This window comes from Pseudomonas sp. Xaverov 259 (assembly GCF_019352915.1).
GTDB lineage: Bacteria > Pseudomonadota > Gammaproteobacteria > Pseudomonadales > Pseudomonadaceae > Aquipseudomonas.
In genome coordinates this window covers 355,168-398,734 of sequence record NZ_JAAAFV010000033.1, presented here as the reverse complement: position 1 = coordinate 398,734, position 43,567 = coordinate 355,168, and the positions used below count along the sequence as shown (strand labels likewise).

Here is a 43,567-nt window from a genome sequence, read left to right as displayed (position 1 = left end):
CGAACCGCCGACATTCTGCTTGTAAGGCAGACGCTCTCCCAGCTGAGCTAATCACCCTTCGCTTCGGTGTGGGCGGCATAATACACCAAAAATCTGCAATGTCTTGATTTAAATGCAATTTATTTAAAATAATTTCTCCAACGCCCTCCGCGCCCCGAAAAACGGGGCTTCAAGCTGCCAAATGCGAGTCTATTGCGTTTATACGCTGCTTGGCGGCACAATTAAAAACCATTCTCAATAACACCTGAGCCGCGCCTATGTCTGTGGGTGAACCGCCATTCCAACGGGAAATAACCCTGCTCTACAGTGAGCACCACGGCTGGCTGCTCAGTTGGTTGCGGCGCAAACTCGGTTGCCGCCAGAACGCGGCCGACCTGGCGCAGGACACTTTTGCGCGAATTCTTAATGCCCGTGAATCCGTGGCGAGCATTCGTGAACCGCGTGCTTATTTAAGTACCACGGCGCGACGCCTGCTGATCGATCAGGCGCGGCGTAAACAGATTGAGCAGGCTTATTTGCAAGAGTTGGCGCTCACGGTGGACGCACTGGAAGGGTTCCAATCGCCGGAGCAAATCCACACCACCCTCGAAGCGCTCGAGCACATCGCGTTTATTCTGGAAGGCATGCACGCATACTCGCGACAGGCGTTTGTGCTGTATTACCTGGAAGAAATGACCCAGCAACAAATCGCCCGCCAGCTCAAACTGTCGGAACGCACCGTGCGCAAGTACCTGATCCAGGCACTGGTGCATTGCGGCCACAGCATGGACACCTGAACTGCCCATGCCAGACACCCATCAGCAAATCGAAGAACAGGCGGCCGAATGGCTGCTGCGCCTGCACGAAGGTGATTTGAGCGAAGCCCAGCGCATGGCGTTCGAGCGCTGGAAGCAACAAGGCCCGCAATACGCCGCAGCCGCTGCGCGCATGGAAGCCGTGATTGCCCGGATGCAGGCGTTGCGCGCAAAAAAATCACCCGCGCGGGCTGCACTCAACGCAGCATTTGCTCAGCACAAAGCGGGGCGCGGCAAAAACGCGGTGCGCGCCCTGCTGCTGGCGTGCAGCCTGGCGATTCCTGCGGCTGCGTTGCTCGTCAGCCCGTACCCGCAACAATGGATGGCCGATGTGCGTAACGGCCCCGGCCAGTGGCAAACGCTGCAACTGGCGGACGGCTCGACACTCACCCTGAACGGCATCAGCGCGGCGAACCTGCATTTCGATCAACAGCAGCGCCGGATTGAATTGCTGCAAGGCGAGATTCTGGTGGAAGTCGCCCATGACAGCGCACGGCCCTTTATCGTGCAGACCCCGCAAGGCACGTTGCGGGCGTTGGGCACGCGATTTGTGGTCAAGCGTGAGGGGGATGTCACTGTACTGAGTATGTTGCAGTCGCGCGTGGCAGCGCACAGTGCGAACGCTCAGGAGACAGTGGAAGTGGACGCCGGCGCGCAGGCGCGGATGAGTTCGAACGAAGTGCGCCTGAGCGGCCGTATCGACCCGGCCAGCGTCAATGAAGCCTGGCGCCGTCATCAGCTGGTGGTGGAAAACCGACCGTTGCCCGACGTGCTGGATGAAATCGCCCGCCATAGGGCCGGCTATCTGCATTTTGATCGCGCCAGTCTGCAAAATCTGCGGGTATCGGCGGTGATACCACTGGATGACAGCGATCAAGCCCTGCAATTGCTGGCGCAAACCTTGCCGATCAAGGTTCGCCACTTCACACCCTGGCTGATGGTCGTGAGCCCTGAAACAGCGCCCAATAAATAATTATTCGCATTTGCTTCCGGTTTTTTCGGGGTTGCCCGTCAAGCAAGGTAATTCGACACGTAAAGGATTGCCCTGACCATGCACACCCCTTCTGACCCACGCAGGCGCTTTGGCCTGCTGAAAAGTGCGCCGCTTTCCCTGGCTATATTGGCCGCGACCACCCTGAGCACTCATCTGGCACAGGCGGACACGGTCAACGTCGCCGCCCAAACCTACAACATACCCGCCGGGCCGCTGGGCACTTCGCTCAACCGCTTTGCCCAGCAGGCCGCGGTGGCGATTGTGTTCCAGCCACAGGCGCTTGAAGGCCTGCAAAGCCCCGGCTTGAAGGGCAACTTTGCCACCCAGGACGGCTTTGATCGGTTGCTGCAAGGCAGTGGTTATCGTGCCGTTAAAGGTGCGCAGGGGTACGCGCTGCAGGCCATTGCGACGGCCAGCAGCGGCAGCATGGAACTAGGCCCCACCGAGGTGACTGCCACCCAACTGGGTAACGTTACCGAAGGCACCGGTTCCTACACGCCCGGTACGATCGCTACTTCCACACGGTTGATACTGACGCCCAAACAAACCCCGCAATCGGTGAGCGTGGTCACCCGCCAGCACATGGATGACTTTGGCCTGAACAACGTCGACGACGTGATGCGCCATACCCCAGGCATCACTGTGTCGGCGTTCGACACCGAGCGCAGCAACTATTACGCGCGCGGGTTTTCGATCAATAACTTCCAGTACGACGGCATTCCTTCGACCGCGCGCAACGTCGCCTACTCGGCGGGCAATACCCTCAGCGACATGGCGATCTACGACCGTGTGGAAGTGCTCAAAGGTGCCACCGGCCTGCTTACCGGCGCCGGTTCACTGGGGGCAACGATCAATCTGGTACGCAAGAAACCCACCGCCGATTTCCAGGGCCACGCCACCCTCGGTGCCGGCTCGTGGGACAACTACCGCAGCGAACTGGACGTGAGCGGTCCGATGACCGACAGCGGCAATGTGCGCGGCCGAGCAGTCGCAGCTTATCAAGACAAGCGCTCGTTCATGGACCGCTACTCGCGCAAGAGCCCTACGTACTACGGCATCATGGAGTTCGACCTGTCGCCCGACACCCTGCTGACCGTGGGCGGCGACTATCAGGACACGTTGCCGACGGCCTCGTCGTGGTCCGGCAGCTTTCCGCTGATCAATTCCCAGGGCGAGCGCAACAGCGTCAAGCGCTCGTTCAACAACGCCGCCAACTGGAGCAGTTGGGAGCAATACACCCGCACCGTGTTTGCCATGCTGGAACATGACCTGGGTGATGGCTGGGTCGGCAAGCTGCAACTCGATCACAAGATCAATGGCTACCACGCGCTGATGGGCTCGATCCAGGGCGACCAGCCACAGCCCGACGGCACCGCGAACCTCACCTCCGGCAAATATACCGGTGACACCGTCAGCGACTCGGCCGACCTGTATGTGAGCGGCCCGTTCAACCTCGGCGGTCGCGAGCATGAATTGGTACTGGGCGGCTCCATCAGCGCATCGCAGTGGAAAGGCAAGGGTTACTGGAACCTCGCCCCCAATACCGTCGACTTCAACCACTGGCGCGGCCACGCCACGCTGCCGGATTGGGGCAGCGCGCAATCACTGATCGACGACACCGTGCGCCAGACCGGCGCCTACGTCACCACACGCTTGAACCTCGCCGACGACCTCAAGCTGTTGCTGGGCGGGCGCGTGGTCAACTACCAGGTCACCGGCAACAACCCGAGCTACCGCGAGTCCGGGCGGTTCGTGCCGTATGTGGGCGCCATTTATGACCTGAACGACACCTATTCGGTGTACGCCAGCTACACCGATATCTTCATGCCGCAGGAAAACTACAATCGCGACCGCGAGAACAAACTGCTTGAACCGGACGAGGGCCAGAACTGGGAATTTGGCCTCAAAGCCGACTTCCTCGACGGCCGCCTCAACGCCAGCGCCGCCTACTTTGAAATCCACGAATCCAACCGTGCACTCTCCGACGACGAGTACAACAACCAGACGCCGATACCGTCCAACTACGCTTATAAAAGCAGCAAGGCGGTAACCAAAGGCTACGAAGTGGAAGTGTCCGGCGAGATCGCCCCAGGCTGGCAGTTGCAGGCCGGGTACACCCACAAGGTTGTGCGCGATGACAAGGACGTGAAGATTTCTACCTTCGAGCCAGAGGACCAGGTCAAGCTCTACACCACCTATAAACTCAAGGGCAACCTGGACAAGCTGACCGTCGGCGGCGGCGTGCGCTGGCAGAGCGTGGGCTGGCAGGACATCTACAACAACCCGCACAAAGGCTATGAAGAGTTTTCCCAGGACGCTTATTGGCTGGTGGACCTGATGACCCGCTACCAAGTCACCAAGAACGTGTCGGCGACGCTGAACCTCAACAATATCTTCGACAAGTCCTACTACACCAATATCGGCTTCTATAACTCCGCCGCGTATGGCGAGCCGCGCAACGTGATGGTCACCACACGCTGGGATTTCTGATCCGCCCATAAAAAAACGCCGCCGATCATCGGAAATGATCGGCGGCGTTTTTTTGGTTTTTACAAACCCCGGACAGCAAAAAGCCCGCTCAATGAGCGGGCTTTCTGTGGTGACCTGGCGTTCAGTGTTCCAGGTTGCCGAATATGGCGCAGCGGACGGGACTCGAACCCGCGACCCCCGGCGTGACAGGCCGGTATTCTAACCGACTGAACTACCGCTGCGCGTAACACTTGAAACGAATGGTGGGTGATGACGGGATCGAACCGCCGACATTCTGCTTGTAAGGCAGACGCTCTCCCAGCTGAGCTAATCACCCTTCGCTTCGGTGTGGCGCGCATTCTACGGAGCGACCTTAAGTCTGGCAAGCACTTTCTTAAATCTTTTTTTTCAGCCCTTCCAATGGCTTAGGCAGGGTTGGCCTCAGCCCGGATCAAGAGAATAATGCCCCCCTTTGTATAAAGGAGAGACTCGCCCCATGTGGTTCAAGAACCTGCTTATCTATCGCCTGACCCAAGATCTGCCTGTTGATGCCGAGGCGTTGGAAGCGGCCATGGCCACCAAACTGGCGCGCCCGTGTGCAAGCCAGGAGTTGACCACTTACGGTTTCGTCGCGCCTTTTGGTAAAGGTGAAGACGCTCCCCTGGTGCATGTCAGCGGTGACTTCCTGCTGATCGCTGCGCGCAAGGAAGAACGCATCCTGCCGGGTAGTGTGGTGCGTGACGCGCTTAAAGAGAAAGTCGAAGAGATCGAGGCCGAGCAAATGCGCAAGGTCTATAAGAAGGAACGCGACCAGATCAAGGATGAAATCATCCAGGCCTTTCTGCCGCGCGCCTTTATCCGTCGCTCGTCAACCTTCGCCGCCATTGCGCCGAAACAGGGCCTGATCCTGGTCAACTCGGCCAGCCCGAAACGCGCTGAAGACTTGCTGTCGACTCTGCGTGAAGTGATCGGCACCCTGCCGGTACGCCCGCTGACGGTTAAAACCGCACCCACGGCGATCATGACCGACTGGGTCACTACGCAGAAGCCGGCCGATGACTTCTTCGTCCTCGACGAATGCGAACTGCGCGACACCCACGAAGACGGCGGCATCGTGCGTTGCAAGCGCCAGGACCTGACCGGCGAAGAGATCCAACTGCACCTGACCACCGGCAAAGTCGTGACGCAATTGTCCCTGGCCTGGCAGGACAAGTTGTCCTTCATGCTCGACGACAAAATGACCGTCAAGCGCCTGAAGTTCGAAGACCTGCTGCAAGACCAGGCTGAACAGGACGGCGGCGACGAGGCATTGGGCCAACTGGATGCCAGCTTTACCCTGATGATGCTGACGTTTGGTGAGTTCCTGCCGGCGCTGGTTGAGGCACTGGGCGGCGAAGAAACCCCACAGGGCATCTAAGCAACACCCGCCATAAAGTGAGCACAGTCAGTGTGGGAGCTGGCTTGCCTGCGATGCAGACACCTCGGTCTATCAGTCATACCGAGTTGATGCCATCGCAGGCAAGCCAGCTCCCACATTTGATTACATTTGCACTTCCGAAATCTAATAACAAGGACACCCCCCATGCGCGCACTCGCCGCCTTGAGCCGCTTCGTCGGCAATACCTTCGCCTACTGGGTGTTGATTTTCGCGGTGCTCGCCTTCCTTGAACCCGGCTGGTTCATTGGCCTCAAAGGCGCCATCGTACCGCTGCTGGGCCTGGTGATGTTCGGCATGGGGCTGACCTTGAAACTGGAAGACTTCGCCGAAGTCGCCCGCCATCCCTGGCGTGTGGCTCTGGGTGTAGTCGCGCATTTTGTGATCATGCCGGGCGTTGCCTGGCTGCTGTGCCAGGCGTTCCACCTGCCGCCGGAAATTGCCGTCGGCGTGATCCTGGTCGGGTGCTGCCCAAGCGGCACGTCGTCTAACGTCATGACCTGGCTGGCTCGGGGCGACCTGGCGCTGTCGGTGGCCATCGCCGCCGTCACCACCCTCCTCGCCCCGCTGCTGACGCCCGCATTGATCTGGCTGCTGGCCTCGGCCTGGCTGCCGGTGTCGTTCATGGAGCTGTTCTGGTCGATCCTGCAAGTGGTGTTGCTGCCGATCGTGCTGGGCGTGGTGGCGCAACGCGTGCTGGGCGACCGGGTGCGCCATGCCGTGGAGGTGTTGCCACTAGTCTCAGTGGTAAGCATCGTAATCATCGTCGCGGCGGTGGTTGCCGCGAGCCAGGCGAAGATCGCCGAGTCCGGCCTGTTGATCATGGCCGTGGTGATGCTGCACAACAGTTTCGGTTATCTGCTCGGTTACTTCACCGGCCGCCTGTTCAAACTGCCGTTGGCGCAGCGTAAATCCCTGGCGCTGGAAGTGGGCATGCAGAACTCCGGGCTGGGCGCCGCATTGGCCAGTGCGCACTTTTCGCCCTTGGCGGCGGTGCCGAGCGCGCTGTTCAGCGTGTGGCACAATATTTCCGGGGCATTGCTGTCGACTTACTTTCGCAGAATGAGCGAAAAGGAAGACCGCCGAGCCTTGGAGAACACGCCACAAACTTGATCGCCCGATCAATTTTCGGCAAGCTACCGGGCTTCGCGAGGACGACCTCGCGACGCTCTCAAGCGCTTAATCCGGGGACGACCCCAGCTATAGAGGGGAGATCAACATGTCCTGGATCATTCTGTTTTTTGCCGGGCTGTTTGAAGTCGGCTGGGCGGTCGGCCTGAAGTACACCGACGGTTTCAGCAAGCCGCTGCCGACAGCACTGACGATTGCCGCCATGGCCATCAGCCTCGGCCTGCTGGGCCTGGCCATGAAGGAGCTGCCGTTGGGCACCGCCTATGCCATCTGGACCGGTGTGGGTGCGGTGGGCACGGTGATCGCCGGGATTATCCTGTTTGGCGAGTCGATGGCGTTGTTTCGGCTGGCGAGTGTGGCGTTGATTATTTGCGGGCTGGTTGGGCTCAAGATCAGCGCCTGAGCCACTACCGCTATCGCAGGCAAGCCAGCTCCCACATTGGACTGTGTTCACCGTTCAAAGGTGGGAGCTGGCTTGCCTGCGATGAGGCCCTTACAGCCAGCAACTAACTACCTGACACTCCCCCGCAAAACACTCACCACAGCCTGCAACTGCTCAGGCGTCGCGCCCTCCAGCGCAACCGGCTCACCCGCCACCAACACCACCCGCGACCAGATCCGATGAAAGATCCCCTTGTTCGGATCGCGACTGAAAAAGCTCCCCCACAACCCTTGCAGCGCCATCGGAATCACCGGCACCGGGGTCTCCTCCAGAATCCGCGTGAGCCCGCCACGGAACTCATTCATCTCGCCATCGGCGGTCAGCTTGCCTTCCGGGAAGATGCACACCAATTCCCCTTCCTTCAGGTACTGGGCAATTCGTGTGAAGGCCTTTTCGTAGATCTGAATATCTTCATGACGCCCGGCAATCGGAATCGCCCCGGCCGTACGGAAGATGAAGTTGAGCACCGGCAAACGGTAGATCTTGTAGTACATGACAAAGCGAATCGGCCGACGCACCGCGCCGCCAATCAACAGTGCATCGACAAAAGATACATGGTTGCACACCAGCAACGCCGCGCCTTCATCGGGAATGCGTTCCAGGTTGCGATGCTCCACGCGGTACATGGAATGGCTGAGCAGCCAGATCATGAAACGCATGGTGAACTCGGGGACGATTTTGAAGATGTAGGTGTTGACCGCAATATTGAGCAGCGACACCACCAGGAACAGCTCCGGGATCGACAGCTTGGCCACGCTCAGTAGCAGGATCGAGACGATGGCCGAGACCACCATGAACAACGCATTGAGAATATTGTTGGCTGCGATGACCCGCGCGCGCTCGTTCTCGGCCGTGCGCGACTGGATCAACGCGTAGAGCGGCACGATATAGAAGCCGCCGAACACCCCCAGGCCAAGGATATCGAACAACACCCACCACGCCTGACCGTAGCTGAGTACCGCCAGCCAGCTATGTTCCTGGGCCGATTGCGGGAAACCGCCCGAGTGCCACCACAGCAGCAGTCCGAAGACCGTCAGGCCAAACGAGCCAAACGGCACCAGGCCGATCTCGACCTTACGCCCGGAGAGTTTTTCGCAGAGCATCGAGCCGACGGCGATGCCCACCGAAAACACCGTGAGGATCAGCGTCACTACAGTTTCATCGCCGTACAACCATTCCTTGGCGTAGGCCGGGATCTGCGTCAGGTAGATCGCGCCGACAAACCAGAACCACGAGTTGCCGACAATCGAGCGCGACACCGCCGGCGTCTGCCCCAGGCCCAGGCGCAAGGTGGCCCAGGATTCGCTGAAGATATTCCAGTTCAGGCGCAGCTCGGGCGTGGACGCCGCCGCCCGCGGAATGCTGCGGCTGGCCAGGTAGCCAAGCACCGCCACGCCGACAATCGCCACCGCCACCAGGGGCGCGTAATTGCTCGACGACATGATGATCCCGGCGCCAATGGTGCCGGCCAGAATCGCCAGAAACGTGCCCATTTCCACCAGCCCGTTGCCGCCCACCAGCTCATCGTCGTGCAGCGCCTGGGGCATGATCGAGTACTTCACCGGGCCGAACAGCGCCGAATGCGTGCCCATGGCAAACAGCGCCAGCAGCATCAACTCCAGGTGGTTGAACAGAAAGCCCGTGGCGCCCACGGCCATGATCACGATCTCGCCGATCTTGATCGCACGAATCAGCGCGTCCTTGTTGAATTTCTCGCCAAACTGCCCGGCCAGCGCCGAGAACAGGAAGAACGGCAGGATAAACAACAAGGCGCACAGGTTGACCCAGATGGAGCGGTCGCCCTCGATGGTGAGCTTGTAGAGAATCGCCAGGATCAGCGATTGCTTGAAGATGTTGTCGTTGAACGCGCCCAGTAACTGGGTGATGAAAAACGGCAGAAAGCGCCGTGTGCGCAGCAAGGTGAATTGTGAGGGGTGGCTCATCGTCCGTGTTCCTGCGTGGCCTGAAGGCGTGTAGTTTCTCAGGCCACGACTTTACCTAATCGCGCTTACTTATTCGCTAGTCCTGCAATGCATGGCGAAACAAAAAGCTCACCTTTATAGGCGCCCTGCACGGTGCGCGTGGCCACGATCAACCACATCAACGCCAATGCCAGCACCAGCACGCTGCCAAAAATGCTGAAAAAGCTCAGGTGCAGCAGGCTCGCCAGCTTCAGCGTGGCCAGCGCATAAACCCCCAACGGGAAGGTAAACCCCCACCAGCCGAGGTTGAACGGAATGCCGGCGCGCAGGTAACGCAGGGTGATCAGCACCGCGATCAGCATCCACCACAAACCGAAGCCCCACAGGGTGATGCCCGCCACCACGCCCAGGCCATTGGCCATTTCGCCCACACCCGGCAACCCATTGGCGGCGAAGATCGCCGGGGCGTCACCGCCCAACAGCAGCATGCCCAGCGCGCCGGTGCCGATCGGGCCAAGGGCCAGCCAGCTCGACGCGGCCATATTGGCAGGCGGCAGTTTATGCAGGGCCATGCGCAACATCAGGATGGTCAGGATGCTGAACGCCACCGGCAGGGAAAACGCCCACAGCACGTAGCTGGTCACCAGCATCACCAGTTGCGCATGGGCGTCGGCCAAATGCGGCGCCAGCAGGCCACCGCTGGCGGCGGCGACTTCGGCGGCAACCACCGGCAACAGCCAGACGGCGGTCATCTGGTCGATGCTGTGTTCCTGGCGGGTGAACATCATGAACGGGATCAGCACGCCGCAGGCCAGGGCCATCGCCACGTCCAACCACCATAAGGCTTCTGCCAGCGGGATCACTTCGCTGCCCCAGCGCGGCAGGCCAAACAGCAGCAAACCGTTAAGAATCGTCGCCAGGCCCATGGGAATGGTGCCGAAGAACATCGAGACGGTGGAATGCCCGAAGATGCGTCGCGCTTCGTGGAAAAACATCACCCAACGTGCCGCGTACAACAGGCTGAACAGCACAAACAGGCCAATGGTGAACAACCACAGCCCTTCGGCAATGGCCTGCACACCTGGCAGGTTGAACGGCAGTTGCGCCAAGGCCAGGGCTAGAACGCCGGTGCCCATGGTGGCGGCGAACCAGTTGGGGGTGAACTGGCGAATCACTTCCCGTGGGCGGGTCAGGTGGCTCAAGGGTTTGTAGCTGGGGGGCTTGCAACTGGGAGTCGTCGAGCAGGTCATGATGGTAATCCTCTTCCTCGCATGAGGTTGAAGCCATCATAGAACCTGATCGAATATCTATATAACGGGTAATATCTCTATCTGTTATCTACTTTACCAATATACGGTATTACTCTATCGCCGCCTTGGCCCGCACCGAGCCCTGCAGGACCAAACCGGCCAAGGCACTCAGGGCCAGCACCATCAGCGCGGCCCCATAGCCTTCAGTGGTGACGATAAGGCCGTAAACATGGCTCAAGTAACCCGCCAACAGCGCCGGCAGACAGAACGCCAAGTAGCTCAACACATAGAACGCCGACATCAAACCGGCCCGTTCATGGGGCAACGCCAGCCCGACGATACTGCGCACACTGCCCATGAAGCCGCCGCCAAAACCAAAACCGGCAATCACACTGGCGACAAAGAACAGCCACAAAATACCCATGTGCACGGCCACCAGCAGCAACGCGACGCCCACCGCCAACAGCCCTGCCGACAGCCGCATGATTTTATCCGCCGGGCGCTCGCGCACGCTGTAGATCATCACCGCGCCACTCAAGGTCACGACCGCCACCAGGCCGCCGCCGATCAGGTGCGACGTGGAACCGGTGGCAACCTTGACCAGCGACGGCGCCAGGGATGAGAAGAACCCGCCCAATGCCCACACCGCTACATTCAGCGGCATCACCAGCCATAAGGCGCGACGCGCTTGCTGTGGCACATGCAGGGTTGGCGCCAGCGACTTCAAGGCACCCGGAATACGGCTGACGGTTTCCGCCAGGCGCCACACATACGCAGCCTGCAACACCATCAACCCCAACAGCGCGAAGTAAATCAACTGGGTAGGACGCGGCGCGAACTCGACCAACAGGCCACTTCCCAGCCCGCCACTGGCCATGCCCAACAGGGGCGCCAGGCTATTGAGCATCGGGCCGCGCACACGGTCGGTGTCGAGCAAGGTCGCACTCAGCACCGCCGTGGCCATGCCCGTGGCGAAACCTTGCAGCGCGCGAGCGGCAATCAGGTGCGCGGTGCTGTCGGCATTGATAAACAGCAGCATCGCCACAATATTGAGCAGCAATGCGACGAAAATCACCGGCTTGCGCCCCAGGTGATCCGACAGCGAACCCACAGTCAGCAACGCCGCCAGCAGGCTGACGGCGTACACGCCGAAAATTACCGTGAGCATCGCCGCGGAGAAGTGCAGGTTTTCCTGATACACCTGATACAGCGGCGTCGGCGCGCTGGACGCGGCAAGGAAGGTCAACACCGTGATGACCAGGAACGCCAGGCTGGACCGCTGAGATATAACGCGAGACATGGGCACACTCCACTAAAGCTAATACTTTGCTTTTGCGCAGTGTGCTACCGGTGCGCGCTTAAAGCAAATTCTTTGTGTTAAGGTTTTACGCATGGCGATAAAAGAAGGCCTTCGCCCGGGAGGCCGCAGTGCCCGGGTCCAGGAATCAGTGCATTCGGCAGTGCGTGAACTGTTGGAAGCCCACGAGCGCTCCAGCGTTACTGTGCCGATGATTGCCACGCGCGCGGGCGTCACGCCCTCGACCATCTACCGGCGCTGGGGCGACTTATCGGTGCTGTTGGCCGATGTGGCCCTGGCCCGCATGCGCCCCGACAGCGAGCCGGCAAATACCGGCAGCCTGCGCGGCGACTTGCAGGCCTGGGCCGAGCAATACCTGGATGAAATGAACTCGGAGCCAGGTCGCAACATGATGCGTGACCTGCAGAGCATGATCACGCCGGGTTATTGCGTGAGCATTCTGAGTGGGCAGTTTCAGACGATTATTGATCGCTACCCACAGAGCACACCGCCGAGCGTGGGCCATTTGATCAACCTGCTGGCGGCGCCGACGGTGTTTCGCATTTTGTTCTCGACCGAACCGCTGACGGTGCAAGAGCTGCATGGACTGATCGAGCTGGCACTTAAAGGTTAAAACCCCTGCACAAAACCAAATGTGGGAGCGGGCTTGCTCGCGAATGCGATATGCCAGTCGACTGATTTGTTGACTGACACACCGCCTTCGCGAGCAAGCCCGCTCCCACATTTTGACCGCGTATGACTGCTGCTCAGGTACGCATGCCGCGCCCACTCACCAGCAACCGCGCGCATCCCACATACAGCACCACGGTCGCCACCAGCATGAAGGTGATCGCCACGCTGATCTTGATATCCGACACGCCCAGAATGCCGTAACGGAAGGCGTTAACCATGTGCAACACCGGGTTGGCCAGCGACACCGTCTGCCAGAATGGCGGCAGCAAGGTAATGGAGTAGAACACCCCGCCAAGGTAGGTCAGCGGCGTCAGCACGAACGTCGGGATGATCGAAATATCATCGAAGTTGCGTGCAAACACGGCGTTGATAAAGCCCAGCAGCGAGAAGATCGTCGCCGTCAGTACCACCACCAGAATGGTGACCCCCAAGTGATGCACCTGCAGGTGGGTGAAGAACAGCGACAGCAAGGTCACGATCACCCCGACCATCAAGCCGCGCAGCACGCCGCCCAGGGTGTAGCCGATCAGGATGGTGTGCGGCGACACCGGCGAGACCATCAGCTCTTCGATGGAGCGCTGAAACTTGCTGCCAAAAAAGCTCGAGACCACGTTGCCGTAGGAGTTGGTGATCACCGACATCATGATCAGGCCCGGCACGATGTACTCCATGTAGGTGAAGCCACCCATGTCGCCAATCTGGCGGCCGATCAGGTTACCAAAGATCACGAAGTACAAGACCATGGTGATTGCCGGCGGCAGCAGGGTCTGCGGCCAGATCCGGGTAAAGCGCTTCACTTCGCGGTAAACGATGGTCTGCAGCGCGACGAGGTTGGGTTGCAGTTCGGAACTCATACCGCCACCTTCGCCAGATTTTTCTCCACCAGGGACACAAACAACTCCTCAAGGCGATTGGTTTTGTTACGCAGGCTCAGCACTTCGATGTTCTGGGCCGCCAACTGGGTGAACAACGCGGTGATGCCCATGGCCTTGTCCACCTGGACTTCCAGGGTGTGGCCATCGACCAGGCGGCTTGGGTAGCCGAGCAGTTGCGGTGCCACCGACAGGTTGTTTTTCAGGTCCAGCAGGAAGGTTTCCACATGCAACTGGCCCAGCAGGTTGCGCATGCTGGTGTTCTCGACGATGGTGCCGTGGTCGATGATGCCGATGTTGCGGCACAGCTGCTCAGCCTCTTCCAGGTAATGGGTGGTGAGGATGATGGTGATGCCCTTCTCGTTCAGTTCGGTGAGGAAGGTCCACATCGAACGGCGCAGCTCGATGTCCACACCTGCGGTCGGCTCATCGAGGATCAGCAGGCGTGGTTCATGCACCAGCGCGCGAGCGATCATCAGGCGGCGCTTCATGCCACCCGACAACGAACGCGACGGCACGTCACGCTTGTCCCACAGGCCCAACTGAGTCAGGTACTGCTCGGCGCGTTCCTTGGCGATTTTCGCCGGGATGCCGTAGTAACCGGCCTGGGTCACGACGATGTCGAAGGTCTTTTCAAACTGGTTGAAGTTGAACTCCTGGGGCACCACGCCGATGGAGCGCTTGAGCGCCGCCGGGGATTTGTCCAGGTCATGGCCAAAGATATTCACCGAGCCGCTGGTTTTGTTGACCAGGGTGGAGAGGATGCCGATGGTGGTGGATTTGCCGGCACCGTTGGGGCCGAGCAAGGCGAAGAAGTCACCTTCGGCCACGTCCAGATCGATACCACTCAGGGCCTGGAAACCGTTGCCGTAGGTTTTGGTTAGCTGCCGGATGGACAGAGCGGAACTCATATCGGATTACGCACCAGAGAAGGGAATAGAAAGAGTAGATAAGTGCGCAGCGCACGTAGTTCAACGGCGGCGCATGGCAAGCATGGTGCTTGCCCGCGTCGCACAAGTACAGTCACCCGTATTAATAGTGGGTATTAAGTCAACGCGGTCATCACGGCCTTGCGGTAGGCCGGGCGGTCTTTGAGGCGCTGGTACCAGGCCTCTAGATAGGGCATTGCCGGGCGTTCGATGGGCATCTCGAACCAGGCGTAGGCAAAGCAGCCCAAGGGGATATCGCCCATGCCGAAATGCTCGCCGGACAGGTAGGGTTGCTCGGCGAGAGCCTGGTCGACGGTGTTAAGCGCATCGATACAGGCTTGGCGCCCGGCATTGATGCTGTCCCAGTTCTGTTTTTCTGCCGGGGTGCGCAGAATCCCCCAAAACACCGCCTTGAACGGATCGGCGAGTGTGGACGTGGTCCAGTCCATCCACTTCTCGGCGCTGGCACGGGCCTGCAGGTCGTTCGGGTAAAAATCCGACGCGTTCTTGGCGCACAGATAACGCACGATGGTGTTGGATTCCCACAACACAAAATCGCCGTCTTCGATCATCGGCACCCGACCATTGGGGTTCAGTGCCCGGTATTGCGGCGTGTCGACCACACCAAAAGCCCCGCCCGCATCAATTGCCTCATAGTCCAGGCCGAGTTCCTCGGCGCACCACAGTGCCTTCCTGACGTTTGATGAATTTTTACGACCCCAGATTTTCAGCATGACCGCGCCTTATCGTTGATGAACATGGCTTGATGGACGCAGCAGCATACGCCGGTTCACGCGCGGCTTAAATCGCTCTGCATGTCGCCCTGCATGTCCTTGAGCAACATCGGCATATCTTCGGCAAACAGATGTGGGTAACACTGCTGAATATGCGCGAAGAAAAACGCTTCCGGCACATCGCTGAATTGCCCGTGGTCCAGCACATACTCCATCGAGCGCCGGCCTTGGCGGTTGAAAGCGTGAAACACGCTGTCGTTGACTCCATCGAACTCCAACGGCGGCACGTCGAACAACTCGCACAGTTGGCTGTTGAACGCCGGCGTGGCCTTGACCCAGCGTCCGTGCAGGTACAACTCGGTATAGCCATGCATGGCGAACACATCACTTTTGAGCAGCGCAAGCAGGCGCGGTGTCGACAAATGATTGCGCACATCCGCCAAGCCGATGCGCGCCGGGATCCCGCAATGGCGGGCACAGGCGGCCAATAAGGTGGCCTTGGGCACGCAATAACTCTCGCCGGTGGCCAGGGCGAAGCTGGCGCTGAGGGTATTCGGATCACGGCTGAAGCTGTACGGGTTGTAGCGAATCGCCTCACGCACGGCCAAGTAGAGACTGACCGCCTGGTCACTTAAATCCGGGCGGGTTCCGCGATGTTTTTCGGCGAACTCCACCACCGCAGGGTGGTCACTATCGATGAAGCGGCTGGGATTCAAGTACGTATCCATGAGCTTTATCTCCGAGGCAAGCCTTGAGTCTAACGACAGGTCGGCCCTAGAGATAACGACGATTCGGCCAAATGTCGGCGTGCGCCAGCACAACTCGTTACACCCTCGCCACCGCGCTTTTTCGGATGCCGACTAAGCTCCATGGTGGTTTTGCCCTTGGTTTCACGGAGGATTGAATATGCTGTTGTTGTGGATACTGGTTCTGGTGGTCGGCATTGCCTACCTGGCGCACCGCCGCACCGCGCCCCTGCCCGCGCTGGGCGTGGTCGCCGTCTACCTGCTGGCGATGGGGGCCTGGAGCCATGCACCGGGTTGGCTGCTGGTGATCTTCTGGGTCCTGATCGCCGCCGTGGCCGTGCCCCTGTTGCTGCCCGACCTGCGTCGCCAATACTTCACCAAGCCGCTGTTCAGCTGGTTCCAGAAAGTCCTGCCGCCGATGTCCGAGACCGAGCGCGACGCCATCGATGCCGGCACCGTATGGTGGGACGGCGAACTGTTCAGCGGCCGCCCCGATTGGGACAAGTTGCTGGCCTACCCCAAGGCGCAACTGACCGAAGAAGAACAAGCGTTTATCGACGGCCCTACCGAAGAACTCTGCACGATGGTCAGCGACTGGGAAATCGGCCAGGCCATGGACCTGCCACCCGCCGCCTGGGAGCACATCAAGACCCACGGTTTCTTCGCCCTGATCATCCCCAAGGAATATGGCGGCAAGGGCTTCTCGGCCTATGCTCACTCCCAGGTCGCGATGAAACTCGCCACCCGCAGCGGCGACCTCGCCTCCACCGTGATGGTCCCCAACTCCCTCGGCCCGGCCGAGCTGCTGCTGCATTACGGCACCGACGAGCAACGCAACCACTACCTGCCACGCCTGGCCCGTGGTGACGATATCCCCTGCTTCGCGCTTACCGGCCCGTTGGCCGGCTCCGATGCCGGCGCCATGCCCGACACCGGCGTGATCTGCAAAGGTGAATGGGAAGGCAAGGAAACCCTTGGCCTGCGCCTGAACTGGGAAAAACGCTACATCACCCTTGGCCCGGTCGCGACCCTGCTGGGCCTGGCCTTCAAGGCCCATGACCCGGACCACTTGTTGGGTGAGGAAGAAGACCTGGGCATCAGCCTGGCGCTGATCCCCACCGACACGCCCGGCGTCGATATCGGCCGTCGCCACCTGCCGCTGGGCGCCGCGTTCATGAACGGCCCCAACTCCGGCAAGGACGTGTTCATCCCCCTGGAATTCCTTATCGGTGGCCAGGAGATGCTCGGCAAGGGCTGGATGATGCTGATGAACTGCCTGTCGGTCGGCCGTTCGATCTCCCTGCCTGCGGTCGGCACCGGCGCGGCCAAGTTCACCAGCCTGGTGACCGGCCAGTACGCCCAGGTGCGCGAGCAGTTCAACGTGCCGCTGTCGGCCTTTGAAGGTATCCAGGAAGCCCTGGCGCGCATCGGCGGCAACGCCTGGCTGATGGACAGCGCGCGCATGCTCACCGCCAATGCCGTCGACCTGGGCGAAAAACCCTCGGTGTTGTCGGCGATCCTCAAGTACCACCTCACCGAGCGTGGCCGTGAATGCATCAGCCACGCCATGGATGTGCATGGTGGCAAGGGCATCATCATGGGCCCCAACAACTACCTGGGCCGCAACTGGCAAGGCGCGCCGATCTTCATCACGGTGGAAGGCGCGAATATCCTGTCGCGCAACCTGATGATCTTTGGCCAGGGCGCAATCCGCTGCCATCCGTTTGTGCTCAAGGAGATGGCCTTGGCCGGCCGTGAAGACCATGACCAGGCGCTCAAGGAATTTGACAGTCTGCTGATGCAACATATCGGCTTCGCCGTGAGTAACGCTGCCAGCACGTTGGTGCTGAACCTCGGCATCGGGCACTTCGAAAAAGCCCCGGGCAACCGTTTGAGCCAGGGTTATTTCCGTGCATTGAACCGTCAGGCCGCAGCGTTCGCCCTGCTCGCCGACTTGAGCATGATGTTGCTCGGCGGCGAGCTGAAACGCCGCGAACGCCTGTCGGCGCGCCTGGGTGATGTGCTGAGCCATATGTACCTGGCCTCGGCGGCGCTCAAGCGTTATCACGACCTGGACTCGCCGGATCACCTGGAGCCGCTGTTTGCCTGGGCCATGGAAGAAAGCCTCGGCGAATCGGAACGTGCCCTGGATGAACTGCTGAGCAACTTCCCGAACAAGGTCCTCGGTTGCATGCTGCGGGTGATCGTGTTCCCGTTCGGCCGTCGCCATACCGGGCCGTCCGATGCGCTGGACGCCGAAGTGGCTGCGGTGATTGGCCGTGCCAAGGGCGACCCGACCCTGGAAGAGTTGCTGGCGGGTTGCTATCGCCCGCAATCGGCAGAAGACCCGGTGGGCGCCCTGCAACACGCCTACGACCTGCTGGGTGCCAGCCACCCCTTGCAGAAAAAACTCCACACGGCGCTCAAAAGCGGCCAGGTCAAACCGGCCGCCGGCGAGCATGCCATCGACGCGGCGCTGCACGCGGGCGTGTTGCAACCGGCCGAAGCGCAAACCCTGCGCGACGCCGAAGCCGCGCGCCGCAAGGTGATCGATGTGGATGATTTCAGCAAGGAAGAGCTGACCCAGGCTGAGGGTAAAGTCCGCTGAGTCGAGCGGTCATATAAAAACGGGCGCGTGAGCTATATACTCTCGCGCCCGTTTTTGCTTTAGAGGACTTATCTCGTGTCCAACGTCGTTGCCGATCATCTCGTCTTGCTCGACCACTTGCGCAGCATCCTGGTTGCCGTCGGCGAAGCCGAACAGGTGCCCGAGGAAAGCCATACCCTGTTCCTGGAGCGCTTCGACGAATTGCGCGCCCTGCTGCCGATCGACCCGATCGAGAGCCAATACCTGGGCCAGGACCTGATGAGCCAGGTGATTCTGCGCTACCCGCAAATCGCCCATTTGGTGCCCCGTGACCTGCTGTGGTTCTTCGGCGGTGATTGCCTGCACTTCATGCCCGATGAAGAACTGGACCTGTACCAGTCTCTGGAAGAACGTCGCTATGAAGCCGAACAGAACGATGAGCCGTTCGACTGGAACCAGGAAAAGCAACTGCTGGCCATGCCGCAGGATCAGAGCAAGCACTGATTTTAAATGTGGGAGCTGGCTTGTGTGGGAGCTGGCTTGCCTGCGATGCAGGCGACTCGGTCAGTCAGTTAAACCGAGTCGATACCATCGCAGGCAAGCCAGCTCCCACAGTTGGACCGCACTCCTACCTTCGGCGCAGTGTCGGCTCCTTCGCCATACACTCCACCAGATAATCAATAAACACCCGCAACTTCGGTGGCAGATACCGTGTAGGCGAATGCAGCAACCACGCCTCGCCATGGTAGGACGCAATAAAATCCCACTCAGGCAAGACCTGCACCAAACTCCCCGCCTCCAAGGCATGGCGCGCCGTGAAGTACGGCAAGCTGCCAATCCCCACATGCTGCAACACCGCATCCAGGCGCACGCCGGTATGGTTCGCGGCGTAGCGCCCGCGCACGCCCACGGTCACCGCTTTAGCGCCCTGGCGAAACTTCCAGCGTGAATCCCCCGGCGTTTCCCCCAGGTAAATGCAGCTGTGTTCCAGCAAATCATGGGGATGCTCAGGCGTACCCTGCTCGGCCAGGTACTGCGGCGTGGCACACAGCAAATGCTCGATGGGCAACAGTTGGCGGCCGACCAGGCCCGGCGGCGGGCTGTCAGTGATACGGATGCTGAGGTCCACGTTGTCGTCGATAAGATCTACATGCCGGTCCTCCAGGATCAACTGCACATCCACCTTGGGATAGCGCCGCAAGAACTCCGGCATATGTGGGTGCACCACAAAGCGCCCGACTGCCTTGGGTACACTGACCCGCACCAGGCCTTCGGCCTCATGGGTGAACTGGCCGCTGATCTCCATCACCGAACGCGCCGCGTTGACCATCTCCTGGCAACGCTTGAACACCTCTTCACCGCCTTCGCTCAAGCGCAACTTGCGCGTAGTGCGTTGCAACAACCGCGTGGCCAGGGCCTGTTCGAGACGCGAGATACTGCGGCTCACTGCCGAGGGTGAAACGCTCAGTTGTCGCGCCGCTTCGGAGAAACTGCCGGTCTCCACGACTTTGACGAAAATCGCCATTTCACCCAGCAGTGGCAAAGGAAGATTGATGCTCATGACGCACAGGTCCATTGATAATTGAACGGATTATCACCTATCTACGCACTATTTATACTGCCCGTAGAACCCTGATGCGGATGTAAATAATGACCGAGCGCCTGTTTTTCACCCACGACCATCTGACTGCCGAACTTGAAGTGCTGAGCTGCACGCCGCACGAAGGCCTGTTTGCCGTTACCTTGCAGTCGACTATTTTCCATCCCCAAGGCGGCGGGCAACCCTTCGACACCGGCTGGCTTGGCGACAGCCAGATTCTGCGCGTCACCCAGGAAGCCGACCGAGTGGTGCATTATGTTGACCAGCCTCTGGAGCCCGGCCCGGTCACCGCACGGGTCGACGCACAGCGCCGCGCCCTGCACACGCGCCTGCATTCGGCCGGGCACCTGATTGGCAATGCGGGAGAAAGCCTCGGCTGGATGCCGATAAAGGCCCACCATTGGCCGGGCGAATGCAAAATCACCTTTATCCGTGGCGAAATGGCCCAGGCCATCGACGCCGAGGCGATCCAGCAACAGGTCAACCAATGGATTGCCGCCGACTACCCGCGCCATATGACCCTGGAAGACGGCGCCCGCGAAGTGGGTTTCGGCGAACTGCCCGCCTACGCCTGCGGCGGTACTCATGTGCAGGCACTGAGCGAACTGGGCCAGGTGACTATCCTGGCCTTGTCGGAGAAAAAAGGCGCGCTGTCGGTGCGTTACGAAATCAACTGACAGACCACGCGGCTTTTGTCGTCACCAGGCTTGCAGTGATGAGCGGGCTTGTTGTGGCGAGCGGGCTTGCCCCATTGAGTGTTTACAACCGACAAGTACGCTAAACCGCAATCGCCCCCGCCCACCCCGGCTCCACCACAAACGACTTGAGGGTCGACACCGTGGCGTTGGGATCGCGCGGATCGGTTATCACCCGAAAATTCGTCAGCATTTTCTGGGCCGCCAGCTCCACCGACACGTACCCACGCTGGCGGCTGTCGAAAAACTTCACATGCGGATTAAGCGGCAGGATCTTGCTGAACGCCTCAAAGGGCGGGCCATCGGAGGTCACCGAACTGCCGACGAACTCGGTGGCCACGATGCGTGAATCCGGGTTGTTGGCATCGGCATGCAGGTCGGTGGTCCAGAACGAATGGATATCACCGCCCCAGAACACCGGATTTTTCAGCTGATGACGCTCGATCGACGCGAGCATGCGTGATCGGTTGGCCACGTAGCCGTCCCAACCATCGGTCCAATGCCCCACCTTGTGGTTGCTGAGGTCGCGCTGGAGCAAGGGCGCCACCAGCAAGTCCTGGGCGATCACATTCCACTGCGCCTTTGATTGGGCGAAACCCTGGTCCAGCCAAGCCTCCTGTTGCCAGCCGAGCATGGTCCGGCCCAGGTCACGCAATTCGCTGCAGGTGTTGGCGGCGATATGCCCCTGATGGCTGCCATTGGCCTGGATGCACGGCTGTTCGGAACGATACTGGCGCCCATCCAACACATGAAAACGCACCAGACGGCCGTAGTCCAGGCGCCGGTAAATACGCATGTCCGACCCCTTCGGCACGCTGCTGGCGCGCAGCGGCATGTGCTCGTAAAACGCCTGGTACGCCGCCGCCCGCTGCTGCAGAAATTGCGCCACGGGAATCTTCGGGTCCTGGGACCAGCGGTTGGCGTAGTCATTCTGCACTTCGTGGTCATCCCAGGTCGCGACGCTGGGGGCGGCCGCGTGCAGGGCTTGCAGGTCCGGATCGGTTTTGTACAGGGCGTAGCGGTTGCGGTAGTCGCTCAAGCTCTTGGCATTGCCGCTGCCGTGGGACCGAATGACTTTTCCCGAGTCGGCCGCGTAAGAGCTGTCGTAAATGTAGTCCCCGAGAAAAAACACCAGGTCGGGCTGCTCTGCGGCTAAATGGCGATAGGCGCTGAAGTAACCGCGCTCCCAATGCGAGCACGAGACAAACCCCAAGCGCGCCGACGCCATCGCCTGCACGGGCGGCGTGGTGCGCGCCTGGCCCACCGGGCTCTGCGCGCCGAGGCCTTCGAACTGGTACCAATACGGCCGGCCCGCCGCCAGCCCGGCCACTTCAACATGCACCGAATGGGCGAACCGCTCCGTCGCCAAGACTTCGCCCTGCTTCACGATGCGCGTCATCGCCGCATCACTGGCCACCCGCCAACGCACCGGCACCGCGCGCTTCAACCCACCGCTGCCATCGGCTGCATTGAACAACGGCGCCAGGCGCGTCCAGATCACAAAACCATCCGGCAGCGGGTCGCCCGAGGCCACGCCGAGGGTGAACGGGTAATCCACCCCGGCACTGCGCGCAAATGGGCTGAGGATTGAAAACGCGGTAGCGACCGCCAGCCCGCTAAGGACTCGCCGCCTGCCATGGTCCACTGCGTCATTCACAACGCGCGCTCCCAGTCCTCACGCACGGTGGCAAAGCCCAGCAGGTCTTCATACACGCCATTCTTGAGAAACGCCTGACGCAGGCAGCCTTCATAACGCAGGCCGATTTTCTGCATGACTCGCGCCGATTCCTTGTTGCGGCCAAAGCATTGGCTGCCTACCCGCTGCAGCCCAAGTTCGGTGAAGCCAAAGCCCATCATCGCGCTCGCCGCCTCAGCGGCATACCCCAGGTTACGCGCATGCGCCGCAACCCAGCCGCCCAAATGCCCTGCGTGATGACGAGCGTTAAGGCGCAGGCTGACCATGCCAACCAACTCACCGGTTTCACGCACATGCATCCCCAGGTTCAACAACTCGCCCGCTCGATATTTGTCAGCGGCCCCGGCAATAAAACCGTGCGCAGTTTCCAAGGTATAGGGCGACGGAATGTTGGCCGTGTTGTCAGCAATCTTCGGCCCGTTGGCGAGCATGAAAAGCACCTCGGCCTGGTGCATTTCCAGTGCGCGCAACAGGAGTCGCGGGGTCGACAATTGAGGCAGTGCAGTGGGCATACGCGGCAGCTCTTCAAGTAAATTCTTCCAGAGTGTACTGCCTTCGTGTCAATTGCATTACGTCATCAAAGTGCCCGGTAAAAACCCTGGAAGATGCGTCCTAGAGCCTTTAAAACGTCAATTAAAGTTAACCATTCGGTCATTTTTGGTTGTTAGCGTGTCGCCCCTAATTCAACGACGGGGTAACAGAATGAGAACCTGGGATGAACCCAAGAAACGCAAGGCACACATTGAGTTGATCCCCATGATCGACGTGATGATGTTCCTCCTGGTGTTTTTCGTACTGGTGAGTTTGAACGTGATACCGGCACTCGGCATGAAGACCCAATTGCCCAGCGCCAGCAGCTCGCAGCAACTCAAGCCGCAGAATAAATTCATCCTGACCCTGGGCCTGCAAGGGCAACTGCAACTGGACGGCAAGGACCTCACGGTCGATGCGTTGGTGCCGGCGCTCAAGGCCGCAGAGAAGCCTGATACCAAGTCGACCATCATCGTCAACAGCGACAAAGGCGTAGAGGTTTCGCGCCTGGTGGAAGTCATGGACACCCTGCGCCTGGGTGGCTTTACCTCCGTGTCCATTGCCACGCGTAAGTCTTGATCATGTATGTACTGTTTCGTGCGCGTCAGCTGCTGGGCAGTGTCCCGGCCCTGATCGCCCTGGTGCTGATTGCACTGGGTATCCAGTCCCAACCGTTGAAAATCCAGCCGCAGTACGACGAGTCGGCGGTCGAGCTGGCCCTGGTCGAGCCCGAACCCGAAGTGGTTCCCGAGCCGGTGGTCGAGCAAGAGCCGCCTCCGCCGGTGATCGAGGACGAAGAGGCCGAACCGGCCCCGCCGCCGCCACCGCCCAAGCCCTTGCCAAAACCTGAACCCAAGCCCAAGCCGGTGCCTAAACCCAAGCCCGTGGTAGCGGCCAAACCGACGCCCACGCCAGCGCCAGTCGCACCGGTCGCGGCCAAGCCGGTGCAGGCCGCTGTCGCGCCGACACCTGCGCCGCCCGCGCCACCGGCACCGCCCAAAGTGGATGGCCAGGCCCTGGAAGGCGGTTACCTCAAAGGTCTGCGCAACGAGCTGGACACGTACAAGCAATACCCCACCGGGCGCCAGGCGTCCCTCGAACGCCCCAGTGGCGAGGTGGTGGTCTGGTTGATGGTGGATCGACAAGGCCGCGTGCTTGATGCCGGGATCCAGACCCCGGCGCCGAGCATGCTGCTCAATCGGGCCGCTACCAATAGCCTGCGCCGCATCAAGCAGGTCAAGCCGTTCCCCGAACAAGCCTTCGGTGGACGTAACGAACAACGCTTCACCGCCACCTTCAACTACAGCGTGCAATAAGCACCGACACCAGGACGACAGTGATGAGGTTCACACGTATTCATCTGGCACTCGTTGCCGCGACGAGCATGACCCACGGAGTGGGCATGGCAGCTACCAGCGACAGTGACGTCGGCACGATCGGAGTTCAGGGAGGCAAGGCGACCGCGGGGGGCGGTTACATGGTCCAGGAAGAGAGCGCCAAGGGCCGCTCGACCATCACCAAGGAAGCGCTGGACAAGCAAACCGCCACCGGCAACGCCATCGACAAGCTCAAGTACACGCCGGGCCTGAACATCTCGAGTGAGGACAACACAGGCCTGTCGGGCTTTCGCTTCACCATGCGCGGCATGAACTCAGACCAGGTCGGTATGTCGGTGGATGGCATGCCGATCAATGACTCCGGCAACTACGCGCTGTATTCCAACTTGTTGGGCGATCCGGAAAACATCGACCAGATTTTCGTTACTCAGGGCTCGTCGGAAGCCGACGGCCCGCATATCGGTTCCAGTGGCGGCAACATCGGTATCGTGACGATTCGCCCGACCAAGGAAACCGGTGCGTTCGTCAAACAAGTGGTGGGCAGCAACGCCACCCGCAAGACCTTCGCGCGCCTCAATACCGGTGAAGTCAACGGCCTGAGCAACTGGCTGTCGGCTTCCCACACCGAAGGCCAGATGTGGCGCGGCTCGGGTGCGGTGCGTGCGGACAAGGTGGAGTGGAACAGCTTCTTCGACGCCGGCAACGGCAACACCGCCAACCTGATCCTCAAGTATCACGAGCAGGACAACAACAGTTACAGCCAACTGACCAAGGCGCAGTTCCAGCAGTTCGGCCGCAAGTATGACCCCTACCCGGCCAAGCCGGCGCTGGGTTCCAACGGCAAGGTCAGCAGCTATTACGACCTGGCACAGAACCCGTTCCAGACCTTCACCGCCGTGCTCAACACCCAGTACAAGCTGAGCGATAACCTGTCGCTCTCGGTGATCCCGTATTACTACTACGGCAACGGCAGCGGCGTGGGCTCCTCCGCCTATGCGCTCAACAGCGGCTCCAACAAAGGCGGCGTGTTCGACCTCGGCAACCTGCCGACGCAGGCCCAATACAACGCCGACGGCTCCGCGACGACGGGCGTCTACTACCGCCCTTCGCGCACCCAGACCTGGCGGCCGGGCATTACCACCAAACTGAACTGGGACCTGGGCGACCACAGCCTGCAATTCGGCTACTGGTACGAGCGCGCCCGCCAAAGCCAGACCCAACCGTTCATTGCCCTCAAGAACAGCGGCAAGCCCAGCGACACCTGGCCGGACGCCAGCTCCGTGGTCGACGCCAACGGCAACACCGTACAAGGTCGCGACCGCTACACCGTGACCCCGGCGCAAAAAGTCTGGGCCCAGGACACTTGGTACATCAACTCGGACTGGACCCTGATCGCGGGCCTTGCCTACATGAATGTCGAGCGTGAGGGCACCAACCACGGCAGCCTCACCGAACAACCGGGCAAGGCCAACCAGACCTACAACAAACTGCTGCCCAACGCCGGTCTGAAATACCAGCTCGACGAGCGTGACCAGTTGTTCTACAGCCTCTCGCGCAACATGCGTATCCCGCAGAACTACGTGCTGTACGACAAAGGCGTGGGCTCCCTGGACTCCAAGCCGGAACTGAGCTGGAACCAGGAACTGGGCTGGCGCTACACCGGCGAAGACATGACCCTGGCCGCCACCTTGTTCTACATGCAGTTCAAGAACCGCCAGCTCACGTCCCTGGACAGCAACGGTGATTCGGCCGACATCAACGCCGGCACCGTGATCAACAAAGGCCTGGAACTGGAGTGGAGCGGCAAGTTGCCACACAACTTCAACTACTACACCTCCTACACCTACACCAGCTCCAAGCAACAGGATGACCTGACCGTCTTCAGCGCCGGCAAACCGATCGTATTGCCCACCAGCGGCAAGCAGTTCGCCAACGTGCCGGCCAACATGCTGGCAGCCAACATCGGCTACGACGACGGGCGCTTCTACGGCACCTTCGGCGGCAAGTTCACCAGCAAACTCTACGGTGACCTGACCAACGACGAAGCCATCTCTGCGCGCACCGTTTTCAACCTCGGCGCCGGTATCTACCTGCCCGTGGACAAGAAAGTGGTCAAGGACGCCACCCTGCGCCTGAACGTCGACAACCTGTTTGACAAGAAGTACCTGGACGGCGTGTACACCACCAAGACCAACGCGGCGAGCTACAGCGGTTTCCGCGATGGCGACCCGGCTTACATCGTCGGCCTGGACCGTACCGTCACGGTTTCCCTGGAAGCGAATTTCTGATTAATCACCTGAGAGGAACACACTCATGGACATGGACCTGCTGCACCAAATCACCTTCTATGTGATGTACGCCGCGATGGCGATCGCGATCTTCATCACCATCGAACGGGGCATCTACTTCGCCTACGTGCGCCGCCAGGCCCGCGCCTTGACCGACGTGCTGGGCGCCAACGTACACAGCGAGCGCGACCTGCCGCAAAGCCTCACCCGCCGCGACAGTCTGCCCCTGAACATGGTGCTGCCGATCCTCGCGCAAAAGGCCTCCAACGGCTCGCGCAAGGACCTGGACGACGAAATCGAAACCCAGTACCTCAAGACCCGCGCGCCACTGTCACGCAGCCTGTGGATCATTGAGACCATCACCACCGCCGCGCCATTGCTGGGCCTGCTGGGCACCATCCTCGGCATCATCGACACCTTCAAGGCGTTGGCCAGTGCCGGCGTGTCCGACCCAGGCCAGATTTCCGGTGGTATCGGGACGGCCTTGTTCGCCACCGGCCTGGGTATCGCCATTGCGCTGTTCTGCGTGGTGTTCCACAACTTCTTCCAGGACAGCCTGGAGCGCATCAACGACCAGCTGAAAATCCTGCTGATCCGCGCGGCCAGCGGTGCCCGTGTTCAGGGTGAAGTGCCACACCTGGTGCCGACGCCGTTGCACACCCGCACGGCATGACCTTCAGGGCGGGCGCGTGATGCGCCCGCCGTTCTTTTTGCCCGATGAGACGCCTATGTCCCTCTCGATGAAGTTGCGTATCGCCGGCCTGACCGGCCTTCTGTTGAGTCCGCTTGCCCAGGCGGACTTTTCAATTCCAGGGTTTGAACTGGTACACACCGTGCCAGTGGACACCGCGCTGGGCACTGCCGACTTGCGCCAGCCAGGGCCGGTGTGGATCGAGTTGTTTGACGGTGCCCAAAGCAGCATCGACATCGGCCAGTTCTACGCCGCCGACCATCCCGGTTCAGTGATGGACAAGGTGATTGAGCACCTGGAAGCCGCCGGCAAACGGGGTGTGAAAATTCGCTTTCTGCTCGAGGAAAAAGGCATTCGGCTGTCGGAGGGGTCTACCCTGGTACGCTTGCGGGCGATTCCCAACCTGACCTTTCGCGTACTGGCCTATGGGCAGTTGAGCGGTGGGATCATCCACGCCAAGTACATGGTGGTGGACGGCAAGCAGGCGTTTGTCGGCAGCCAGAATTTCGATTGGCGCTCGCTGGAGCATATCCACGAGACCGGCTTGCGCATCAGCGATGCCACGGTAGTCAGCCAGGTGCAGGCGATCTTCAACCAGGACTGGCAGGCCCAGGCCGCACTCGCGGATAAACAACCTGTGCCGCTGCCTGCCGCAAGCCCCGAGCCTGCGCGCACCGGCAACTACTTGGTGGCCAGCCCGCAACGCTACAACCCGCCCGGCGTGGGCGACTCACAACTGGAACTGCCGCGCCTGCTGAGCGAAGCCCAGAAAGAAGTTCGCGTGCAATTGCTCGACTACGCGCCACTGTCTTACGGGCCGGACCGAACCCGCCCCTACTACGCAGTGATCGACAACGCCGTGCGCGCCGCGGCTGCGCGTGGGGTATCGGTCAAGCTGATGGTGTCCAACTGGAACACCGACAAGCTGGAACTGCCCTACCTCAAAAGCCTGGCCGTGCTACCCAACGTCGAGATCAAGATCGTCACCCTGCCCGAAGCCAAACAAGGGTTTATTCCGTATGCGCGGGTGATCCACAGCAAGACCCTGGAGATCGACGGGCAAGTGGCCTGGGTAGGCACCAGCAATTGGCTAGGCGGGTATCTGGATAACTCGCGCAACCTCGAGGTGGTGATGCACGACGCGGCGATGGCCAAGCGCATCGGGCAGTTGCACGAGCAGTTGTGGAATGGGCCGTATGCCAAGGCTGTGGACGTGATGGCGCAGTATCCGGAGCCGCATCCGGGCAAGCCTTGAGCACCCATTTCAAACATGTGGGAGCTGGCTTGCCTGCGATGGCTGACTGTCAGTCGACAACTTCATGGCTGATCCACCGCTATCGCAGGCAAGCCCGCTCCCACATTTGGTTACTGGGCAACTCTGTTACTTGAGTAGGACATTTCCCAGGCCGAGGCTCCCTACCCCGGCCTTGGTGATGGTAGTGTGTGGAAATGTTTCTGACAGATCGATCAGAAACCTCTTACTCACTGCCTGCAAAGGAATGCCTCTGACCATGCACTTTCCACTCAAGAAACTGGTGGCTGCCACCCTGTTCGCCGCCAGCTTCGCGGCCGTCGCCACGCCTGCGTCCGCCACTATCAGCGTCGAACAAAGCACAGCCATCATCAAGCACTTTGGCGAAACCCCGGCCACCGATTTCCGTGGTTTCCTCGGCACCCTGGCCAAGGGCGACCTGGCAAAAACCGACGACGTCGGCCCGGCCATCGAAGCCTTCCTCGCCAACAAAACCCTGAGCGCCGACCAGCAGAACGAGATCAATCGCTTGCTGGGGATTTACACCCGCGTGAAGTACGGCAAAGCCGCGCTGGAAACCCTGCGCGAGCTGGTAGCGATCCCGACCTTCAACGTCGACGGCCTGCCACAGTACAAGAACCCGCAATTCCTCAAGATCGCCGACAAGATCCAGGGCCTGGCCAAAGCCTTCAACCTGAACTTCCGTAATGTCGACAACCGCGTCTACGAAATCACTCTGGAAGGCAGCGGCGATGAAGTGGTCGGTATTCACGCCCACGCCGACGTGGTGCCGGTGACGCCGGAAAACTGGGTGCTCAAGGACGGCACCAAACTTAACCCCTTCAAGGTCACACTGATCGGCGACCGCATGTACGGCCGTGGCACCGAAGATGACAAGAACGGCATCGTCGTGGCGATGTACGCGATGAAGGTCATCAAGGAAGAAAAACTGCCACTGGCGCGCAACTTCAAGCTGCTGGTGGACACCACTGAAGAAACCTCGGGCGACGCCATTCCTTACTACTTCGCGCACAACCCAACGCCGCAATACAACCTGGCGCTTGATGGCGGCTACCCGGTGGTGATTGCCGAAAAAGGCCACGGCGCCATCATGGCCACCTTCCCGGTGCGCAAAGGTGACGGCAAAGGCGCAGAAATCATCACGATGACCGGCGGCGCGGCCACCAACCAGATTCCTTCGGTGTCGGTGGCTACGTTACTCAGCGACACACCCGCCGAGTTGGCAGCCAGCCTGCAAAAAGCCGGCAATGAATACGCCAACAGTCACGGCGGCGACTTCACGGTAGCGGCCAAGGTGGTGGGCAAAGAGGTCAAGCTGACGGTCACCGGTGTGTCCGCGCACTCGTCCGAGCCGGAAACCGGCGTCAACCCGGTCGCACGCATGCTGGAGCTGATCCACAGCGTCGACGGCAAGATTGCCCTCAAGCACAACCACATCACCGACGCTGCGCAGTACGCCGCCGACAACTGGGGCCTGGATTACCTGGGCGGCAAGCTCGGCGTGGGATTCTCCGATGCGTTCATGGGCCCGCTGACCACTTCGCTGACCTTTGTCGGCCAAGACGCCAACACCTTCAAGCTGGCGGTGGACCTGCGCATTCCCAAGGGCAAGTCGCCGGAAACGCTCAAGGCCGAGATCGAGCAGAAAATCAACGCTTGGGACAAGCGCACCAAGGTGACCATGAACTTCACTTACTCGGCAGCCGAGCCGATGTACCGCAACCCGGAGGGCGAGTGGGTCAAAGCCCTGTTGGCTGTGGCCAGCGAAAACCTCGGCATGGAGCATAAGTTCGGCACCTCAGCCGGCGCGACCTCCGTGCATAAGCTGCCCAATGGCGTGCAATTCGGCTTGGCGAAGCCGGACGTGAAGTACACCGGGCACACCGACGGTGAATTCAAGACCGTCGAACAGTTCCTGCTGGACCTGCAGATCGTCACGGAAATGATCGGCCGCGTTGGGCAACTGCCGAAGCTCTGACCGGCGAAGGTAAAAACCACAACGCCGATCAATCGTGATCGGCGTTGTGGTTAACCAGGTTTGGCTGGCGGCCTAAAACATATCCATCGCATTGCACAGCTTGGCCTTCTCCACCGCCACGTTCTCCGGTTTCCCCGTCGGGTTCAGGCGCTGCAATGCAATCAGGCACTGGCCACCGTCGAGCAGGATCAGTTCGTAATCTTGCCCGGCCTTGGGGGTGAAGTGAAAGCTTTGCCTGCAGCTATAGGAATTGCCGCCAGAAACATAGCCCTCACTCTGGAAGTTCATGGCAAAAGGCTTGTTCGCCGGCACCTTCAGTTCACTACGCGCCGAGCCTTGCGCCTCCACCCGGCGGTTACTCTCGGGCATGCCCAGGCTGCGGCCATTATTCTGCCCCGCAAAGCCGGATTCGGACACGGCCATCACACCGGCGCCAGGCACACGCCAGTCGATGCAGTCACGGCCCGGCACGCCGCGCGCCATGCCATTGGTGATCACGCGCAAGCGTGCGGTATCCCCTGATGTGGGTTCAACATAGGCCGTGTTGTAAGCACGGATATTGGAAATGTTGCCGCAGCCACTCACGGCCACGGCCAGGCCTGCTATCAGAAACGCTCTCATGGAAATCCTTTTTTTGAGGCTTAACGGCAGTGATAAGGGCTTTCGCTGCGCAGTTCCTCGCCGGTGCGGGCATCGCGAATGATGACCGTCGCCCCCGGCGCATTCAGGCAGAACGCATTGCGTATGGGGTAAATGTTATGGCCCTCGGCGGTGAAGGTGCCGAGCCTGGTTAACGGGGCGCCGGAGGCGTCCTGAGCCGTCACGGTGTATTCACCCGACATGGTCAGGCAGCCGCTCAGTGACAGCAGCAAGGTGGCGCAAATTGCATATTTCACCGGAGATGTCCCTATCGCATAGAAATAATTGCCTTGATTGGCAATGGCTGTATGAGCCGACTGCGCCCATATAGTTCAGGGAAACTCGGCAAACCTCCTGCATAACACCTGGAGTGCCTCAGCCCTTCAAGCCTCCAGCATCAGGATATCTTCAAAGAACCCGCCAACCGGCTCGGTGGGGTGGCAGAGCTGGATCTCCAGCACCCACACCATTTCACTTGGCGTGATCTCAAGCGCGGCCAATTCCGTGTTGCCGAACAGTGCGTGGGGGAAATCCGCAATACGGTGGCCTGCCAGGTTACGGGACAGACGCCAGCCCTTGGAAACGGCGCACGCCTCGGCAAAGTCATAGAGTTCACAGCCGGTCATACCACCCTTCCACGCCTCGCGGGTTTCATCAAAGACTTCATGCACGGCCTTGAAGCAATCGCGGTGCAGCGCTGACTCGCCAAAGACGAAGGTGTCGCCATAGTCGCCCTCGTAGCCGTCCCACACCGGGCCGAGGTCGACCACCACGATATCGGTGGCGCGCAGCGTACGCAGTGGGTCAATGCCCTCTCTCGGTGGGCGAACCGTGTCGTCGCCAAACCGGATGTACGTCGGGTGCCAGGTGTGGGAGGCGCCCATGGTCTGCAATTGCTCGGCGGCCATGTCGAGGGCTGCCCCGGTGGTCATGCCGACTTTAAGGTGGCTGGCAATCGCCGCCAGGGCGCGGATGGTTTTTTCACGGGCGGCGAGCATGCCATCCAGCGAATACCTCGGGCCGACCTTTTCCCAGGTGTCATCCAGGGTCTTGAGCAGCGTGTCGGCGCTCGACTGGCCGCTGGGTACAAAGGCTTCGGCGATAAATCGATGGCTGGGTAAACCCGCTTCCAGGCACTCGGCACGCGTCTGGCTGATCATGCCGCCGTTACCGCAGGCATACACCTGCGCCGCTTCCCAGCGGTGCCCGTGGCTTAGCGCGACTTCCTGCACCTTGCCCTGGGAGGCCAATACCGGGTGCCAGTGAAAACGCGGGTGCTCGATGACGGCCTGGTCGAGGAATGCGCGGTCGTAAAAATCGGTGGCCTGCGCGCCGCCCCAGTAAAACGTCACCTCCAGATCGCGCTTCAAGGCGGTCAGCAGGATCGGCTTGATACCCGCGTAGCCGGTGCCGGTGGCGAACAGCACGACCGGCGCCGCATCATCGTCCTGCCAGGTGCAGGCACCAAAAGGCCCTTCCAGTTGCAACAGATCGCCGGCCTCCAGGCTGCCCAGCAGGGTTTCGGAAAAAAGCCCGCCGCTCACCCGGCGGATCTGAAACATCAGGCGCCCATCGCCATCGGCCGGCAGGTTGGCGATCGAGAAACAGCGCGAATCGCCATCGACCAGGCGGACCTTGAGGTACTGGCCCGCCCGTACGGCCAACGGCATATCCGGCATCACCACCAACTCGACGATGTCAGGGCTCAGTGCGCGCTTGCTCAGCACCGTCGACTCGACGACCAGTGCGGGCGTGTCCAGCGACCAGCCAGGAATTTCCAGGCGCATGTCGGCGCAGGCGTGGCTTTGGCACAGCAGCATCTCATTGGCGGCCAACGGATAGCTGGGCGCAGGTGCGCCTGGAGCCAGTTGCTTGGCGCGGTATTCGCCTTGGGTGACCACCACCTTGCACGAGCCACAGGCACCGCGTCGGCACGAAAACGGCACCGACAAGCCACTGGCGAGCATGGCGTCCAGCAACAGCTCGTCACCGGCTTCAAAGGTTTTCCCCGAGGGAGAGAGTTCGATTACATGGCGCGCGTTCATAAAGACCTCGGAGTGAGTGAGGCCCTGATTGTTGCGCTAGACTAGGCCCATTAAAACCTCCAGTTTTGGATACTTCAGATGGTCCAGATGCGTAAATGGCGTCCTTTGCTCAAGCTTGACGAGGGTTCCAGCCAAGCGTCCTATCGCAAGATTGCCGAAGGCCTCGTCGCGGCTATCCTCGAAGGGCGGTTGCCGCCCGGCGCGCTGCTGCCGGGCACACGGGAGATGGCGCAGCTGCTCGACGTCAACCGCAAGACCGTGATCCTGGCCTACGAGGAGGCCATGACCAAAGGCTGGCTGATCAGCGAGCCGCGCCGTGGCACCTTCGTCAATGCGCAACTGACGCCCAAGCCCGCGCCCACTCGCTCGCAGGCGTCTTTCGCCCCCGCGCTGATGCCGCAGGCGATCGTGCCCTACTTCACCCAGAACGCCCAGGCGATTGCCCTGGAGCATCGGCATGACGCGCTGTTTTTCGATAACGGCGCCTGCGATCACCGCTTGCTGCCGCAAGCCGTACTGCATCGCTACTACCGCAACGCCCTGCGCAGCAGCTTTACCACCAATACGGTGCGCTACGGCAGCGAAGGCACCGGCTATTACCTGCGCTGCGCGCTGGCCGATATGCTGCGCAACAATCGCGGGCTGATGATCAGCGCCGAGAATATCTGCCTCACGCCAGGCACCCAGGTGTCGCTGTACCTCACCGCCAGCTTGCTGATCCAACCGGGTGACGTGGTGTTGGTGGAGCGCCTGAGTTACCCACCGGCGTGGGAGATTTTCCGCAAGCTCGGCGCGCGCTTGATCACCGTCGACATGGACGATGAAGGCTGCCGCACCGACCATATCGAGCAGCTCTGCCAAGCGCATAAGGTGCGCCTGATCTATCTCACCCCGCACCATCAATTTCCCACCACCGTGAGCCTGCACGCGGCACGTCGGCAACAGCTGCTGGCCTTGGCGGCGCTGCATGATTTTTGCGTGATCGAAGAAGACTACGACCACGAGTATCACTTCAACGGGCGGCCCTACCTGCCACTGGCCAGTGATACGACGCAACGCCATGTGATCTATATCGGCTCGCTCTCCAAGGCATTGGGATCGACGTTTCGCTGCAGCTATGTGGTGGCACCTGCCCATGTGATTGAAGTGCTGCAAAAAAGCGCCGCACTGGTAGTGGGCGACACCGATGCCGTCGCGCAGAAAATGTTGGCGGACCTGATCAATGAGGGTGAATTGAAGAAGCACTTGCGCCGTGTTTCGAAAGAATACGCCGCACGCCGGGAAGTGTTGCAGAGCTGCCTGCACGAGGCGTTCGGCGAGCGTATCCAGGTGCGCACGCCCGAGGGCGGGCTGGCGCTCTGGGTGCGTTTCCAGGATGAGACCGATGTTGACCGGTTAGTGGAGAATGCCCTGGGCCAGGGGGTTGTGGTGCGCAGTGCGCGTCAGTTTTCGCCCGAGGGCTTGGCGGAGAATGCGTTGCGCCTGGGGTTTGCCTCGCTCAATCGGGATGAGATTCACCAAGGTACGCTGCGCTTGGCGCGGGCCATGAAGAGCGGTTGAAAGCCGACCTGATCACTGAAACCACCCGTGGTCAAATGTGGGAGCTGGCTTGCCTGCGATGCGAACACCTCGGTTTATCAGTGGCATCCGGTTGAGGCTATCGCAGGCAAGCCAGCTCCCACAGAAAAGCAGGTGCTGATCCAAACGCAGTGTTACTCAAAGAGGCAGCATCAAACGAGACCGCTCTTGCACCCGCGCCAACTCGGGAAACTCCATCAGCAGCGCCCGGTTGCCCCTGCCGATATGCTCCATGACCGCCCGCGTAACGTGTTCACGCACCATCCCGGTCGAGACGTAATACATGGCCCAGGCTTGCTCCGGCGTACAGTGACCGATCTGTTCCTCAATCTCCTTGTACGCCTGGTAGTCGTCCGATTTCACATCGCACGGGTCATCACGTCGGGCCATGATTTATCTCCCTCTCTGGGATCTCTGCGAAAGCTCCAGGGCCTTGCTCAGGCCGTCACGTACCGCTCTTGACCTTGGTCCACACCCGCGTGCGGATACGCTCGAGTTTCAACGGCAACGGCTCAAGCGGCACCAGCGTGGCGATGGTTTCTTTGGACGGGTAAATCCACGGGTTATCACGCAACGTCTGCTCAACCAGCGCGGTGGCGTCCTTGTTGGCATTCGGGTACAGCGTGTGGTTGGAGCTCTTGGCAATCACCTTGGGCTCAAGCATGTAATTGATAAACGCCAAGCCGGCCTTGGCGTTGGGTGCATCCTTGAGCAACACAAAGTTTTCCGACCACACCAGCCCGCCCTCGCGCGGCAAGCTGTAGGCAATCTTGCGGCCAGTGCGGTTTTTCTCATTGATGGCCTGGGCCGTCAGTGCCCCGCTCGCCCAGCCCACGACCACACAGATATTGCCATCGGCAAAGTCGGCGTCGGTTCGGGAGGAGTCGAAGTAGAGCACGTAAGGGCGGATTTTAAGCAGCAGCGCCTGGGCCTTCTGGTAGTCCTCAGGGTTCTGGCTGTTGCTCGGCAGGCCGAGGTAATGCAAGGCGATGGAGATGATTTCGCTCGGCGAGTCGAGCATCGCCACACCGCAGGACTTGAGCTTGCTGATGTTCTCTTCTTTGAAGATCAAGTCCCAGCTGTCCACCGGGGCGTTATCACCCAGTGCGGCCTTGACCTTATCCACGTCGTAGCCGATGCCGGTAGTGCCCCACAGGTAAGGAATGGCGTATTTGTTACCCGGGTCATTGGTGGCGAGCAAGGCCAGCATTTCCGGGTCGATATGCGCATAGTTGCTCAGTTGGCTGCGATCGAGCGGGGCCAGCACACCCGCCTGGATCAGGCTTGGCAACACGTTGGAGGTGGCGACAACGACGTCATACCCGGTGCGCCCGGCCATGGCCTTGCTTTGCATGACCTCGGCACTGTCGAAGGTATCGATGTGCATCTTGGTGCCGGTTTTTTGCTCGAATTCCTTTGGCGTTTCTGGCGCGATCAACCCGAACCAGTTGTACAGGTTAACTCGGGGTTCTGCCGCCGCTGCGGGCGTGCTGGCCCCCGCACAGACAAGCGAGGCTAAAAAAAGGGCTCGCAAATGTGATTTATTCATATAACTATCCTTGTCAAAAACGACAGGCCCTCATGGCCATCAACGCTGGTGGGTGAATATACCCGGCGTCGTCGAATAGTAAATACCTACAAATACTTAGCTCAGCCCCCTGAATCCCTAACCCTAAAGGGGTAGTCCATGTCACTCGACCTTCACAACCTCGCCTGGCACCGGTCGGCCGGCAAGCTGATCATGGAGCTGAACCGCCCAGCCTTCTGGAGCTCGCTGGTTCGCGTGTTGAATGAGTATGTGCAGATCGACAATTGGGTGGTCCTGGTGTTCAGCAACCAGCAAGTCAATGTCGTCAGCGTGACCGAGGTAGCGGATGCCGACGAAGTGGATGCCCTGACGCAACTGTATGTAAAAGGCCTTTATCTGCTGGACCCGTTTTACATTGCCAACCGTGAAAACCCGCAGAGCGGTTTTTTCCATCTGTCAGACATTGCTCCCGAGCACTTCCTGACCACCGAGTATTACCATCAGTATTTCGCCCGGTACGTGTCCGTCGATGAGGTGCAATACAACGTCCAGCTCGATGCGGATCGAACCCTGTGTATTTCATTTGGCAGTAATACGCGCTACACCCCGGAGCAGATCACCACGCTGGATATCATCAAGCCGTGGGTCATGGCATTGATGCATCAACGCATGTGCTTTGAAGTGGATGAAGAAAAACACCTCAGTGAGCCGCCGCCCTGGTCTGAAGCGATTGTTCAGCTGGGCACGCAGATCACCACGCGCGAGAAGGACGTGCTCAAGTTGTTGCTCAGTGGTTTCTCCAATAAAGAGATCGCCGGCAAACTGGCGCTGTCGACCGAAACCATCAAGGTGCACCGGCGCAACATTTACAACAAGCTCAACATCAAGTCGCAGTCCGAACTGTTTTCGCGTTTTTTCATGCCCAAACAGGACGTTTACACCCTCAATTAGACGAACGACCACCCACCCTGCCTGGAAGCCCTCAACGGCAGCCTAGCCGTTCGGTCAGTTACCGCGTTTTACACCTTTACGTACTCTTTCCCTTGATTTCTATCGGAGGAGTCGTGATGCCCTTGATCAGCGATGTCGAACACGCTTGCACACGTCTGGCCCCGGCAGGATGGCGTGACCTGCTGATGCATCACGGCCTGGACATCACCTCCACAAGCCTGCGTGAAGAACTCGCCAGGCCTCTGCAGATTGATCGCACCCAGGCAGGCTTTGAGGATTTTTCCGCCGATGCCACACGCGGCATAGAGCCTGGGCGCCCGGCCGACAGCCTGCTGTTTCATGCATTCGCCTCGCCCAATGTGGTCACCGGGGTCAACGGTGAAACGCTCACGGCCTTCCCCACAGCCGCTGAAATCGAGCACATCCTCAATTATGTCTACGGCGCCACTCCCCCGACCCTGGCGGCTTTGCAGCAACGGGCCGGTGAGGCGCCACTGGCGATTGCAGTGTTTGCCTATGAATACCGGCCCTACGCCGAAACCGTGCACAGCCGCCAGGCAGACCTGTGTTTCTCACGCACCGGGGTGGCCCGGGTCGGCACAGCGAATGCGTTGTATAACCCGCAGCAACGAGGCTTTTTGCCCTTTGTCGAAGGCCAGCCGAATCAGATGCGGGTTATACCGGCGCGCTACGGCGCGTTCATCGCTGCCCGGCACACCGGCCAACCGACGCGGTTTGGCCCAATGGATGCTCAACCTATCGATGTGGATCTGGAGTTCTGGGTGCCCCTGCACAAAGTGTTCGATGGCAACGAGTGCCTGGCCGGGATGGACCTGACCGTGCAGCTGAAAAACCATCAGATCAATGAAAAAATCGCACAGATCCATCGGCGCTTTCCTGAAACCGGCTGGCAAGAGCCTGACATTCTCAACGCGCCTTTCGTCATCACCGAGGGCTTGTGCCATTGGGCGAATACCGATGAGTTCGCGCCGGGGCTGTTGATGCCCGACGCCAAAAAAGCGCTGGTGGAACTGGCCTATTACCAAGACCGTCCGCTGTCGTTCATGATGCCGCCAAATACCGGCGGGTTGGTGCATGGGCGCCATCATTTGCGCGACGACGGTTCGATCGAAGACCTCAACCAGCGTGAGGATGTCGACGCCATCGTCAAGGCGGGCGGCTACCGAGCCCTGCATTATCAGGATGCCATGGCCGATGGCTGGGTACGTGCCCACTGCCCTGCCCTGGAACTGGCGAGCATCGCCGCCTACTCCATCATCGGTGCGCCGGATTTTTTTCCGTTATGCGGGCAGCGGGAACTCAAGCGATGGTCCAGTAACCCAGGCGTTTTCCCTTGCCCTGCGCCGCCCTGTCCAGAGGTTTGGCATACGCGGGTGAACCCACTGTCCGACGTGCGTTTTTATATCAATCAAGCCCTGGCCGGTGGGTTCTTCGCCCCTGAAGACCGAGGCGTCACTGCCATCGTCTCCCACCCACAGTTTTCCACAACCCCCGGCTTGGCCCTGCCTGTGCAGCGTGCTCAACGGCAATCCTGGTTGCCGGATTTCGCCAGCGGGGTCTTTGGCCCGGGCTGGGAAGTGGGCCGGGGCCTGGTAGACGCTCCGTTTACGAACATGCTGTGCGGTTATCAGTTAGCCAGCCCGTTTACTGAGGATGCACGCATCTGTGCGGCACTCGGCTCGTACTGGCCGGGGGTGGCGCCGGACTCCACCCGCAGCTTTGAACCGCGCAATGTTTCCGCCACGGTCATTCCGCTGACAGACAGCGAAATCGGCCTGGGCGACAGCCCCGCCTGGGATGGTCGCGCCGGTCCCACTTTGATTGAATCCCAGGGGCGCACAGTGGTGCAGTACCGTGCTTATGAATACAGCGACTACACCCAGGCCGCATTGGAGGGTCAACTGTCGCTGGCCATCACCGGGCAGACCAGTACCGCGCAGTACCACCAGAGAGTGCTGGGGATGCGTCACGCTTATGAGGCCGTAGGTGCCGGGTCAGACAAAGAACAGAGAAAACGCTGGCCTCTGCTGTCGTTTTTTCAGGTGCAATTACCGAATGAAGCTTTCGAAGTTGCGCAGCAAGAGGCCGGATTGCGACTCTCGGGTGAGGTGCATTTTTACACGCTGTACAAACATGGCGCGATAATCACCCCCACGCATAACTTCAAGCTTCGCCACGTGCAAATAGAGCAGGTAATCGACCTTTACATGAGCCACGACGCTGTACTGATCCGTCAGGACGGAGCAGCTTGGCGACCATTCGAAGGTACCCTCAACCCGCCGCCCCCAGAAACGGCAGCGCCAGGTACAGCTTGATCACCACCGCATTGGTAATGTCGATAAAAAACGCCCCCACCATCGGCACCACCAGGAACGCAATCGGCGATGGCCCGAAGCGCTGCGTGACCGCCTGCATATTGGCAATGGCGGTCGGCGTGGCACCCAAGCCAAAACCGCAATGCCCCGCCGCCAGCACGGCCGCGTCGTAGTTGCGGCCCATGACCCGGAACGTCACGAAGATCGCGAACAGGGCCATCAGCAATGCCTGGGCCGCCAACAGGATCACGATCGGTAAAGCCAGCGCCGCCAGATCCCAAAGCTTGAGCGACATCAGCGCAATCGCCAGGAACAACGACAAGCTGACATTGCCCAGCAGCGACACTTCACGCTCAAACACTTGATGCCAGCCCAGCGCCGACAAGCCGTTGCGCAACACCACGCCCACAAACAGCACGCATACAAATGTCGGTAATTCGAACGCCGTACCTTTAATAAAGCCATACAGGAAGGTGCCGACCTGCAAACTGACCGCCAACAATGCCAGCGTCTCGATAAATGAAAACGAGGTGATCACGCGTTCCTGGTTGGGCTGCTCAAAACCTTTGGGCTGGGGCGGCTGCGCCAGCTCGACGCCGGGCACCTGCACACGCTTGATCAGCAAGCGGGCAACCGGGCCACCTATCAGCCCACCCAGCACCAAGCCGAAGGTCGCCGAGGCAATCGCCAGTTCGGACGCCGACGCCACACCATATTTTTCACTGAACACCGCGCCCCAGGCAGCGCCGGTGCCGTGCCCGCCGGACAAGGTGACGGAACCTGCCAGCAGTCCCATCAACGGGTCGAGCCCCAGCGCCTTGGCCAAGGCAATGCCCATGGCGTTTTGCACCACCAGCAGGGCCGTCACGACCAGCAGGAAGATGCCGAGGATGCGCCCGCCTTTCTTCAGGCTGGCAAAATCCGCATTCAGGCCGATGGTGGCAAAGAACGCCAGCATCAAGGGCGCTTGCAATGAGGCGTCGAATCGAACTTCGATGTCCGTCAATACGCGCAGCGATAGCAGCAGTGCCGCCACCAACAAGCCGCCGACCACTGGTTCCGGAATGCTGTAGGTGCGTAAAAAACCGATGCGGGCGACCAGCCAGCGCCCCAACAGCAGCACCAGAGAGGCGGCGACCAGGGTTGAATAAAAATCGAGTTGGAACATCTGGGCAGTTCTCTGAAGTGAACAGGCACACGGGGCTGGCCAGAGTAAAGACAGCAGGACATGTACACACCCACCCACCATTAACTACAGACTATTCCTACTCACTTAACAACAAGACCTACAAGTTTGAGATTTTCACTGGTTGAAATACCTTTAAAACCACTAAAAGCGATGGAACCGGGTGAGTTTTTGTCGCTTTTTTTTGACTGTGTGCCCGCTCTAAATTAAGCCCGAATACCAACAACAATAAGGTCGCACCATGGCTAATTCAGAGTCTGCGCAGCCAGTCGCACGCAGCCGCTATCGCTGGGCGGTCGCCGGTTTGATTTTCGTCATCTACACCATTGCGGCGGCCGACCGCGCCAACCTTGGTGTGGCGATGCCGTTCATTCGCCAAGAGTTCGACATGAGCAACGCGGAGGCAGGCGGCCTGATGAGCCTGTTCCTGCTCGCTTATGCCTTGGCGCAAATTCCTGCAGGTTTTGCCTTTGCCCGCATCGGCGTGAGCAAAATCCTGCCGTCGGCCATGATCCTGACCTCGGTGCTGACCGGGCTGGTCGGCACCGCAGGCTCACTGCTGATGCTGAAAATCTATCGTTTTGGCCTGGGGCTGGCAGAAGGCCCATTGCCGATCAGCATGACGGCCACCATCAACAACTGGTTCCCTGCCAAAGAGAAAGGCATTGCCTCGGGCATCTTCTTGTCGGCGGTGAAGTTTGGCCCGGTCATCGTCCCGCCCCTGTGCGCAATCATCATTTCGATCTGGGGCTGGCGCGAGATTTTCATCTTCTTCGCCATTCCCGGCATCCTGCTGTCGATCGCCTGGTACTTGCTGGTCGCCGATCACCCCTCGAAGAGTCGCTTCGTCAATAAGGCCGAGCTTGATTACATTCTTGATCAGCCCGACCCGGCGCAAGCCACTGCATCCGTGGCCGCCCAACCTGTGGCGGGCTGGCTGAACCGGCTCGATGTGCTGATCAAACGCCGTGCTGAACCTGCGCTCACCTCGAGCCGCCAGGTGTTCAAATCGTGGAATATCTGGGGCTGTGCGACCAGTTACTGCTTCCAGTTGGGCGTGTCCAGCGTGCTGCTGACGTGGATCCCCACTTACCTGATCACGGTCAAACACTTCTCGATCATGAACATGGGCCTGGTTTCTGCGGCGCCCTGGGTCGGCGCGGTGCTGGGCAACCTGCTGGGCGGCTACTGTTCAGACCGTTTCCTGGGTGGGCGGCGCAAACCCGGCATGCTGCTGTCAGCCCTGGGCACTTCGCTGATGATGTACCTGCTGATCAACTCACCGGCAGAGCCAATCGCCTATGGGCTGCTGCTGATGTTGACCGGCGTGGTGCTGAGCCTGGGCTTTTCATCTTATATGTCCTACCCGATGGGGCTGGCGTCCAAGGCCAGCTTCCCTATCGCCAATGCCATCGTGAACATGGTCGGGCAACTGGGCGCGGCTGCCACGCCGTTCTTGACCGGCCTGCTGCTCGACAGCCTGGGTTGGAACTATGTGTTCATTTTCCTCGCCGTTGGCTCCTTCACCAGCTTCGTGCTGTTGCTGACCATCGCCGAGCCCATTCCCCATAAAGCACACGCCTAGCCACTGCCCCCTGGCGCCCCACGCAAAGGAATCACTGTGAGCAGCACTCTCGACGCAGAGCGGTTATCGATCGGCAAAACGGTGTGGCTGGGCCTGTTGCAGATTGTGTCCTGGGGCGGCTCATTTTACCTGCTGGCCGTACTCGCCGCCCCGATTGCAGAAGAAACCGGCTGGTCGCGGGAATGGGTGCTGGGCGCGGCGTCCATTGGTTTGCTTGCGGCGGGCATCGCCTCGCCATTGTGCGGGCGCTTGATCAGCCGCTACGGCGGCCGGCCGGTGTTGGCCAGCAGCGGCGCGCTGATGGCGGCAGGGCTTTGGATGATGGCCAGTGCGCAATCACTGCCGATATTCTTGTGTGCCTGGGTGTTGACTGGCGTAGGGATGGCGGCGGGCCTGTACGACGCGCTCTTTGCGACGCTGGGGGCGATTTATGGCATGAAGGCCCGCCCGATGATTACCGGTGTGACGCTGATTTCCGGCTTTTGCACCACGCTGATCTGGCCACTGCTGGCGATTGCCGTGCACACCCTGGGCTGGCGGGGCACGTGTTGGCTCTATGGCGTGGTGTTGCTGCTCGGGGTTTTCCCGATCTATCGGCTGTGCCTGCCAAAGCAGCCAGCGCTGGCGCGCCCCGCCAACACGCACACTGCGGGCACGGTATCCATCGCGCCGAAAATCTATTGGATGATGACAACCTTGTTTTCACTGTCTGCGATGCTGATGACAGCGATTTCGGTGATCGTCATTGTGCTGCTCCAGGCGCGGGGCCATTCCCTGGCGGCTGCCATCGCACTCAGTGCAATCATCGGCCCGGCATCGGTGGCGTGCCGGCTGATCGACCTGCTGACTCGGGACAAACACCCGGTCTGGACCATGCTGATCAGCGTCGCCACGACGGCTGCCGGTATCCTGATCCTGGCTTTCGTGCCCAGCCTCACGGCATTTGGCCTGGTGCTATACGGCGCCGGCAATGGCCTTCGCGCCATCGTGCGAAGCACCCTGCCCCTGGCGATCGTGCCGGTAAAAGACTATGCGGTGATTTCCAGCAAGATGGCGGCGCCGGTGTTTTACTGCCAGGCCATCACACCGCTGGTCTGCGGCTATCTCCTGACGTTGGTCGGCGCCCAAACAACGGTCACACTGCTGGCTGTCATGTCGGCGGTCACGGTGGGCCTGGGTGTGTTCCTGACCCGGCTGATTAAAATCAGCGCAAACAAAAACGCCGATCATTGCTGATCGGCGTTTTTGTTGAATATGGAGCGGGAAACGAGACTCGAACTCGCGACCCCGACCTTGGCAAGGTCGTGCTCTACCAACTGAGCTATTCCCGCAAAA

General features: G+C 60.2%; 37 protein-coding genes and 4 tRNA genes (1 of these 41 cut by a window edge). 21 read left to right on the top strand and 20 right to left on the bottom strand.

What is annotated here, in order from left to right; translation table 11 throughout:
- Positions 1 to 56 (bottom strand) — tRNA-Val (locus K0H48_RS15980); it reaches 40 nt to the left of the window's first position.
- Between the two features lie 201 nt (positions 57 to 257).
- On the opposite strand from K0H48_RS15980, the gene K0H48_RS15975 reads away from it, so the two are divergent.
- From K0H48_RS15975 to K0H48_RS15965, 3 genes are all read left to right on the top strand, one after another.
- Positions 258 to 776: a sigma-70 family RNA polymerase sigma factor gene (locus K0H48_RS15975; RefSeq protein ID WP_138815982.1), complete on the top strand. Its 519-nt coding sequence runs from the start codon at positions 258 to 260 to the stop codon at positions 774 to 776.
- 7 nt (positions 777 to 783) lie between these two features.
- Positions 784 to 1,767, top strand: coding sequence for a FecR family protein (locus K0H48_RS15970; RefSeq protein WP_219268193.1), 984 nt, complete (start codon positions 784 to 786; stop codon positions 1,765 to 1,767).
- 78 nt (positions 1,768 to 1,845) lie between these two features.
- Positions 1,846 to 4,278, top strand: coding sequence for a TonB-dependent siderophore receptor (locus tag K0H48_RS15965; RefSeq protein ID WP_219268192.1), 2,433 nt, complete (start codon positions 1,846 to 1,848; stop codon positions 4,276 to 4,278).
- A gap of 144 nt (positions 4,279 to 4,422) precedes the next feature.
- Here K0H48_RS15965 and K0H48_RS15960 read toward each other — a convergent pair.
- Positions 4,423 to 4,499, bottom strand: a tRNA-Asp gene (locus tag K0H48_RS15960).
- A gap of 19 nt (positions 4,500 to 4,518) precedes the next feature.
- Positions 4,519 to 4,594: transfer RNA gene (locus K0H48_RS15955), tRNA-Val, on the bottom strand.
- A 159-nt stretch (positions 4,595 to 4,753) separates the two neighbouring features.
- Here K0H48_RS15955 and rdgC point away from each other — a divergent pair.
- The 3 genes from rdgC (at position 4,754) to sugE (ending at position 7,226) form a co-directional block, all read left to right on the top strand.
- Positions 4,754 to 5,674, top strand: a complete 921-nt coding sequence (gene rdgC, locus K0H48_RS15950) for a recombination-associated protein RdgC (RefSeq protein WP_003172886.1) — start codon at positions 4,754 to 4,756, stop codon at positions 5,672 to 5,674.
- 165 nt (positions 5,675 to 5,839) lie between these two features.
- Positions 5,840 to 6,805 carry a bile acid:sodium symporter family protein gene (locus tag K0H48_RS15945; protein ID WP_219268191.1) on the top strand — a complete coding sequence of 322 codons (966 nt, stop codon included), beginning with the start codon at positions 5,840 to 5,842 and terminating at the stop codon, positions 6,803 to 6,805.
- A 106-nt stretch (positions 6,806 to 6,911) separates the two neighbouring features.
- Entirely contained in the window at positions 6,912 to 7,226 is a 315-nt protein-coding gene (gene sugE / locus K0H48_RS15940; protein ID WP_017136389.1) for a quaternary ammonium compound efflux SMR transporter SugE, read from the top strand.
- Positions 7,227 to 7,333: 107 nt separating this feature from the next.
- Here the strand turns inward: sugE and K0H48_RS15935 are convergent, their stop codons facing one another.
- From K0H48_RS15935 to K0H48_RS15925, 3 genes are all read right to left on the bottom strand, one after another.
- Positions 7,334 to 9,208, bottom strand: a complete 1,875-nt coding sequence (locus K0H48_RS15935) for an MFS transporter (protein ID WP_219268190.1) — start codon at positions 9,206 to 9,208, stop codon at positions 7,334 to 7,336.
- Positions 9,209 to 9,273: 65 nt separating this feature from the next.
- A complete protein-coding gene (locus K0H48_RS15930; protein WP_219268189.1) occupies positions 9,274 to 10,437 on the bottom strand; it encodes a TDT family transporter in 1,164 nt (387 codons plus the stop codon).
- Between the two features lie 109 nt (positions 10,438 to 10,546).
- Positions 10,547 to 11,737, bottom strand: coding sequence for an MFS transporter (locus K0H48_RS15925; RefSeq protein WP_219268188.1), 1,191 nt, complete (start codon positions 11,735 to 11,737; stop codon positions 10,547 to 10,549).
- A gap of 91 nt (positions 11,738 to 11,828) precedes the next feature.
- Here K0H48_RS15925 and K0H48_RS15920 point away from each other — a divergent pair, with 91 nt between their 5' ends.
- The gene (locus tag K0H48_RS15920; protein WP_219268187.1) at positions 11,829 to 12,368 is read left to right on the top strand and encodes a TetR/AcrR family transcriptional regulator; all 540 of its coding nucleotides are present in this window, start codon (positions 11,829 to 11,831) and stop codon (positions 12,366 to 12,368) included.
- A gap of 133 nt (positions 12,369 to 12,501) precedes the next feature.
- Here the strand turns inward: K0H48_RS15920 and K0H48_RS15915 are convergent, their stop codons facing one another.
- From K0H48_RS15915 to K0H48_RS15900, 4 genes are all read right to left on the bottom strand, one after another.
- A complete protein-coding gene (locus K0H48_RS15915; protein WP_058420148.1) occupies positions 12,502 to 13,281 on the bottom strand; it encodes an ABC transporter permease in 780 nt (259 codons plus the stop codon).
- Positions 13,278 to 14,210, bottom strand: coding sequence for an ABC transporter ATP-binding protein (locus tag K0H48_RS15910; RefSeq protein ID WP_138815989.1), 933 nt, complete (start codon positions 14,208 to 14,210; stop codon positions 13,278 to 13,280). Before K0H48_RS15910 ends, K0H48_RS15915 begins: the two co-directional genes overlap by 4 nt.
- 134 nt (positions 14,211 to 14,344) lie before the next feature.
- Positions 14,345 to 14,962: a glutathione S-transferase family protein gene (locus tag K0H48_RS15905; protein ID WP_219268186.1), complete on the bottom strand. Its 618-nt coding sequence runs from the start codon at positions 14,960 to 14,962 to the stop codon at positions 14,345 to 14,347.
- 56 nt (positions 14,963 to 15,018) lie between these two features.
- Positions 15,019 to 15,690 carry a transglutaminase family protein gene (locus K0H48_RS15900; protein WP_219268185.1) on the bottom strand — a complete coding sequence of 224 codons (672 nt, stop codon included), beginning with the start codon at positions 15,688 to 15,690 and terminating at the stop codon, positions 15,019 to 15,021.
- Between the two features lie 178 nt (positions 15,691 to 15,868).
- Here K0H48_RS15900 and K0H48_RS15895 point away from each other — a divergent pair, with 178 nt between their 5' ends.
- Together K0H48_RS15895 and K0H48_RS15890 are read left to right on the top strand one after the other, a co-directional pair.
- Complete coding sequence (locus K0H48_RS15895; RefSeq protein ID WP_219268184.1) at positions 15,869 to 18,316, top strand: acyl-CoA dehydrogenase; 2,448 nt, start codon at positions 15,869 to 15,871, stop codon at positions 18,314 to 18,316.
- Positions 18,317 to 18,391: 75 nt separating this feature from the next.
- Positions 18,392 to 18,799 (top strand): PA2817 family protein, encoded by a 408-nt coding sequence (locus K0H48_RS15890; RefSeq protein WP_065931709.1) that lies wholly within the window; start codon positions 18,392 to 18,394, stop codon positions 18,797 to 18,799.
- Between the two features lie 124 nt (positions 18,800 to 18,923).
- Here the strand turns inward: K0H48_RS15890 and K0H48_RS15885 are convergent, their stop codons facing one another.
- Positions 18,924 to 19,856 (bottom strand): LysR family transcriptional regulator, encoded by a 933-nt coding sequence (locus K0H48_RS15885; protein WP_219268183.1) that lies wholly within the window; start codon positions 19,854 to 19,856, stop codon positions 18,924 to 18,926.
- Between the two features lie 89 nt (positions 19,857 to 19,945).
- Between K0H48_RS15885 and K0H48_RS15880 the strand changes: the two genes are divergently transcribed.
- Positions 19,946 to 20,572, top strand: a complete 627-nt coding sequence (locus K0H48_RS15880) for an alanyl-tRNA editing protein (RefSeq protein WP_219268182.1) — start codon at positions 19,946 to 19,948, stop codon at positions 20,570 to 20,572.
- A gap of 100 nt (positions 20,573 to 20,672) precedes the next feature.
- On the opposite strand, the gene K0H48_RS15875 is transcribed toward K0H48_RS15880, so the two are convergent.
- Together K0H48_RS15875 and K0H48_RS15870 are read right to left on the bottom strand one after the other, a co-directional pair.
- Positions 20,673 to 22,247: an alkaline phosphatase D family protein gene (locus tag K0H48_RS15875; protein ID WP_219268181.1), complete on the bottom strand. Its 1,575-nt coding sequence runs from the start codon at positions 22,245 to 22,247 to the stop codon at positions 20,673 to 20,675.
- Positions 22,244 to 22,798: a GNAT family N-acetyltransferase gene (locus tag K0H48_RS15870; protein WP_219268180.1), complete on the bottom strand. Its 555-nt coding sequence runs from the start codon at positions 22,796 to 22,798 to the stop codon at positions 22,244 to 22,246. The genes K0H48_RS15875 and K0H48_RS15870 overlap by 4 nt, the downstream gene beginning before the upstream one ends.
- Before the next feature lie 190 nt (positions 22,799 to 22,988).
- On the opposite strand from K0H48_RS15870, the gene K0H48_RS15865 reads away from it, so the two are divergent.
- From K0H48_RS15865 to K0H48_RS15840, 6 genes are all read left to right on the top strand, one after another.
- A complete protein-coding gene (locus K0H48_RS15865) occupies positions 22,989 to 23,396 on the top strand; it encodes a biopolymer transporter ExbD (protein ID WP_200434511.1) in 408 nt (135 codons plus the stop codon).
- A gap of 2 nt (positions 23,397 to 23,398) precedes the next feature.
- Positions 23,399 to 24,133 (top strand): energy transducer TonB, encoded by a 735-nt coding sequence (locus K0H48_RS15860; RefSeq protein WP_069788770.1) that lies wholly within the window; start codon positions 23,399 to 23,401, stop codon positions 24,131 to 24,133.
- 23 nt (positions 24,134 to 24,156) lie between these two features.
- The gene (locus tag K0H48_RS15855) at positions 24,157 to 26,442 is read left to right on the top strand and encodes a TonB-dependent receptor (protein WP_219268179.1); all 2,286 of its coding nucleotides are present in this window, start codon (positions 24,157 to 24,159) and stop codon (positions 26,440 to 26,442) included.
- A gap of 25 nt (positions 26,443 to 26,467) precedes the next feature.
- Positions 26,468 to 27,115, top strand: a complete 648-nt coding sequence (locus K0H48_RS15850; protein WP_219268178.1) for a MotA/TolQ/ExbB proton channel family protein — start codon at positions 26,468 to 26,470, stop codon at positions 27,113 to 27,115.
- Positions 27,116 to 27,170: 55 nt separating this feature from the next.
- Positions 27,171 to 28,388: a phospholipase D-like domain-containing protein gene (locus K0H48_RS15845; RefSeq protein ID WP_219268177.1), complete on the top strand. Its 1,218-nt coding sequence runs from the start codon at positions 27,171 to 27,173 to the stop codon at positions 28,386 to 28,388.
- Positions 28,389 to 28,644: 256 nt separating this feature from the next.
- Complete coding sequence (locus K0H48_RS15840; RefSeq protein ID WP_219268176.1) at positions 28,645 to 30,384, top strand: dipeptidase; 1,740 nt, start codon at positions 28,645 to 28,647, stop codon at positions 30,382 to 30,384.
- A gap of 72 nt (positions 30,385 to 30,456) precedes the next feature.
- Here K0H48_RS15840 and K0H48_RS15835 read toward each other — a convergent pair whose 3' ends face one another.
- From K0H48_RS15835 to K0H48_RS15825, 3 genes are all read right to left on the bottom strand, one after another.
- On the bottom strand, positions 30,457 to 31,005 hold the full coding sequence (locus K0H48_RS15835) for a hypothetical protein (RefSeq protein ID WP_219268175.1): 549 nt from the start codon (positions 31,003 to 31,005) through the stop codon (positions 30,457 to 30,459).
- Between the two features lie 20 nt (positions 31,006 to 31,025).
- On the bottom strand, positions 31,026 to 31,280 hold the full coding sequence (locus K0H48_RS15830) for a hypothetical protein (RefSeq protein ID WP_017136409.1): 255 nt from the start codon (positions 31,278 to 31,280) through the stop codon (positions 31,026 to 31,028).
- A gap of 126 nt (positions 31,281 to 31,406) precedes the next feature.
- Positions 31,407 to 33,068, bottom strand: a complete 1,662-nt coding sequence (locus tag K0H48_RS15825) for an NAD(P)H dependent flavin oxidoreductase family protein (protein ID WP_219268174.1) — start codon at positions 33,066 to 33,068, stop codon at positions 31,407 to 31,409.
- Between the two features lie 78 nt (positions 33,069 to 33,146).
- Here K0H48_RS15825 and K0H48_RS15820 point away from each other — a divergent pair, with 78 nt between their 5' ends.
- Positions 33,147 to 34,628: a PLP-dependent aminotransferase family protein gene (locus K0H48_RS15820; RefSeq protein ID WP_219268173.1), complete on the top strand. Its 1,482-nt coding sequence runs from the start codon at positions 33,147 to 33,149 to the stop codon at positions 34,626 to 34,628.
- 156 nt (positions 34,629 to 34,784) lie between these two features.
- On the opposite strand, the gene K0H48_RS15815 is transcribed toward K0H48_RS15820, so the two are convergent.
- Both K0H48_RS15815 and K0H48_RS15810 read right to left on the bottom strand, forming a co-directional pair.
- The gene (locus K0H48_RS15815; RefSeq protein ID WP_219268172.1) at positions 34,785 to 35,036 is read right to left on the bottom strand and encodes a hypothetical protein; all 252 of its coding nucleotides are present in this window, start codon (positions 35,034 to 35,036) and stop codon (positions 34,785 to 34,787) included.
- A gap of 55 nt (positions 35,037 to 35,091) precedes the next feature.
- Complete coding sequence (locus K0H48_RS15810; protein ID WP_219268171.1) at positions 35,092 to 36,195, bottom strand: polyamine ABC transporter substrate-binding protein; 1,104 nt, start codon at positions 36,193 to 36,195, stop codon at positions 35,092 to 35,094.
- A 138-nt stretch (positions 36,196 to 36,333) separates the two neighbouring features.
- Here K0H48_RS15810 and K0H48_RS15805 point away from each other — a divergent pair, with 138 nt between their 5' ends.
- Both K0H48_RS15805 and K0H48_RS15800 read left to right on the top strand, forming a co-directional pair.
- Positions 36,334 to 37,125: a response regulator transcription factor gene (locus tag K0H48_RS15805; protein ID WP_219268170.1), complete on the top strand. Its 792-nt coding sequence runs from the start codon at positions 36,334 to 36,336 to the stop codon at positions 37,123 to 37,125.
- 116 nt (positions 37,126 to 37,241) lie between these two features.
- Positions 37,242 to 39,461: a hypothetical protein gene (locus tag K0H48_RS15800; protein ID WP_219268169.1), complete on the top strand. Its 2,220-nt coding sequence runs from the start codon at positions 37,242 to 37,244 to the stop codon at positions 39,459 to 39,461.
- Here K0H48_RS15800 and gltS read toward each other — a convergent pair.
- Positions 39,418 to 40,629 (bottom strand): sodium/glutamate symporter, encoded by a 1,212-nt coding sequence (gene gltS / locus K0H48_RS15795; protein WP_219268168.1) that lies wholly within the window; start codon positions 40,627 to 40,629, stop codon positions 39,418 to 39,420. The two genes, K0H48_RS15800 and gltS, sit on opposite strands and share 44 nt — an antisense overlap.
- A gap of 259 nt (positions 40,630 to 40,888) precedes the next feature.
- Here gltS and K0H48_RS15790 point away from each other — a divergent pair, with 259 nt between their 5' ends.
- The gene (locus tag K0H48_RS15790; protein ID WP_219268167.1) at positions 40,889 to 42,232 is read left to right on the top strand and encodes an MFS transporter; all 1,344 of its coding nucleotides are present in this window, start codon (positions 40,889 to 40,891) and stop codon (positions 42,230 to 42,232) included.
- Between the two features lie 36 nt (positions 42,233 to 42,268).
- Entirely contained in the window at positions 42,269 to 43,468 is a 1,200-nt protein-coding gene (locus K0H48_RS15785; protein WP_368862149.1) for an MFS transporter, read from the top strand.
- A gap of 19 nt (positions 43,469 to 43,487) precedes the next feature.
- Here the strand turns inward: K0H48_RS15785 and K0H48_RS15780 are convergent.
- Positions 43,488 to 43,563 (bottom strand) — tRNA-Gly (locus K0H48_RS15780).
- Positions 43,564 to 43,567 lie beyond the last annotated feature (4 nt).

Excerpts from the sequence above, each read along its gene's own strand:
- K0H48_RS15880 (WP_219268182.1), top strand. The coding sequence starts at position 19,946 with ATGACCGAGCGCCTGTTTTTCACCCACGACCATCTGACTGCCGAACTT.
- K0H48_RS15800 (WP_219268169.1), top strand. The coding sequence starts at position 37,242 with ATGCCCTTGATCAGCGATGTCGAACACGCTTGCACACGTCTGGCCCCG.
- K0H48_RS15855 (WP_219268179.1), top strand. The coding sequence starts at position 24,157 with ATGAGGTTCACACGTATTCATCTGGCACTCGTTGCCGCGACGAGCATG.
- K0H48_RS15865 (WP_200434511.1), top strand. The coding sequence starts at position 22,989 with ATGAGAACCTGGGATGAACCCAAGAAACGCAAGGCACACATTGAGTTG.
- K0H48_RS15965 (WP_219268192.1), top strand. The coding sequence starts at position 1,846 with ATGCACACCCCTTCTGACCCACGCAGGCGCTTTGGCCTGCTGAAAAGT.
- K0H48_RS15825 (WP_219268174.1), bottom strand. The coding sequence starts at position 33,068 with ATGAACGCGCGCCATGTAATCGAACTCTCTCCCTCGGGGAAAACCTTT.
- K0H48_RS15915 (WP_058420148.1), bottom strand. The coding sequence starts at position 13,281 with ATGAGTTCCGAACTGCAACCCAACCTCGTCGCGCTGCAGACCATCGTT.
- K0H48_RS15975 (WP_138815982.1), top strand. The coding sequence starts at position 258 with ATGTCTGTGGGTGAACCGCCATTCCAACGGGAAATAACCCTGCTCTAC.
- K0H48_RS15945 (WP_219268191.1), top strand. The coding sequence starts at position 5,840 with ATGCGCGCACTCGCCGCCTTGAGCCGCTTCGTCGGCAATACCTTCGCC.
- K0H48_RS15970 (WP_219268193.1), top strand. The coding sequence starts at position 784 with ATGCCAGACACCCATCAGCAAATCGAAGAACAGGCGGCCGAATGGCTG.
- K0H48_RS15930 (WP_219268189.1), bottom strand. The coding sequence starts at position 10,437 with ATGACCTGCTCGACGACTCCCAGTTGCAAGCCCCCCAGCTACAAACCC.
- K0H48_RS15925 (WP_219268188.1), bottom strand. The coding sequence starts at position 11,737 with ATGTCTCGCGTTATATCTCAGCGGTCCAGCCTGGCGTTCCTGGTCATC.
- K0H48_RS15900 (WP_219268185.1), bottom strand. The coding sequence starts at position 15,690 with ATGGATACGTACTTGAATCCCAGCCGCTTCATCGATAGTGACCACCCT.
- K0H48_RS15815 (WP_219268172.1), bottom strand. The coding sequence starts at position 35,036 with ATGGCCCGACGTGATGACCCGTGCGATGTGAAATCGGACGACTACCAG.
- K0H48_RS15805 (WP_219268170.1), top strand. The coding sequence starts at position 36,334 with ATGTCACTCGACCTTCACAACCTCGCCTGGCACCGGTCGGCCGGCAAG.
- K0H48_RS15895 (WP_219268184.1), top strand. The coding sequence starts at position 15,869 with ATGCTGTTGTTGTGGATACTGGTTCTGGTGGTCGGCATTGCCTACCTG.
- K0H48_RS15850 (WP_219268178.1), top strand. The coding sequence starts at position 26,468 with ATGGACATGGACCTGCTGCACCAAATCACCTTCTATGTGATGTACGCC.
- K0H48_RS15920 (WP_219268187.1), top strand. The coding sequence starts at position 11,829 with ATGGCGATAAAAGAAGGCCTTCGCCCGGGAGGCCGCAGTGCCCGGGTC.
- K0H48_RS15845 (WP_219268177.1), top strand. The coding sequence starts at position 27,171 with ATGTCCCTCTCGATGAAGTTGCGTATCGCCGGCCTGACCGGCCTTCTG.
- K0H48_RS15840 (WP_219268176.1), top strand. The coding sequence starts at position 28,645 with ATGCACTTTCCACTCAAGAAACTGGTGGCTGCCACCCTGTTCGCCGCC.
- K0H48_RS15910 (WP_138815989.1), bottom strand. The coding sequence starts at position 14,210 with ATGAGTTCCGCTCTGTCCATCCGGCAGCTAACCAAAACCTACGGCAAC.
- K0H48_RS15820 (WP_219268173.1), top strand. The coding sequence starts at position 33,147 with ATGGTCCAGATGCGTAAATGGCGTCCTTTGCTCAAGCTTGACGAGGGT.
- K0H48_RS15870 (WP_219268180.1), bottom strand. The coding sequence starts at position 22,798 with ATGCCCACTGCACTGCCTCAATTGTCGACCCCGCGACTCCTGTTGCGC.
- rdgC (WP_003172886.1), top strand. The coding sequence starts at position 4,754 with ATGTGGTTCAAGAACCTGCTTATCTATCGCCTGACCCAAGATCTGCCT.
- K0H48_RS15790 (WP_219268167.1), top strand. The coding sequence starts at position 40,889 with ATGGCTAATTCAGAGTCTGCGCAGCCAGTCGCACGCAGCCGCTATCGC.
- K0H48_RS15835 (WP_219268175.1), bottom strand. The coding sequence starts at position 31,005 with ATGAGAGCGTTTCTGATAGCAGGCCTGGCCGTGGCCGTGAGTGGCTGC.
- sugE (WP_017136389.1), top strand. The coding sequence starts at position 6,912 with ATGTCCTGGATCATTCTGTTTTTTGCCGGGCTGTTTGAAGTCGGCTGG.
- K0H48_RS15810 (WP_219268171.1), bottom strand. The coding sequence starts at position 36,195 with ATGAATAAATCACATTTGCGAGCCCTTTTTTTAGCCTCGCTTGTCTGT.
- K0H48_RS15860 (WP_069788770.1), top strand. The coding sequence starts at position 23,399 with ATGTATGTACTGTTTCGTGCGCGTCAGCTGCTGGGCAGTGTCCCGGCC.
- K0H48_RS15935 (WP_219268190.1), bottom strand. The coding sequence starts at position 9,208 with ATGAGCCACCCCTCACAATTCACCTTGCTGCGCACACGGCGCTTTCTG.
- K0H48_RS15905 (WP_219268186.1), bottom strand. The coding sequence starts at position 14,962 with ATGCTGAAAATCTGGGGTCGTAAAAATTCATCAAACGTCAGGAAGGCA.
- K0H48_RS15885 (WP_219268183.1), bottom strand. The coding sequence starts at position 19,856 with ATGAGCATCAATCTTCCTTTGCCACTGCTGGGTGAAATGGCGATTTTC.
- gltS (WP_219268168.1), bottom strand. The coding sequence starts at position 40,629 with ATGTTCCAACTCGATTTTTATTCAACCCTGGTCGCCGCCTCTCTGGTG.